The organism is Streptomyces sp. NBC_01166 (genome assembly GCF_045039765.1).
Classification (GTDB): domain Bacteria; phylum Actinomycetota; class Actinomycetes; order Streptomycetales; family Streptomycetaceae; genus Streptomyces.
In genome coordinates, this window is sequence record NZ_CP108613.1 from 7,182,911 (window position 1) to 7,240,581 (window position 57,671).

52 protein-coding genes and 1 tRNA gene (1 of these 53 cut by a window edge) are annotated in these 57,671 nt (G+C 70.7%); 39 read left to right on the top strand and 14 right to left on the bottom strand.

All coding sequences use genetic code 11. The annotated features are described in order from the left end of the window. Nucleotides 1–3 precede the first annotated feature (3 nt). The 9 genes from OG379_RS32495 (at nt 4) to OG379_RS32535 (ending at nt 12,025) form a co-directional block, all read left to right on the top strand. The gene (locus OG379_RS32495; protein WP_405666672.1) at nt 4–3,711 is read left to right on the top strand and encodes a ThuA domain-containing protein; all 3,708 of its coding nucleotides are present in this window, start codon (nt 4–6) and stop codon (nt 3,709–3,711) included. A 94-nt stretch (nt 3,712–3,805) separates the two neighbouring features. Next, nucleotides 3,806–4,924: an inositol-3-phosphate synthase gene (locus tag OG379_RS32500; protein WP_405666674.1), complete on the top strand. Its 1,119-nt coding sequence runs from the start codon at nt 3,806–3,808 to the stop codon at nt 4,922–4,924. Then, a complete protein-coding gene (locus tag OG379_RS32505; RefSeq protein ID WP_405666676.1) occupies nt 4,921–6,003 on the top strand; it encodes an SCO3242 family prenyltransferase in 1,083 nt (360 codons plus the stop codon). The genes OG379_RS32500 and OG379_RS32505 overlap by 4 nt, the downstream gene beginning before the upstream one ends. Further along, nucleotides 6,000–6,863, top strand: coding sequence for a sugar phosphate isomerase/epimerase family protein (locus OG379_RS32510; protein ID WP_405666678.1), 864 nt, complete (start codon nt 6,000–6,002; stop codon nt 6,861–6,863). Before OG379_RS32505 ends, OG379_RS32510 begins: the two co-directional genes overlap by 4 nt. After that, nucleotides 6,857–7,495, top strand: coding sequence for an EboA domain-containing protein (locus OG379_RS32515; RefSeq protein ID WP_405666680.1), 639 nt, complete (start codon nt 6,857–6,859; stop codon nt 7,493–7,495). Before OG379_RS32510 ends, OG379_RS32515 begins: the two co-directional genes overlap by 7 nt. Beyond that, on the top strand, nt 7,492–8,340 hold the full coding sequence (locus OG379_RS32520) for a TatD family hydrolase (protein ID WP_405666681.1): 849 nt from the start codon (nt 7,492–7,494) through the stop codon (nt 8,338–8,340). Before OG379_RS32515 ends, OG379_RS32520 begins: the two co-directional genes overlap by 4 nt. Before the next feature lie 3 nt (nt 8,341–8,343). Further along, the gene (gene eboE / locus OG379_RS32525; protein WP_405666682.1) at nt 8,344–9,519 is read left to right on the top strand and encodes a metabolite traffic protein EboE; all 1,176 of its coding nucleotides are present in this window, start codon (nt 8,344–8,346) and stop codon (nt 9,517–9,519) included. After that, nucleotides 9,516–10,913, top strand: a complete 1,398-nt coding sequence (locus OG379_RS32530; protein ID WP_405666683.1) for an alkaline phosphatase family protein — start codon at nt 9,516–9,518, stop codon at nt 10,911–10,913. Before eboE ends, OG379_RS32530 begins: the two co-directional genes overlap by 4 nt. A gap of 41 nt (nt 10,914–10,954) precedes the next feature. After that, nucleotides 10,955–12,025: a sugar phosphate isomerase/epimerase family protein gene (locus OG379_RS32535; protein WP_405666685.1), complete on the top strand. Its 1,071-nt coding sequence runs from the start codon at nt 10,955–10,957 to the stop codon at nt 12,023–12,025. A gap of 68 nt (nt 12,026–12,093) precedes the next feature. On the opposite strand, the gene OG379_RS32540 is transcribed toward OG379_RS32535, so the two are convergent. The 4 genes from OG379_RS32540 to OG379_RS32555 all read right to left on the bottom strand — a co-directional run bounded on the left by OG379_RS32540 (nt 12,094) and on the right by OG379_RS32555 (nt 18,714). Continuing rightward, nucleotides 12,094–13,485, bottom strand: coding sequence for an OFA family MFS transporter (locus OG379_RS32540; protein WP_405666686.1), 1,392 nt, complete (start codon nt 13,483–13,485; stop codon nt 12,094–12,096). 123 nt (nt 13,486–13,608) lie between these two features. Further along, nucleotides 13,609–15,765, bottom strand: coding sequence for an acetate--CoA ligase family protein (locus OG379_RS32545; protein ID WP_405666688.1), 2,157 nt, complete (start codon nt 15,763–15,765; stop codon nt 13,609–13,611). A gap of 2 nt (nt 15,766–15,767) precedes the next feature. Further along, entirely contained in the window at nt 15,768–17,006 is a 1,239-nt protein-coding gene (frc, locus tag OG379_RS32550; RefSeq protein ID WP_393760635.1) for a formyl-CoA transferase, read from the bottom strand. 16 nt (nt 17,007–17,022) lie between these two features. Then, nucleotides 17,023–18,714 (bottom strand): thiamine pyrophosphate-binding protein, encoded by a 1,692-nt coding sequence (locus OG379_RS32555; protein WP_362928138.1) that lies wholly within the window; start codon nt 18,712–18,714, stop codon nt 17,023–17,025. Between the two features lie 166 nt (nt 18,715–18,880). Between OG379_RS32555 and sucC the strand changes: the two genes are divergently transcribed. The 4 genes from sucC to OG379_RS32575 all read left to right on the top strand — a co-directional run bounded on the left by sucC (nt 18,881) and on the right by OG379_RS32575 (nt 23,334). Continuing rightward, nucleotides 18,881–20,017 (top strand): ADP-forming succinate--CoA ligase subunit beta, encoded by a 1,137-nt coding sequence (gene sucC, locus OG379_RS32560; RefSeq protein WP_405666689.1) that lies wholly within the window; start codon nt 18,881–18,883, stop codon nt 20,015–20,017. A 2-nt stretch (nt 20,018–20,019) separates the two neighbouring features. Next, nucleotides 20,020–20,922 (top strand): succinate--CoA ligase subunit alpha, encoded by a 903-nt coding sequence (gene sucD, locus OG379_RS32565; RefSeq protein WP_405666690.1) that lies wholly within the window; start codon nt 20,020–20,022, stop codon nt 20,920–20,922. A gap of 364 nt (nt 20,923–21,286) precedes the next feature. Next, nucleotides 21,287–22,855 (top strand): aldehyde dehydrogenase family protein, encoded by a 1,569-nt coding sequence (locus tag OG379_RS32570; protein WP_405666691.1) that lies wholly within the window; start codon nt 21,287–21,289, stop codon nt 22,853–22,855. A 104-nt stretch (nt 22,856–22,959) separates the two neighbouring features. Beyond that, nucleotides 22,960–23,334, top strand: a complete 375-nt coding sequence (locus OG379_RS32575; protein WP_405666693.1) for a hypothetical protein — start codon at nt 22,960–22,962, stop codon at nt 23,332–23,334. Nucleotides 23,335–23,508: 174 nt separating this feature from the next. On the opposite strand, the gene OG379_RS32580 is transcribed toward OG379_RS32575, so the two are convergent. Further along, nucleotides 23,509–24,363, bottom strand: coding sequence for an NAD-dependent epimerase/dehydratase family protein (locus tag OG379_RS32580; protein WP_405666695.1), 855 nt, complete (start codon nt 24,361–24,363; stop codon nt 23,509–23,511). A gap of 127 nt (nt 24,364–24,490) precedes the next feature. Here OG379_RS32580 and OG379_RS32585 point away from each other — a divergent pair, with 127 nt between their 5' ends. Continuing rightward, entirely contained in the window at nt 24,491–25,357 is an 867-nt protein-coding gene (locus OG379_RS32585) for a helix-turn-helix transcriptional regulator (protein WP_405666697.1), read from the top strand. On the opposite strand, the gene OG379_RS32590 is transcribed toward OG379_RS32585, so the two are convergent. Further along, nucleotides 25,342–26,688, bottom strand: a complete 1,347-nt coding sequence (locus OG379_RS32590) for a DUF2254 domain-containing protein (protein WP_405666698.1) — start codon at nt 26,686–26,688, stop codon at nt 25,342–25,344. The two genes, OG379_RS32585 and OG379_RS32590, sit on opposite strands and share 16 nt — an antisense overlap. 189 nt (nt 26,689–26,877) lie before the next feature. On the opposite strand from OG379_RS32590, the gene OG379_RS32595 reads away from it, so the two are divergent. From OG379_RS32595 to OG379_RS32660, 14 genes are all read left to right on the top strand, one after another. Then, nucleotides 26,878–26,962 (top strand) — tRNA-Leu (locus OG379_RS32595). A gap of 383 nt (nt 26,963–27,345) precedes the next feature. Further along, nucleotides 27,346–28,494 carry a DUF6421 family protein gene (locus OG379_RS32600; protein WP_405666700.1) on the top strand — a complete coding sequence of 383 codons (1,149 nt, stop codon included), beginning with the start codon at nt 27,346–27,348 and terminating at the stop codon, nt 28,492–28,494. Beyond that, the gene (locus OG379_RS32605) at nt 28,487–29,611 is read left to right on the top strand and encodes a branched-chain amino acid aminotransferase (protein WP_405666702.1); all 1,125 of its coding nucleotides are present in this window, start codon (nt 28,487–28,489) and stop codon (nt 29,609–29,611) included. The genes OG379_RS32600 and OG379_RS32605 overlap by 8 nt, the downstream gene beginning before the upstream one ends. Next, complete coding sequence (locus OG379_RS32610) at nt 29,608–30,192, top strand: bacilysin biosynthesis protein BacA (protein WP_405666703.1); 585 nt, start codon at nt 29,608–29,610, stop codon at nt 30,190–30,192. Before OG379_RS32605 ends, OG379_RS32610 begins: the two co-directional genes overlap by 4 nt. Further along, nucleotides 30,192–31,433, top strand: a complete 1,242-nt coding sequence (locus OG379_RS32615; RefSeq protein ID WP_405666705.1) for an MFS transporter — start codon at nt 30,192–30,194, stop codon at nt 31,431–31,433. Before OG379_RS32610 ends, OG379_RS32615 begins: the two co-directional genes overlap by 1 nt. Further along, entirely contained in the window at nt 31,418–32,569 is a 1,152-nt protein-coding gene (locus OG379_RS32620; protein WP_405666707.1) for a GNAT family N-acetyltransferase, read from the top strand. The genes OG379_RS32615 and OG379_RS32620 overlap by 16 nt, the downstream gene beginning before the upstream one ends. Next, nucleotides 32,563–33,813, top strand: coding sequence for an acetyl-CoA carboxylase biotin carboxylase subunit family protein (locus OG379_RS32625; protein ID WP_405666709.1), 1,251 nt, complete (start codon nt 32,563–32,565; stop codon nt 33,811–33,813). Before OG379_RS32620 ends, OG379_RS32625 begins: the two co-directional genes overlap by 7 nt. Beyond that, nucleotides 33,810–34,895 carry an aminotransferase class IV gene (locus OG379_RS32630; RefSeq protein ID WP_405666711.1) on the top strand — a complete coding sequence of 362 codons (1,086 nt, stop codon included), beginning with the start codon at nt 33,810–33,812 and terminating at the stop codon, nt 34,893–34,895. Before OG379_RS32625 ends, OG379_RS32630 begins: the two co-directional genes overlap by 4 nt. 74 nt (nt 34,896–34,969) lie before the next feature. After that, entirely contained in the window at nt 34,970–35,263 is a 294-nt protein-coding gene (locus OG379_RS32635; RefSeq protein ID WP_405666713.1) for a ferredoxin family protein, read from the top strand. Nucleotides 35,264–35,285: 22 nt separating this feature from the next. Continuing rightward, entirely contained in the window at nt 35,286–36,806 is a 1,521-nt protein-coding gene (locus OG379_RS32640; RefSeq protein WP_362928108.1) for a radical SAM protein, read from the top strand. A gap of 7 nt (nt 36,807–36,813) precedes the next feature. Next, nucleotides 36,814–37,095, top strand: a complete 282-nt coding sequence (locus OG379_RS32645) for a phosphopantetheine-binding protein (RefSeq protein ID WP_362928106.1) — start codon at nt 36,814–36,816, stop codon at nt 37,093–37,095. A gap of 49 nt (nt 37,096–37,144) precedes the next feature. Then, nucleotides 37,145–37,720: an RBBP9/YdeN family alpha/beta hydrolase gene (locus tag OG379_RS32650; RefSeq protein WP_405666714.1), complete on the top strand. Its 576-nt coding sequence runs from the start codon at nt 37,145–37,147 to the stop codon at nt 37,718–37,720. After that, entirely contained in the window at nt 37,717–39,300 is a 1,584-nt protein-coding gene (locus tag OG379_RS32655) for an amino acid adenylation domain-containing protein (RefSeq protein WP_405666715.1), read from the top strand. The genes OG379_RS32650 and OG379_RS32655 overlap by 4 nt, the downstream gene beginning before the upstream one ends. A gap of 14 nt (nt 39,301–39,314) precedes the next feature. Next, nucleotides 39,315–40,673, top strand: coding sequence for a S8 family serine peptidase (locus tag OG379_RS32660; protein ID WP_405666716.1), 1,359 nt, complete (start codon nt 39,315–39,317; stop codon nt 40,671–40,673). A gap of 54 nt (nt 40,674–40,727) precedes the next feature. Here the strand turns inward: OG379_RS32660 and OG379_RS32665 are convergent, their stop codons facing one another. Further along, nucleotides 40,728–41,813, bottom strand: a complete 1,086-nt coding sequence (locus OG379_RS32665) for a branched-chain amino acid aminotransferase (RefSeq protein WP_393760596.1) — start codon at nt 41,811–41,813, stop codon at nt 40,728–40,730. A 114-nt stretch (nt 41,814–41,927) separates the two neighbouring features. Between OG379_RS32665 and acpS the strand changes: the two genes are divergently transcribed. After that, the gene (gene acpS, locus OG379_RS32670) at nt 41,928–42,389 is read left to right on the top strand and encodes a holo-ACP synthase (RefSeq protein WP_405666717.1); all 462 of its coding nucleotides are present in this window, start codon (nt 41,928–41,930) and stop codon (nt 42,387–42,389) included. 152 nt (nt 42,390–42,541) lie between these two features. Here acpS and OG379_RS32675 read toward each other — a convergent pair whose 3' ends face one another. Next, on the bottom strand, nt 42,542–42,673 hold the full coding sequence (locus OG379_RS32675; protein WP_405666718.1) for a hypothetical protein: 132 nt from the start codon (nt 42,671–42,673) through the stop codon (nt 42,542–42,544). 90 nt (nt 42,674–42,763) lie between these two features. Between OG379_RS32675 and OG379_RS32680 the strand changes: the two genes are divergently transcribed. The 5 genes from OG379_RS32680 to rbsD are packed head-to-tail and all read left to right on the top strand — an operon-like array spanning nt 42,764 to nt 48,620. Beyond that, on the top strand, nt 42,764–43,780 hold the full coding sequence (locus OG379_RS32680) for a LacI family DNA-binding transcriptional regulator (protein ID WP_393760592.1): 1,017 nt from the start codon (nt 42,764–42,766) through the stop codon (nt 43,778–43,780). Beyond that, nucleotides 43,777–45,324: a sugar ABC transporter ATP-binding protein gene (locus tag OG379_RS32685; protein WP_405666720.1), complete on the top strand. Its 1,548-nt coding sequence runs from the start codon at nt 43,777–43,779 to the stop codon at nt 45,322–45,324. Before OG379_RS32680 ends, OG379_RS32685 begins: the two co-directional genes overlap by 4 nt. Next, entirely contained in the window at nt 45,314–47,275 is a 1,962-nt protein-coding gene (locus tag OG379_RS32690) for a substrate-binding domain-containing protein (protein ID WP_405666722.1), read from the top strand. Before OG379_RS32685 ends, OG379_RS32690 begins: the two co-directional genes overlap by 11 nt. 20 nt (nt 47,276–47,295) lie before the next feature. Next, nucleotides 47,296–48,234: a ribokinase gene (locus tag OG379_RS32695; protein ID WP_405666723.1), complete on the top strand. Its 939-nt coding sequence runs from the start codon at nt 47,296–47,298 to the stop codon at nt 48,232–48,234. After that, nucleotides 48,231–48,620, top strand: coding sequence for a D-ribose pyranase (rbsD, locus tag OG379_RS32700; RefSeq protein WP_405666725.1), 390 nt, complete (start codon nt 48,231–48,233; stop codon nt 48,618–48,620). The genes OG379_RS32695 and rbsD overlap by 4 nt, the downstream gene beginning before the upstream one ends. A 20-nt stretch (nt 48,621–48,640) precedes the next feature. On the opposite strand, the gene OG379_RS32705 is transcribed toward rbsD, so the two are convergent. Next, the gene (locus tag OG379_RS32705) at nt 48,641–49,480 is read right to left on the bottom strand and encodes an aldo/keto reductase (RefSeq protein WP_405666727.1); all 840 of its coding nucleotides are present in this window, start codon (nt 49,478–49,480) and stop codon (nt 48,641–48,643) included. A gap of 299 nt (nt 49,481–49,779) precedes the next feature. Between OG379_RS32705 and OG379_RS32710 the strand changes: the two genes are divergently transcribed. Then, a complete protein-coding gene (locus tag OG379_RS32710) occupies nt 49,780–50,214 on the top strand; it encodes a VOC family protein (RefSeq protein ID WP_405666728.1) in 435 nt (144 codons plus the stop codon). A gap of 9 nt (nt 50,215–50,223) precedes the next feature. Here the strand turns inward: OG379_RS32710 and OG379_RS32715 are convergent, their stop codons facing one another. The 3 genes from OG379_RS32715 to OG379_RS32725 form a co-directional block, all read right to left on the bottom strand. Next, nucleotides 50,224–51,024: an N-formylglutamate amidohydrolase gene (locus tag OG379_RS32715; protein ID WP_405666730.1), complete on the bottom strand. Its 801-nt coding sequence runs from the start codon at nt 51,022–51,024 to the stop codon at nt 50,224–50,226. After that, the gene (locus OG379_RS32720; protein ID WP_405666731.1) at nt 51,021–51,704 is read right to left on the bottom strand and encodes a TetR/AcrR family transcriptional regulator; all 684 of its coding nucleotides are present in this window, start codon (nt 51,702–51,704) and stop codon (nt 51,021–51,023) included. Before OG379_RS32720 ends, OG379_RS32715 begins: the two co-directional genes overlap by 4 nt. A 109-nt stretch (nt 51,705–51,813) precedes the next feature. Next, nucleotides 51,814–52,692 carry a septum formation family protein gene (locus OG379_RS32725; RefSeq protein ID WP_405666732.1) on the bottom strand — a complete coding sequence of 293 codons (879 nt, stop codon included), beginning with the start codon at nt 52,690–52,692 and terminating at the stop codon, nt 51,814–51,816. A gap of 273 nt (nt 52,693–52,965) precedes the next feature. On the opposite strand from OG379_RS32725, the gene OG379_RS32730 reads away from it, so the two are divergent. Beyond that, nucleotides 52,966–53,364 (top strand): VOC family protein, encoded by a 399-nt coding sequence (locus OG379_RS32730; RefSeq protein ID WP_405666733.1) that lies wholly within the window; start codon nt 52,966–52,968, stop codon nt 53,362–53,364. Further along, nucleotides 53,361–53,855: a DUF1772 domain-containing protein gene (locus tag OG379_RS32735; RefSeq protein ID WP_405666734.1), complete on the top strand. Its 495-nt coding sequence runs from the start codon at nt 53,361–53,363 to the stop codon at nt 53,853–53,855. The genes OG379_RS32730 and OG379_RS32735 overlap by 4 nt, the downstream gene beginning before the upstream one ends. A gap of 23 nt (nt 53,856–53,878) precedes the next feature. On the opposite strand, the gene OG379_RS32740 is transcribed toward OG379_RS32735, so the two are convergent. Beyond that, the gene (locus OG379_RS32740) at nt 53,879–54,358 is read right to left on the bottom strand and encodes a GtrA family protein (protein WP_405666735.1); all 480 of its coding nucleotides are present in this window, start codon (nt 54,356–54,358) and stop codon (nt 53,879–53,881) included. Between the two features lie 272 nt (nt 54,359–54,630). On the opposite strand from OG379_RS32740, the gene OG379_RS32745 reads away from it, so the two are divergent. Then, nucleotides 54,631–56,151 (top strand): hypothetical protein, encoded by a 1,521-nt coding sequence (locus OG379_RS32745; RefSeq protein WP_405666736.1) that lies wholly within the window; start codon nt 54,631–54,633, stop codon nt 56,149–56,151. A gap of 81 nt (nt 56,152–56,232) precedes the next feature. Beyond that, on the top strand, nt 56,233–57,198 hold the full coding sequence (locus OG379_RS32750) for an aldo/keto reductase (protein WP_405668727.1): 966 nt from the start codon (nt 56,233–56,235) through the stop codon (nt 57,196–57,198). A gap of 45 nt (nt 57,199–57,243) precedes the next feature. On the opposite strand, the gene OG379_RS32755 is transcribed toward OG379_RS32750, so the two are convergent. After that, nucleotides 57,244–57,671: the 3' portion of a hemerythrin domain-containing protein gene (locus OG379_RS32755; protein ID WP_405666737.1), read on the bottom strand. It continues 49 nt past the right edge of the window; the window shows 428 of its 477 coding nt (coding positions 50–477); its start codon lies off the right edge, out of view — the gene reads right to left on this strand; its stop codon occupies nt 57,244–57,246.

Sequence of the window (57,671 nt, forward strand, 5' to 3'; positions counted from 1 at the left end):
CACGTGCACAGAAGCAGCAGACGGCTCCGCGCCCGAAAAACACTCGCCCTCTTCACCGGCGGGCTCCTCGCCGCCGCCACCCTCACCCTGGGCTCCTCGCCCGCCGCCACCGCCGACGCCCCGAAGGCAGCGGCCGCCCAGGCAGCCGCGGAGGACTTCCAGCAGGTCACCCTTGCCAAGGGCGCGGCCGAGACCGGCGAACCCATCTCGCTGGCGGTGCTCCCCGACCGCAGCGTGCTGCACACCTCGCGCGGCGGCGAGCTGCGGATCACGGACAGCGCCGGCAACACCCGGGTCTCCGGCACCATCCCCGTCTACTCACATGACGAGGAAGGCCTCCAGGGCGTCGGGATCGACCCGGACTTCGCGGAGAACCGCGCGATCTACCTCTACTACGCGCCCCCGCTGGACACCCCCGCCGGTGACGCCCCGGAGAACGGCACCGCCGCCGACTTCGCGAAGTTCGACGGCGTGAACCGGCTCTCCCGCTTCGTCCTCAACGAGGACGGCACCCTCGACAACGCCAGCGAGAAGAAGGTCCTCGACATCCCGACCACGCGCGGCATGTGCTGCCACGTGGGCGGCGACATCGACTTCGACGCGCAGGGCAACCTCTACCTCTCGACGGGCGACGACTCCAACCCGTTCGCGTCCGACGGCTTCTCCCCGCTGGACGACCGGGCCGACCGCAACCCCGCCTTCGACGCCCGCCGCACATCCGGCAACACCAACGACCTCCGCGGAAAGATCCTCCGCATCAAGGTCGCCGACGACGGCTCGTACACCGTCCCCGAAGGCAACCTCTTCGCCGCGGGCACGGACAAGACGCGCCCCGAGATCTACGCGATGGGCTTCCGCAACCCCTTCCGCTTCAGCGTGGACCAGGCCACCGGCATCCTCTACGTCGGTGACTACGGCCCCGACGCGGGTGCCGCGGACCCGAACCGCGGACCGGCCGGGCAGGTCGAGTTCGCCCGGGTGACGAAGCCCGGCAACTTCGGCTGGCCGTTCTGCACCGGTGACAACGACCCTTACCGGGACTACGACTTCGCGACGCAGACCTCCGGACCGGCCTTCGACTGCGCCGCCCCGAAGAACGAGTCGCGCTACAACACGGGCCTGGTCGACCTGCCGCCCGCGCAGGCAGCCTGGATCCCGTACGACGGCGCGTCCGTACCGGAGTTCGGCACCGGCTCCGAGTCCCCGATGGGCGGACCCGTCTACCACTACGACGCGGACCTGGACTCACCGGTGAAGTTCCCCGAGGAGTACGACGGCGACTTCTTCGCCGGGGAGTTCGGCCGGCAGTGGATCAAGCGCATCGAGCAGGACGCGGACGGCGCGGTCCAGTCCATCAACGACATCCCGTGGACCGGGACACAGGTGATGGACATGGCCTTCGGCCCCGACGGCGCGCTGTACGTCCTGGACTACGGCCTCTCCTGGTTCGGCGGCGACGAGCACTCGGCGCTCTACCGCATCGAGAACGCCACCGGCGGACGCTCGCCCATCGCCGAGGCCTCCTCGGACAAGACCTCCGGCACCGCGCCCCTCAAGGTGAAGTTCTCCTCCGAGGGCACGGCCGACGGGGACGGTGACGCGCTGACGTACGCCTGGGACTTCGGCGACGGCGGCACGTCGACGGCCGCCAACCCCACCTACACGTACAAGAAGAACGGCACCTACACCGCCACGGTGACCGCCGAGGACCCGACGGGCCGCACCGGTTCGGCGAGCGTGCACGTCACCGTCGGCAACACGGCGCCCACCGTCGTGCTGCAGGCCCCGGCCGACGGGCAGCCGTTCGAGTTCGGCGACGAGGTGCCCTTCAAGGTGACCGTCACCGACCCGGAGGACGGCACCATCGACTGCTCCAAGGTCGAGGTCAAGTTCACCCTGGGCCATGACAGCCACGGCCACGACATCACCACCGAGCACGGCTGCGAGGGCACCATCAAGACCGCCATGGAAGGCGGCCACGACCCGAACGCCAACATCTACGGCGGGATCTCGGCCTCCTACACCGACGGCGGGGGTGGCGGACAGGCCGCACTGACCGGCCGTGACGGAGCGAAGCTCCAGCCGCGCCACCGCCAGGCCGAGCACTTCGACAACTCCTCCGGCGTCACCACGCCGAGCAAGACCAGCGCCCACGGCGGCCGGACCGTCGGTGACATCGACAACGACGACTGGATCTCCTTCACCCCGTACATCCTCGACGGCTCGACCAAGCTCACCGCGCGTACCTCGTCGGCCGGCGCGGGAGGCTTCCTCGAGGTGCGGGCCGGATCGCCCACCGGCAAGATCCTCGGCTCCGCGCCCGTCCCGGTGACCGGTAGCTGGGACGCGTTCCAGGACATCGACGTGCCGCTGCGCGGCGCACCCAAGAAGGCCACCCAGCTCTTCCTGGTCTTCAAGGGCGGGGCCGGAGCCCTGTACGACGTGGACGACTTCGAACTCTCGAACAGCCCGGTCGACCGGACCGCGAAGCGCGTCCTCGTCTTCTCGAAGACGGGCGGCTTCCGGCACGACTCGATCCCCGAGGGCATCGCCGCGCTGAAGGAACTGGGCAAGGACACCAACATCACGGTCGACTCCACCGAGGAGGCCGGACAGTTCACCACCAGCAACCTGGCGCGCTACGACGCGGTCGTCTTCCTGTCGACCACCGGTGACGTCCTGAACGCCGATCAGAAGAAGGCGTTCGAGAACTTCGTCTCCACCGGCGGCGGTTACATGGGCGTCCACGCCGCGGCCGACACGGAGTACGACTGGGAGTTCTACGGAGGGCTCGTCGGGGCGTACTTCGACTCGCACCCGCAGATCCAGCCCGCGACCGTCCGTGTGGAGAACCACGACCACCCGGCGACCGCGCACCTGGACGAGGCCTGGGACCGTACCGACGAGTGGTACAACTACCGCACCAACCCCCGGGACAAGGCCCAGGTCCTCGCCACCCTGGACGAGACGACGTACACCGGCGGCAACATGAAGGGTGACCACCCCATCGCCTGGTGCCAGGCGTACCAGGGCGGCCGCTCCTTCTACACCGGCCTCGGCCACACCAAGGAGTCCTACGCCGAACCCGCCTTCCGGCAGCACCTGCTGGGCGGTCTGCGCTACGCGGCCGGGCAGGTGAAGGCCAACTGCAAGCCGGACACCGGCTACCGGTCGATCTTCAACGGCAAGACGCTCGAAGGGTGGAAGCAGGCCGGCCCCGGGAAGTTCGCCGTGGCCGACGGTGAGCTCCGCTCCGAGGGCGGCATGGGCCTCCTGACCTACCAGGCCAAGGAGCTGAAGTCCTACTCGCTGAAGCTCGACTGGAAGATGGCGGGCGACGACAACTCCGGTGTCTTCGTCGGTTTCCCCGAGTCGGACGACCCGTGGTCCGCGGTGAACAACGGCTACGAGGTCCAGATCGACGCCACCGACGCGGCGGACCGCACGACCGGGGCCGTCTACACCTTCAAATCCGCCAACATCAAGGCCCGTGACCAGGTTCTGCGGCCGCCCGGCCAGTGGAACAGCTACGAGATCAAGGTCCAGGGCGAGCGGCTCCAGGTCTTCCTCAACGGGGTGAAGATCAACGACTTCACCAACACCGACCCGGCCCGCAGCCTCAAGAACGGCTACATCGGCCTCCAGAACCACGGAGTCGACGACCAGGTGTCCTTCCGTGACATCCAGCTGAAGGAGCTGCCCTCCACGTAGGGCGGCGACCTCCTGCGCCGGTGGTGGGCGGGGAAGCGTTCCTCTTCCCCGCCCACCGTCCACCATCCCTCTTCAGCCCCCAGGGAGGCAGCCCGTGACCGCACGTGCCGTTCGTACCGGAGTCTGGTTCATCGGAGCACGCGGCTCCGTCGCCACCACCGCCACCGCCGGGTGCGCGGCCATCGCGGCAGGGCTCCACCCGCCGACCGGCATGGTCACCGAGACACCACCCTTCGCCGACAGCGGGCTGCCACCGCTGACCACCCTCGTCTTCGGCGGCCACGACACCCTCGACTGTCCCCTGCCCAAGCGGGCCGAGGCCCTCGCGGCCGGGGGAGTGCTCCCGCACGGGCTCCCCTCCGCCGTCGAGGCCGAACTCACCGCCGCCGACACGGAGATACGCCCCGGAGGGCCGCTCCGGGGCGACACCCGCACCGACGAGGAGCTCATCGCCGCCTTCGCCGCCGACATCGAGGACTTCGCGCACCGCCACGAGCTGGCCCGCACGGTCGTCATCAACGTCGCCTCGACCGAACCGGCCCCCGGCGAGGACGACTCCCGGCTGCCCGCCAGCTCCCTCTACGCGGCGGCCGCGCTCCGCGCCGGCTGCCCGTACGCCAACTTCACCCCCTCCACCGGGCTGCGCAGCCCACACCTCCAGGACGCCGTCGACTCCTGCGGTCTTCCCCACGCCGGACGCGACGGCAAGACAGGCCAGACGCTGCTCCGCTCCGTGCTCGCACCGATGTTCGTCCAGCGCGCACTGCCGGTGCGGGCGTGGTCGGGCACGAACCTGCTGGGCGGCGGGGACGGGGCGGCGCTGGCCGACCCCGCGGCGGCGGCCGCCAAGAACGCGGGCAAGGAACGCGTGCTCGCCGACACGCTCGGGTCAGCCCCCGAGGGCGAGGTCCACATCGACGACGTACCGGCGATGGGCGACTGGAAGACGGCGTGGGACCACATCGCCTTCGACGGCTTCCTGGGCTCGCGGATGATCCTCCAGACGATCTGGCAGGGCTGCGACTCCGCCCTCGCCGCACCGCTGGTCCTGGACCTCGCCCGGCTGCTGGCACGCTCCCACGAGGCAGGTCTGAGCGGACCCCGGCCCGAACTCGGCTTCTACTTCAAGGACCCGGACGGCGGCCCGGCCGCACTGCCCGAGCAGTACGCCGAGCTGCTGGCCTTCGCCGAACGCCTGCGGGCCGCCCGGTGAAGGCGCTGCGGCTGCTCGCGGCGGTGACCGGCGCCCCGCGGCTCCAGGCCGCCCGCCCGGCGGCGCCCCCGAACAGCCTGTCCGGTGCGGGCGGGACTGCGCCCGCACCGGACAGGCCCCCCGTCCGGGCGCGCCTGCGGGCCTGGGCGGAGCTGCTCCGGGTGTCGGCGCTGTTCACCGTGCCCGGTGACGCGCTGGCCGGGGCCGCGGCCGCGGGCCGGCGTCCCGGCCGCGGCACGGCACTCGCGGTCGGCGCCTCGCTGTGCCTCTACGAGGCGGGTATGGCACTCAACGACTGGGCGGACCGGGACGAGGACGCCGTCGACCGCCCGCACCGGCCGATCCCCTCGGGCCGTGTCGCGCCGGGGGCCGCTCTGGCCGCCGCGGGCGTCCTGACGGCGGCGGGTCTGGCGCTGGCCGCACGGGCGGGCCGCCCCGCACTGGCGGTGGCATCCGGCCTGGCGGCCACGGTCTGGGCCTACGACCTGCGCCTCAAGCACACGAAGCTCGGGCCGGCCGCGATGGCGTCGGCCCGCACCCTGGACCTGCTGCTCGGCGCGACCGCCACGGTGGCAACGATGTCGAAGGCGACTGCCGGGGGAGGGCCGGCCCCGGCCACCCGGCCCGCACCCGGCCGCACCCCCGCTGCCGCGCTCCCCGCCGCTCTCCTGCTCGGCGCTCACACCTACGCCGTCACCGCGGTCTCGCGCCACGAGGCACACGGCGGATCCACCGCCGTACCGCTGGCGGCGCTGGCCGGTGTCGCCGGACTCGGGGCCATCGTCCTGCGAGGCCGGACGGCCCCCGGGGAGCCACCAGGCCCTCCCGCCGACGCCGTACGGTTCCTGCTCCCGGCCTTCGCCGGCGCCTACCTCCGCACCTCCGCGGTCCCGCTACTCCACGCCGCACTCAACCCCTCCCCGCCCCTCACCCAGCGCGCCGTCGGCGGCGGTATCCGGGCGATGATCCCGCTGCAGGCAGCGCTCGCGGCCAGGGCCGGGGCGCCCTTCGACGGGCTCGCGGTGATGGGGCTCGTCCCCCTCGCCCGCGCGCTCGCCCGGAAAGTGAGCCCGACATGACCCTCCGCCTCGGCTACGGCACCAACGGGCTGACCGACCTCCGGCTCGACGACGCCCTCGGCCTCCTCGCCGACCTCGGTTACGACGGGGTCGGCCTGACCCTCGACCACATGCATCTCGACCCGCTGGCGCCGGACCTCGCCGCCCGCACCCGCCAGGTGGCCCGCAGGCTCACCGGACTCGGCCTGGGCGTCACCGTCGAGACCGGTGCGCGCTACGTCCTCGACCCCCGGCGCAAACACGGGCCGTCCCTCCTCGACCCCGACCCGGACGCCCGCGCGGCCCGCACCGCCCTGCTCGTCCGCGCCGTCGAGGTCGCCACGGACCTCGGTGCGCACGCCGTGCACTGCTTCAGCGGGATCACCCCGCCTGACACCTCGACGGACACCGCGTGGCAGCGGCTGGCGGAGGCCCTCGACCCCGTGCTGGAGGCGGCCGACCGCGTGGGTATCCCGCTCGCCGTCGAACCTGAACCCGGCCACCTCCTCGCCACACTCGCCGACTTCCACCACCTCCGCACCATCCTCGGCGACCCGGGCCCGCTCGGACTCACCCTCGACGTCGGTCACTGCCAGTGCCTCGAGCCGGCCTCGCCCGTGGACTGCGTGAAGGAAGCCGCCCCCTGGCTGCGCCACGTCCAGATCGAGGACATGCGGCGCGGCGTCCACGAACACCTGCCGTTCGGTGACGGCGAGATCGACTTCCCGCCGGTGCTCGAAGCGCTCGCCTCCACCGGATACTCCGGCCTCACCGTCGTCGAACTGCCCCGGCACTCCCACGCGGGCCCTGAACTCGCCCGCAGCTCCATCGACTTCCTGCGCCGGGCCACCGGGGCGACGAACGGAGCCGGACCATGCTGATCAGCCGCAAGGAACTCGACGACCGGCTCCCGGGAGCGGCCAGGGCCTGGCTGGACGAAGCGCTCGCCGAGGCCGCGCACGCCGCGGCACACCCCGGCGCGGACAGCGGCAACCCGCCCTGGGAGCTGCGGTTCGCATCGGCGGGAAGGCACTGCGGTCTCGAGCACGCCGACTCCGTGCGCGCACTGCTGCTCGTCGAAGCCCGCGCGGGGCTGCCGGCCGTGACCAGGCTCTACGAGCAGGGCACCGCCGCCGAACGCCGCGCGGTTCTCCTCACCCTGCACCGCCTCGACCTCGGCGCCGCCGCGCTCCCGCTCGTCGAGGACGCCCTGAGAACCAACGACACCCGGCTGGTCGCCGCGGCCGTCGGCCCGTACGGCGCGGCCCACCTGGACACACACGGCTGGCGGCACGCCGTCCTCAAGTGCCTCTTCACCGAGGTCCCCGTCGAAGCACTCGACCGGCTCGGCGAACGTGCCCGCGGAGACGCTGAACTCGCCCGGATGCTCGGAGACTTCGCAGCCGAACGAACTGCCGCGGGGCGTGCCGTCCCCGCCGGTCTGCGGACCGTCCTCGACCTCACGGCCCCGGCGCCCGCCACCGCCCCCACGTCCACGGAGGAAACCCGATGAGGATCTTCGACCCCCACATCCACATGACCTCCCGCACCACGGACGACTACCAGGCGATGTACGACGCAGGGGTCCGCGCCCTCGTCGAACCCTCCTTCTGGCTCGGCCAGCCCCGCACCTCGCCGGCCAGCTTCTTCGACTACTTCGACGCGCTCCTGGGCTGGGAGCCCTTCCGCGCCTCCCAGTACGGCATCGCCCACCACTGCACCCTCGCCCTCAACCCCAAGGAGGCCAACGACCCCCGCTGCACCCCCGTCCTGGACGCCCTGCCCCGCTACCTCGTCAAGGACTCCGTCGTCGCCGTCGGCGAGATCGGCTACGACTCGATGACCCCCGCCGAGGACAAGGCACTCGCCACCCAGCTGCAGCTCGCCGCCGACCACGGTCTTCCCGCGCTCGTGCACACCCCGCACCGCGACAAGCTCGCCGGCCTGCACCGCACCATCGACGTCATCCGTGAGTCGGCCCTCGCCCCGGAGCTGGTCCTGCTCGACCACCTCAACGAGACGACCGTGAAGGACGCGCTCGACAGCGGCTGCTGGGCCGGATTCTCCATCTACCCGGACACCAAGATGGACGAGGACCGCATGATCACGGTCCTGCGGAACCACGGCACCGACAGGATCCTCGTCAACTCCGCAGCCGACTGGGGGAAGAGCGACCCGCTGAAGACCCGCAAGGTCGCCGACACCATGCTGAAGGCCGGATTCGACGAGGACGACGTCGACAAGGTCCTCTGGCGCAACCCCGTCGCCTTCTACGGGCAGAGCGGCCGGCTCCAGCTCGACCTCGACGCACCGGGCCCGCTCCACGAGGGCAACTCCATCCTTCGCGGCGGGGAGTGAACCATGCGCTTCCGCCACCCCGACGGCTCGACCGTGCACCTCGCCTACTGCACCAACGTGCACCCCGCCGAGACCCTCGAAGGAGTCCGCGCCCAGCTGCGCGACCACTGCGAACCCGTACGCAAACGGCTCGGCCGGGACCGCCTCGGCATCGGGCTCTGGCTCGCCAAGGACGCCGCCCGTGCCCTGATCAACGACCCCGCCGCCCTGCGCTCCCTGCGGGGCGAACTGGAGAACCGCGGTCTCGAAGTGGTCACCCTCAACGGCTTCCCGTACGAGGGCTTCGGGGCCCAGGAGGTCAAGTACCGCGTCTACACACCGGACTGGACCGATCCCGAACGGCTCTCCCACACCACCGACCTGGCCCGGCTGCTCGCCGCGCTGCTCCCCGACGACGTCACCGAAGGCACCATCTCCACCCTGCCGATCGCCTGGCGCACCCCGTTCGCCGACGACCCCTCGGCAGCGGTCACCGCGCGGAAGGCGTTCACCACGCTCGCACAGCGGCTCGACGCCCTCGACGAGCTGACCGGCAAGGCCATCAGGATCGGCCTCGAACCCGAACCCGGCTGCACCGTGGAGACCACCGCCGACGCCATCGGCCCCCTCACCGCGGTGGGCCACGACCGCATCGGCATCTGCGTCGACACCTGCCACCTCGCCACGTCCTTCGAGGACCCGGACGCCGCTCTCGACGCCCTGCGCGCGGCCGGGATCACCATCGCCAAGGCCCAGCTCTCCGCGGCACTGCACGCCGAGCACCCCCATCTGCCCGAGGTGCGTGCTGCCCTGGGCGCCTTCGCCGAGCCCCGCTTCCTGCACCAGACCCGCACCCTCACCGGTGCGGGCCTCCGCGGGACCGACGACCTCGACGAGGCTGTCTCCGGAGGCGCGCTTCCCGACAGCACCCCCTGGCGCTCCCACTTCCACGTCCCCCTGCACGCGCCCCCCGCACCCCCGCTCACCTCCACACTGCCCGTGCTCCAGTCCGTACTGAACCGGCTGGTCGGCGGACCCGCGCCCCTCACCCGGCACCTCGAGGTCGAGACGTACACCTGGCAGGCGCTCCCCGCCGAGCTGCGGCCGCGCACCCGCACCCAGCTCGCCGACGGCATCGCCGCCGAGCTCACCCTCGCCCGCGACCTCCTCGTCGACCTCGGACTCAAGGAGCTCCCATGACAGCGCCCGGCGCCGGAACGCGCCCCACCCCGCTCCTCGTCCTCGACGTCGTCGGCCTCACCCCCCAGCTGCTCCAGCACATGCCGAATCTCCAGGCCATGGCCGGAGCCGGCGCGCAGGCCCCCCTCTCCACCGTCCTGCCCGCCGTCACCTGCGCCGCCCAGTCCACCTTCCTCACCGGCACCACCCCCTCCGAACACGGCATCGTCGCCAACGGCTGGTACTTCCGCGAGCTCGGCGACGTCCTCCTGTGGCGCCAGCACAACGGCCTCGTCGAGGGGGACAAGCTCTGGGACGCCGCCCGGCGCGCCCACCCCGGCTACACCGTCGCCAACATCTGCTGGTGGTACGCGATGGGCGCCGACACCGACTGGACCGTCACCCCCCGCCCCGTGTACTACGCCGACGGCCGCAAGGAGCCCGACTGCTACACCCGTCCCCCGGCGCTGCACGACGAACTGACCGAGAAACTGGGCACCTTCCCCCTCTTCCATTTCTGGGGCCCCGGCGCCGACCTCGTCTCCTCGCAGTGGATCATCGACGCCACCCGGCACCTCCTCACCACGCGCAGCCCCGACCTGGCCCTCTGCTACCTCCCGCACCTCGACTACGACCTCCAGCGATTCGGCCCCGACGACCCCCGCTCCCACCGGGCCGCGGCCGACCTCGACCGCGCCGTGGCCCCCCTGCTGGACGACGCCAGGGCCGAGGGCCGCACCGTCGTCGCCCTCTCCGAGTACGGCATCACGCGCGTCGACCGGCCCGTCGACATCAACCGGGCCCTGCGCCGCGCCGGACTCCTGGAGGTGCACACCCAGGACGGCATGGAGTACCTCGACCCGATGGCCTCCCGTGCCTTCGCGGTCGCCGACCACCAGCTCGCCCACGTGTACGTACGCCGGCCCGAGGACCTCGACGCCACCCGGGAGGCCCTCGCGGACCTCCCCGGCATCGCGGAACTCCTCGACGACGAGGGCAAGAAGGCGAACCACCTGGACCATCCCCGCTCCGGCGAACTGGTCGCCGTGGCGGAGAAGGACGCCTGGTTCACGTACTACTACTGGCTCGACGACGACCGCGCGCCCGACTTCGCGCAGCTCGTGGAGATCCACCGCAAACCGGGCTACGACCCCGTGGAGCTCTTCATGGACCCCCAGGACCCCTATGTCCGGGTCAAGGCCGCCTCGGCGGTCGCCCGCAAGAAACTCGGGATGCGCTACCGCATGGCCGTCGTCCCCCTGGATCCGTCACCTATCCGCGGCAGCCACGGCCGTCTGCCCACGAGCGACGACGAAGGTCCGCTCATCCTCTGCTCCACCCCCCACGCGTTCAACGGCCGAGTCCAGGCCACCGAAGTGAAGTCCTTGCTCCTCCAGCTTGCCGGACTCCACTGACAATCCGCCCCGCCCGCACGTTCACAGGGAGATTCGTGATCATGAGCCGCACCCCGAAGGACCCCGAGCTCGCGCGCAGACTCAGCCGCCGCAACGTCCTGGGCGTCGCCGCCGGAGCCACGGCCGCGACCCTCCTCAGCGGCGCCGCCGCCCAGGCGGCCGGTCCGCACAGCGGCCAGGGACACGGCCACGGACATGGCAACGGGCACGGCAAGGGCCGCGCCGTCCTGCCTCCGGGCCGCCTCGGCATCCAGCTCTACAGCCTCCGCGACAAGGTCTCCACCCTCGGCTTCGCCCCCGTCTTCGCCGAACTCGAGAAGTACGGTTACGACGAGATCGAGTTCGCCGGATACACCCAGGGCTCGGCCGGAGCCATCACCCTCGGCCAGCTCAAGAAGCTGGCCGAGGACCACGGGCTCAACCCCATCGGCAGCCACGTCAACTACTACGACGACAACAACCCCGACGCCTACTCCTTCGCGCAGAACCTCACCAAGGTCCTCGACGAGGCGGAGGCCCTCGGCCTCAAGCACATCGGCACAGCCTCCGGGCCGTTCCGCTACGGCGACACCGTCGACGGCTGGAAGCGGGCGGCCGAGGACTTCAACACGTACGGCGCCGCCGCCCGCAAACGCGGGATGAAGTTCTACCAGCACAACCACGCGGAGGAGTTCTCCTTCGCCACCGACAAGCCGAAGGTGCGCCTCTACGACGTCCTGCTCGCCGAGACCGACCCCGACCTGGTCTACCTCGAGATGGACATCTACTGGGCGTTCTGCGCGCAGTTCCGCTTCGGCAAGCGCGTGGACGGCACGCCGGCCCCCTTCAATCCCATCGACTACGTACTCAAGCAGCCCGACCGCTACCCCCTCTTCCACGTCAAGGACGGCACCCGCAACGACGCCGCCCGCGACGGCTACGACATGACGGACGTCGGTGACGGCGACATCGACTACAAGAACTTCCTGAGCCGGGTCACCGCGCGGACCCACCGCGGCCGTACCTACCACCACTGGCAGACCGAGCACGACAACCCGGTCGAGTCCTTCGCCTTCGCCCGCAAGTCCAGCGAGCACCTGCACTCGCTCCGCGAGAGCCGCTGCGGCGACTGACGCCCGACGGCACACGCGTGGGGCCCGGTTCCAGGAACCGGGCCCCACGCGTGTGCTGCGGTGTGCGATCAGTCGGTCTCCCGGATCACCGGGGCCGGGCCGGCCTTCACCAGCGGGTTGCCCTTCCGGTCGCGGCCGGGTGCCGCGAGGAACAGCGCGAGGAATCCCGCGAAGAACGAGATGCTGCCCGCCAGGATGAACGCGCCCTTGAGCCCCCAGGCATCGACGACGAGGAAGCCCATCCCCGCTCCGAGTCCGGAGACGAGCTTGGAGCTGTAGACCATGCCGTAGTTGGTGGCGTTGTTGTTCTCACCGAAGTAGTCCGCGGTCATCGCGGCGAACATCGGGAAGATGGCGCCGCCGCCGAAGCCCGAGATCGCCGAGAAGAGCAGGAACAGCGGCAGGTTCTGCAACTCGGCCGCCCCGATGATGCCGAACTGGGCGAGCCCCAGGATGACGCAGACGTAGAGCAGGCACTTCTTGCGGCCGTAGAGGTCGGAGAGCCAGCCGATGACGCCGCGCCCCGTGCCGTTGACGATCGCCTTGAGCGACATGGCTGTGGCCACGATGCCCGCGGCGAAGCCCGCGTCCTGGCCGATGTCGACCTGGAAGGCGATACCGAAGATGTTGACGCCGGAGGTACAGGCGAGGCAGCACCACATCAGCGCAACGCGGCCGGTCCTCCAGGCCTCGCCGGGGGAGTACTGCTTGATGGCCGGAGGGTTCTTCTCCAGCGCACGGCGGGCCCGTGGGTCCTCGGGCGGGTTGAGCGGGTCGGCCTCCGCGGGCCACCAGTTCTTCGGCGGGTCCCGGAAGAAGAAGCCGGCGCAGGCGACGAGCGCCGCGAGGAAGACACCCACCGACACCAGGACCCACCTGAAGTTGGTGATGTCCATGAACCCGGTGAAGATGAAGACGAACGGCACCGAACCGTAGGCGAAACCGCCGTTGACGAAGCCCGTCTTGCCACCCCGGCGCTCCGGGTACCACTTGCCGACCATGTTGACGCAGGTGGCGTACACCATGCCCGCGCCCATGCCGGAGAACATGCTGAAGCCGAGGTACGCGAAGATCACATGCGGGGCGTACGCCAGTGACAGATAGCCGAGGAGGGTGCCCGTCGCGCCGAGCATCATCGCCCAGCGGGCGGGCAGCCTGCCGGTCTCCCTGAGTCTGCCCGCGGGCATCGCGACCGCGGCCTGGAAGAACACCCAGACGGTCATCATCCAGTAGATGTGACCGCTGTCCCAGTTGTGCGCGTGGTGCAGCGTGTCCTCCGCCGACGCGAAGGCGTACTCGGCCGAGCTGATGCCCATCATGCCGATCCACGGCAGGATGACCATCCACTTGCGCTTGCGGCCCATGATGTCGATGTCGCTCTCGCCAAGGCGGTAGGTCCTGCCGTTGGCGTCCGTCACCTCCCTGTAGGGGACGGAAGTCGAGATGTCGGTTGTCGCCATGTAGATCGAACCCCTTGCGTGGAAGAAGTCTGGCCAGCGCCCCCTGCCCGTTCTCACTTCGCGCGGGGGTCCGCGGCCGAGCGGTACGCCGCAGACCCCGTGGTTCGAGCCGTCGTCATCAGGTCATCGGCCACCGCCCAGCAACCCGGCGGCCCTGGCCCACCTGTACTTCGCGCCGAGTACGGCGACCGGCCGCTCCGTGGTGTACGGATACGCGACGACACCCCTCTCGAACAGGTATGCGCATGCCTCCTCGACCTCCGTGTCACCGGCGAGCGACGCCACCACAGGCTTCTCGATCCCGCGCGCGCGGAACTCCTCCACCACCCGGGCCGTGAGCTCCGCGAAGACCATCGGCGGGGTGACGATCGTGTGCCAGTAGCCCAGCACCAGCGCGTGGATCCGTGGATCCTCCATCCCCAGCCGGATCGTCGCCTCGTACGTCGACGGCGGCTCACCGCCCGTGATGTCGATCGGGTTCCCGGCCGCTCCGAACGGGGGGATGAACGCCTTGAACGCCGTGTCCAGGTCCGGCGGGATCTCCATCAGCGAGAGCCCGTTGTCGACGATCGCGTCCGACAGGAGCACCCCCGAACCACCGGCCCCCGTGATGATCACGACGTTGTCGCCCTTGGGGGCCGGCAGCACGGGCAGCGCCCGCGCGTACTCGAGCATGTCGTTCAGCCCCGGGGCCCGGATCACCCCCGCCTGCCGCAGGATGTCGTCGTACACGGCGTCGTCCCCGGCCAGGGCGCCCGTGTGGGAGCCCGCCGCCCTGGCGCCCGCGCTCGTCCGGCCCGCCTTGAGGACCACGACCGGCTTCTTCGGCACGGTCGCCCGCGCCGCCTCCACGAACGCCCGCCCGTCCTTGAGGTCCTCCAGGTGCATCGCGATGCACTCGGTGTTCGGGTCCTCGCCGAACCAGGTCAGCAGGTCGTCCTCGTCGATGTCCGACTTGTTGCCGAGGCCGACGATCGCCGACACCCCCGTCTTCGTCGACCGCGCGAAGCCCAGGATCGCCATGCCGATGCCACCGGACTGCGAGGTCAGGGCCACCGGGCCCTTGACGTCGTACGGGGTGCAGAACGTGGCGCAGAGGTCCTGCCACGTCGAGTAGTAGCCGTAGATGTTCGGCCCGAGAAGCCGCACCCCGTGCTCCTCGCCGATCGCCACGAGCTCGTCCTGGAGGGCCTGTTCGCCCGTCTCGGCGAAGCCGGACGGAATGAGCACGGCGTTGGGGATCCCCTTGCGGCCCACCTCCTGGAGCGCCGACGCGACGAACTTGGCGGGTATCGCGAAGACCGCCACATCCACCTCACCGGGAACGTCGGTGACACTCTTGTACGCCTTGCGGCCGAGAATGTCATCGGCCTTGGGGTTCACCGGATGGATCTCGCCCGCGAACCCGCCGTCGATGAGGTTGCGCATCACCGAATTGCCGATCTTGCCCTGCTCGTTGGACGCGCCGATGACCGCGACCGAACGCGGCTCCATCAGCCGGCGCATCGATACGAGGATCTCCTCCCGGCTGTAGCGCCGCCGCGCCTTCACCTCCTCGGTCGTCAGCAGGATCCGGATGTCGGCGGCGACAGCGCCGTCCGGAGACGCGATGACGGGGTTGAGGTCGACCTCCGCGATCTCCGGGAAGTCCGTGACCAGTTGGGAGACCCGCCGGATCTGCTCCGCCAGCGCCCACCGGTCCACGGCCGGCGCTCCGCGCACCCCCTTGAGGATCTCCGCGGCGCCGATCGAGTCGAGCATCGACCGCGCCTCGTCCGCCGTCACCGGTGCCAGCCGGAAGGTGATGTCCTTGAGCACCTCGACCAGGACACCGCCGAGGCCGAACGCCACCACCTTCCCGAACGTGGGGTCGGTGACCGCACCGACGATGACCTCCTGGCCGGGCGGCACCAGCTGTTGCACCTGTACGCCGTCGATCCGCGCGTCGGCCGCGTAGGCCTTCGCGTTCTTCACGATGGTGCAGAACGCCGCGCGCACCTCCTTGGCGCCCGACACGCCGACCACGACGCCGCCCGCATCCGTCTTGTGCAGGATGTCGGGGGAGACGATCTTGAGGACCACCTGCCCGCCGAGACGGTCGGCCAGCGCCACCGCCTCGTCCACGTCCCGGGCCAGGCCCTCGCCCGGCACCGTTATCCCGTACGCGTCGGCGACGACCTTCCCCTCCGGCGCGGTGAGCGCGCTGCGCCCCTCGCCCCGGACCCGGTCGAGCAGTGCCCTGACGCGCTCATGCTCCTGGTTCTCGACTGTTCCGGCCATGCTCAGATGACTCCGTTCGTCTTGAGAAGCCGCAGTTCCTCGTCACCCAGGCCCAGCTCGCCGACGTAGACCTCCGCGTTGTGCTCACCGAGCAGCGGGGAGGTGACGATGTCGACGGGGGAGTCGGACAGCTTCAGCGGACTGCCGACGGTGGTGAAGGTGCCGCGCTCGGGGTGTTCGACGCGGACCACCATCTCGTTGGCGGCGAGGGACTCGTCCTCGACGATCTCCTTGGTGGAGAGGATCGGACCGCACGGGATGTTGTGCGCGTTCAGCTGTCCCAGGACGTCCCACTTGGGGAGCGTCGCCGACCACTCCTCGATCAGCTGGAACATCTTGCCGAGCTTCGGCAGCCGGGACTCGGGCGTCGCCCACTCGGGGTCGTCGGCCAGCTCCGGCCGGCCTATCAGCTCGGACAGGGGCTTCCAGCCGACCGGCTGCACGATGACGTACACGTAGTCGTTGGGGCCGCCCGGCGCGCACTTCACCGCCCACCCGGGCTGGCCGCCGCCGCTGGCGTTGCCGCTGCGCGGCACCTCGTCGGCGTCGGCGGTGTCCTGCGCGTTCGGGTACTCGGCGAGGGGCCCGTGCTCCAGCCGCTGCTGGTCGCGCAGCTTGACCCGGCACAGGTTGAGCACCGCATGCTGCATCGCCACGTTCACCCGCTGGCCGCGCCCGGTGTTCTCCCGCTGGAAGAGGGCGGCGAGGATGCCGGCGACCGCGTGGATGCCCGTACCCGAGTCGCCGATCTGGGCGCCGGTGGCGAGCGGCGGGCCGTCGGCGAAGCCGGTGGTGGACATCGAGCCGCCCATGGCCTGCGCGACGACCTCGTACGCCTTGAAGTTGGTGTACGGGCCCTCGCCGAAGCCCTTGATCGAGGCGTACACGATCCGGGGGTTGATCTCCTGGATCCGCTCCCAGGTGAACCCCATGCGGTCCACGGCGCCAGGGCCGAAGTTCTCCACCATCACGTCGCTGCGGCGGATGAGTTCGGTGAGGATCTCCTTGCCGCGCTCGCTCTTGGTGTTGAGGGTGATGCTCCGCTTGTTGCAGTTGAGCATCGTGAAGTAGAGGGAGTCGACGTCGGGCAGATCGCGCAACTGCTTGCGGGTGATGTCGCCGCTCGGCGCTTCCAGCTTGACCACGTCCGCCCCGAGCCAGCCGAGCAGCTGGGTGGCGGAGGGACCGGACTGTACGTGCGTCATGTCGAGGACGCGCACGCCCTCAAGAGCCTTGGTCATGCCAACCGCTCCTCTGTCACTTGTACATGGTCTGGTTCATCGTTCCGGGGGCGTACGCGTCCGGGTCGACCCAGACGTTGATGAGCGAGGGCAGACCCGACTCGCGGGCCCTGCGCAGCGCGGGTGCGATGTCGGCGGGGTCGCGTACCTCTTCGCCGTAACCACCCAGCATCTGGGCGAACTTGTCGTAGTGGACGTCGCCGAGGGTGTTGCCGACCCGCTCGCGCTCGTCTCCGTACTTGGCCTTCTGGCCGTAACGGATCTGGTTCATCGAGGAGTTGTTGCCGACGATGCCCACGAAGGGGAGGTTGTAGCGGACCAGCGTCTCGAAGTCCCACCCGGTGAGGGAGAACGCGCCGTCACCGAAGAGCGCCACGACCTCCTTGTCGGGCCTGGCCTGCTTGGCGGCCAGCACGAACGGCACCCCGACCCCGAGCGTGCCGAGCGGGCCCGGGTCCATCCAGTGGCCCGGGGTGCGGGGCTGGACGACCTGTCCGGAGAAGGTGACGATGTCGCCGCCGTCCCCGATGTAGATGGAGTCCTCGGTCAGGAAGTCGTTGATCTCGCTCACCAGCCGGTAGGGGTGGATGGGCGAGGCGTCCGACTTCAGCTGGGGGAGCCGCTTCTCGATCGACGTCTGCTCGGCGGCCCGCAGTTCGTCCAGCCAGGCCTTGCGCAGCGCGGATCCGCCGTTGAGCCGGCCGCTCGCCGCCTCCGTGACCGCCTTCAGGACGAGCGAGGCGTCGCCGACTATGCCGAGGTCCACGTCGCGGTTCTTGCCCACGGTGCGGTAGTCCAGGTCGATCTGGACGACGGTGGCGGCCGGGGAGAGCCGCTTGCCGTAGCCCATCCGGAAGTCGAAGGGGGTCCCCACGATCACGATCAGGTCGGCGTTGGAGAAGGCGTAGCGCCGCGAGAGCTGGAAGTGGTGCGGATCGCCGGGCGGGAGGGTGCCGCGGCCCGCCCCGTTCATGTACGCCGGGATGTTGAGCGTCCGGACGAGCTCGGTGGCGGAGTCCGTCGCGCGGGTCGTCCAGACCTGACTGCCCAGCAGGATCGCGGGCTTCTCGGCGTGGACGAGCAGATCGGCGAGCTTCTCGATGTCGGCCGGGTCACCTGCCCCGCGGGTGGACGCACGGTACCGCCCCGCCTCGGGGACCCGCGCCCGGTCCGCCGGGACCTTCGCGTCCAGCACATCGCGCGGGATCTCCAGGAACGACGGGCCGGGCGCCCCGTGGTAGCACTCCCGGAACGCCATCGACACCATGTCCGCCGCCCGCGCGGTGTCCGGCACGGTGGCCGCGAACTTGGTGATGGGGGTCATCATGTCGACGTGCGGCAGGTCCTGGAGCGAGCCCATCTTGTGCTGGGTGTGCGCTCCCTGACCACCGATCAGCAGCATCGGCGACTCGGCACGGAAGGCGTTGGCGACACCCGTGACGGCATCGGTCGTCCCGGGACCCGCGGTGACGACGGCGCACCCCGGCTTCCCGGTGATCCGGGCGTAGCCGTCGGCCGCGTGGGCGGCCACCTGCTCGTGCCGTACGTCGACGACTTCGATGCCCTCGTCGACGCAGCCGTCGTAGATGTCGATGATGTGGCCGCCACAGAGGGTGTAGATGCGTTCCACCCCCTCCGCCTTGAGTGCCTTGGCGACCAAGTGCCCACCGGAGATGAGGTTCTGGCTGTCCTGGCTGTCCTCGGGCATGGCGATGTCCTGTCCCTTCGTAGGGGAGTGCGGGAGCCGCTCCGCCGCTCCCGCGGTACATTGCATACAGTCGACGAATACTGTATGAAGCTTGTTATCCCGCATCCGGTGGGTGGTGTCCAGGGGGCGTGCGGCACTTTCACAATCGGCACGATCGGGAGTGGCTATGGATCTGTACGAGCACCAGGCAAGGCAACTCTTCGCGGATCACGGCATCGCCGTACCGGACGCCGAGGTCGTGGACCACCCGTCCGCGGTGCACGCCGCGGCCGAACGGCTGGGCGGCAGGGTCGTCGTCAAAGCACAGGTCAAAGTGGGTGGCCGGGGCAAGGCCGGCGGGGTGAAGGCCGCCGCGGACCCGGCGGCAGCCGTCGTCACCGCGCGCGGCATCCTCGGCATGGACATCAAAGGCCACCTCGTCCGGACCGTGATGCTCGCTCAGCCCGTCGACATCGACGCGGAGTTCTACGTCAGCTACGTGCTGGACAGGGCGGCCGGGACCTTCCTCGCCATCGCCTCGGCGGAGGGCGGCATGGACATCGAGGAGGTCGCCGCCACCCGGCCGGAGGCCGTGGCCCGGATCCCCGTGGACCCGGCCGAGGGGGTCACGGCGGCCAAGGCTGCACGGATCGCGGAGGCGGCCTCCCTCCCGACGGAGACCGCACCCGTGCTGCAGGCGCTGTGGCAGGTCCTCACCCAGGAGGACGCCCTCCTCGTCGAGGTCAATCCGCTGGTCCGCACCACGGACGGCCGAATCCTCGCGCTGGACGGCAAGGTCACACTGGACGACAACGCCGCCTTCCGGCAGTCCCGTTGGGGTGCGGACACCGCCGACCCCCACGGGGACCCGCTGGAGGCGGCGGCCGCCGCCAAGGGGCTCAACTACGTCAAGCTCGACGGCGAGGTCGGAATCATCGGCAACGGCGCCGGACTCGTCATGTCCACCCTCGACGTCGTCGCCGGCTGCGGCGCACGCCCGGCCAACTTCCTCGACATCGGAGGAGGAGCCTCGGCCCGCGTCATGGCCGACGGGCTCACGGTCATCCTCTCCGACCCGTCGGTGAAGTCCGTCTTCGTCAACGTGTTCGGCGGCATCACCGCCTGCGACGCGGTCGCCGACGGGATCGTCCAGGCCCTCGACTCGGTCCACCTGACGAAACCCCTGGTCGTCCGCCTCGACGGCAACAGCGCGGCACGCGGGCGGGCGATCCTCGACGACCGTGCGCACCCGATGATCCAGCAGGTCACCACGATGGACGGCGCGGCCGACCGAGCAGCCCGACTCGCCCTGGGAGGGCACTGATCATGGCCATCTTCCTCAGCAAGGAGAGCAAGGTCCTCGTCCAGGGCATGACCGGCGCCGAGGGCATGAAGCACACCAGGAGGATGCTCGCCGCGGGCACCCAGATCGTCGGCGGCGTCAATCCGCGCAAGGCGGGCCGCACCGTGGACCTCGACGACCGTACGGTCCCCGTCTTCGGCTCCGTACGCGACGGCATGGACGCCACCGGCGCCGACGTGACCGTCGTCTTCGTCCCGCCGCCGTTCGCCAGGGCGGCCGTGGTCGAGGCGGCGGACGCCGGCATCGGTCTGGCCGTGGTCATCACCGAGGGCATCCCCGTCCACGACGCCGTGGCCTTCCACGCCCACGCGAAGGCTCGCGGCACACGCGTCCTCGGGCCCAACTGCCCCGGGGTGATCAGCCCGGGGCAGTCCAACGCGGGCATCATCCCCGCCGACATCGCGACGAAGCCCGGCCGCATCGGCCTGGTCTCCAAGTCGGGCACGCTCACCTACCAGCTGATGCACGAGCTGCGCGAGACCGGCTTCTCCACGGCGGTGGGCATCGGCGGCGACCCGGTGATCGGGACGACGCACATCGACTGTCTGACGGCCTTCGAGAACGACCCGGACACCGAGCTGATCGTCCTGATCGGCGAGATCGGCGGCGACGCGGAGGAACGCGCCGCGGCCCACATCGCCCGGCACATCACCAAGCCGGTGGTCGGCTACATCGCCGGCTTCACGGCCCCCGAGGGCAAGACGATGGGCCACGCCGGAGCGATCGTCTCGGGGTCGAGCGGCACGGCCGCGGCGAAGAAGGCGGCGCTGGAGGCGGTAGGGGTGGCGGTAGGCGCCACCCCGACGGAAACGGCCCGCCTGGCAGAGGACAGGCTGCGCGCGAATTCGGGTCCGTCCGGCGTTTGAGGACGTTCCTGTGCTTTTGGGGTGAGGGCGCGAATTCGGGTCCGTCCGGCGTTTGAGGACGTTCCCGCGCTCCTGGGGTGAGCGCGCGAATCCCAGCCCGTCCGGCGTTTGAGGACCGGGGTCCGGGGCGGAGCCCTGGTTACGGGAAGGGGCGGGCAGGGGAACAGGCCCGCCGCAGGCGCCCCGCCCGCCCCGTCACGGCACCCCGCCCCGCCACCGCGCCCCGCCCCGTCACCGCGCCCCGCGCCCCGCCCCGTCACCGCACCCCGCGCCCCGCCCCGTCACCGCACCCCGCGCCCCGCCCCGTCACGGCACCCCGCCACCGCACCCCGCCACCGCACCCCGCACCCAGAGCGGAGACCCGATGACACAGACACCCGCACAGTCGCCCACCCCCACCCCTCTCGTCCTCAAACCAGGAACCGCCTGGCAGGACGCCTGGAGCCGCTGCCTCACGGCCGCCCCCGAGGCCTTCCAGGACGACCGGGCCCGCAACCTCTGGGCCGCCACCTGGCACCGGGACGGCCGCACCCTCCCCGCCACCAGCCCCGTCGACAACACCCCCATCACAGGCCCGCCCCGCCTGGACGCGGATACCGCCCGGCAGGCCGTACGAGCGGCTCTCGACGCCCACCGCGCCTGGCGCCACATCCCGCTCGCCGAACGCCGTGCCCGCGTCTCGGCCACCCTCGACGCCCTGACCGAGCACCGCGAGCTCCTCGCCCTCCTCCTGGTCTGGGAGATCGGCAAGCCCTGGCGCCTCGCCCAGGCCGACGTGGACCGCGCCATCGACGGCGTCCGGTGGTACGTCGACCACAGCGACCGTCTCCTGGCCGGCCGCACCCCGCTCGCGGGCCCCGTCTCCAACATCGCCAGCTGGAACTACCCCATGTCCGTGCTGGTCCACGCGATGCTCGTACAGGCACTGGCCGGCAACGCCGTGATCGCCAAGACCCCCACCGACGGCGGCGTCTCCTGCCTCACCCTGGCCTGCGCGCTCGCCGCCCGGGAGGGCGTCCCGATCACCCTCCTCAGCGGCAGCGGCCGTGAACTCTCCGAGCCGCTCGTCCGGTCGGCCGAGATCGGCTGCGTCTCCTTCGTCGGCGGCCGTGACACCGGCGCCCGCATCGCCACCGCCGTCGCCGACCTCGGCAAGCGGCACATCCTCGAACAGGAGGGCCTCAACACCTGGGGCATCTGGAACTTCACGGACTGGCCGTCGCTCACCGCCGTCATCCCGAAGCTCTTCGACTACGGCAAGCAGCGCTGCACCGCCTACCCCCGCTTCGTCGTCCAGCGCACCCTCTTCGCGGACTTCCTGGCGGCCTACCTCCCCGCCGTACGTTCTCTCCGCACCGGGCACCCCCTCGCCGTGGAGCACCCCTCCGACCCACTGCCCGTCCTGGACTTCGGCCCGCTGATCAACGCCACCAAGGCCAAGGAGCTGCACGACCAGGTCACGGAGGCCATCGACCGCGGGGCCGTCCCCCTCCATCAGGGCTCCGTGGCGGACGCCCGCTTCCTCCCGGGCCAGGACACCAGCGCGTACCTCCACCCGGTCACGCTCCTCAACCCGCCTCCGTCCTCGCCGCTGCATCATGCGGAGCCCTTCGGCCCGGTCGACAGCATCGTCCTGGTCGACACCGAGGCCGAACTCCTCGCCGCCATGAACGCCTCGAACGGCGCCCTGGTCGCCACCCTCTCCACCGACGACCCGACGACGTACGAACGCCTGGCCCCGCAGGTACGCGCCTTCAAGACCGGTCACAACAAGCCGCGTTCCCGGGGCGACCGCGAGGAGCTCTTCGGAGGCTTCGGTGCCTCCTGGCGCGGCGCGTTCGTCGGCGGCGAACTGCTCGTGCGGGCCGTGACCGAGGGGCCGCCGGGGGAGCGGCTGCCGGGCAACTTCCCCGACTACCACCTCATGCCGTAGGTGGACGGGAAGTTAAAGGATCTGTAATGCACCGCCAACTCGCAGGTGGGCACTCATACGGTCTTCGTACTGAAGATCGGACTCGCACACCGTAAGGATTCCTAGTGAAGAGAACTAAGGCGTGGACGGCGCTCGCCCTTCCTGTCCTGGTTGCCTCGGCCGTCCTCACCGCTGCCCCCTCGGCCACCGCAGCTTCCGCCGACACCCTCGTCGCGTCCGGTGGGGTGAGCACGCAGGCCGCGCTCACCTGCAGGGCGTACGGGAGGGGCGGGGTGACGAATGCCCGTACCCCGGTCCACACGGGTGCTTCGGGAAGTTCGACCGTCACCAGCTACATCTCTGCCGGCCGGACGGTCCACCTGTACTACGAATGCGTCAATTCCGTAGGGAACGTCTGGTACGAGATCACCGGTGATCTCGACGACAACGCCCCTGGTACCCCCGTCAACGCCAGGTTCATCTACAGCGGATATCTGTAGACCGGACACGCTTGAGCGGGTCATCAGGGGGAACCTCGGCCGATCCCCGACGGTCCGGGCGCAGCGCGCACGCTCGCCCGGCGGCTTCCGGCACCGTGCGCTCCACCGCTTCGACGAGGAGTGCACGGTGCTTGAGCAGCGCCGTCGGCCGCGGTCACGCCGTGGCCGGGCCCGCTAGAGAACGCCCGCCTCCCGCGCCGTCCACACCGACGGGATCAGCGGGCGGTAGCCCAGTTCGTGACGGATGCGGGTCGTCGACATCACGCCGTGCCAGGGGTCCGGGACCTCCATGTCGAGCGCCTCCTGGGGCACTTGCAGGCCGTGGAACTGGAAGAGGTCGACCATGGTGACCGGGGCGTCGTCGGCGATGTTGTAGACGCCGTGCGCCCCGGGTGCGTACAGCAGCCGCCGCAGGCCTTGCGCCACGTCCACGTGGTGACCCATGTGCAGGCGCTGCATGGCGGGCCACTTCGGAGCCCACTTCATCACGTCGGTGAGATGGGGGTCCCCGTCGCCGTACACGAACGGCAGACGTCCGATGCGGAGATCGTTCAGACCCTCCATGGATCCGAGGGCCTGCTCGGCCTCCCACTTGGACTCCGGGTAGGTGCCCCACAGGTGGGTGCCGGGCACCGTCCCGTCGCTCTCCACCAGTGCCCTGCCCCGGCCCGCGCCGTACGCGAGTCCGGTGCTGACCTGCACGAACCGCCGCACGCCGGAGGCCACCGAGGCCCGGCCGAGCTCGACGGCCGCGTCGCGGTTCACCGCCCGCGCCTCCTCGTCCGGCACCCCGCGGAACGCGGCGGCGACGTTCACCACCGCGTCCACGCCGGCCGTCGCCCTGGCGAGCACCCCCGCGTCGCGCAGATCACCGACCAGCACCTGCGCGCCCAGCTCGGCGAACCGTTCGCCACGCGCCGCGTCACGCACCAGGACCCGCACCTCGTCGCCTGGTGCCGCGCTCCGCAGCAGCCGCGGCACGAACCGTCGCCCGACCTGGCCCGTCGCTCCTGTCACCAATGTCAGCATGGCCGCCTCCTCGTCCTCGTAGCCATGTCCCCACCGTGGGGGAGCCGCGGCGACGGTGGGAGAGACGCGTCTGTCCAGGGAGCGGCACTCCCTGGATACGGGTCCGGATCCGAGGGATCCTGCAACGGTGGACCGAACCGAACTGGCGGACTTCCTCCGCCGCGCCCGTGCCCGCCTGACCCCTGGCGACGTGGGCCTGAGCGCGGGACCGCGGCGTCGCACCCCGGGCCTGCGCCGCGAGGAGGTGGCGCAGCTCGCCGGGATGTCCACGGACTACTACACGCGGCTGGAACAGCGCCGCGGCTCCCACCCGTCGCGGCAGCTGCTCACCGCCCTCGCGCGCGCCCTGCGGCTCACGGACACGGAGCGCGACCACCTGTTCCACCTTGCGGGCGAGGAGCCGCCCCGGCCGGGCGGCTCCTCCGACCACGTCCGTCCGGGACTGCTGCTCATCCTGGACCGGCTGCACGACCTCCCGGCGATGGTGGTGAGCGACTGGGGCGAGGTGCTCGCGCAGAACACCATGGCGGTGGCCCTGGCCGGTGGCGACCACACCGGGACGAATCTGATCCGCCGCTGGTTCACGGTGCCGGGCGCACGTGAACTGTCCCCGCCCGAATACCACGAGCAGCACGCCCGCGCGCACGCGGCGAGCCTGCGGGCGGTCGTCGGGGCCCGCCCCTCCGACCCCGGTCCGGCCGCACTCGTGGCCGAACTCAGGGCCGTGTCGGAGGAGTTCGAAGCGCTGTGGAAGTCGCACGACGTCCTGGCGCGCCGCCCGTCACCGAAGCGGTTCCTGCACCCGGTGGTCGGCCTCCTCGACCTCGACTGCGAAGTACTGCTCAGCGACGGCCACAGTCAGCAGCTCGTCGTGCACTCTGCGCGGCCGGGCACGCCGACGTACGAGCGCCTCGAACTACTGCGGGTCATCGGTCTCCAGGACCTGAGCCCCGGCCCGCAGGAGCAGCCGCCGCCCCGTCACCCGATCCCCTGACGGTCCGGGCGCAGTGCGAACGCCCGTCCGGCCGCCTCGGGAACCGTGCGCTCCACTGCTTCCACGAGGAGTACACGGTGCCTGAGCAGCGGTTCCTTCCGTTCCTCGGGGGCGAGCAGCAGCAGATCGTCGAGCCCGGCCAGCAGCCGCCGCGTGACCTGAGGGCTCGCGGCGGCGCACCCCCGGATCTCCTCGAACGCGAGATCCACGAGGTCCGTCCACCCCGGCACCTGCTGGACGAGCCGTACGTCGCCCCGCCGGTCCCGGTGGTGCAGCGGGGTGAGCGGCAGACGGACGGCGACGGCGAGGTACTGCACGATGCGGTCCAGGCACTGCACCGCGGTGGTCGGATCGTTCACCGAGGACGACAGGGCACGCAGCGCGATGTCGGACAGCTGCCGCAGACCGAACGCGGGGTCCTGGAAGAGGGTGCGCTCGACACCGACCGAGACCGCGTGCCTCAGGGCGCGCCGGGACGGCGCCGCCCCGCCGTGGACGGCCAGCACCGGCATGCCCGGCACCAGGAAGTCCCCGGTGCGGGGTACCAGCCGCAGCACGACCCCGTGCCGGCGTGCGGCCCGCACCAGCCGTGCCACCGACACGCCCCGGAGCACCCCCGCCCGGTCCCGGTGCGCCACGTGCGCGGTGACGGGCCCCAGCGACGGCTCGTCCGCCGACCCCTCCGGCTGCCGTGCGAGCGCACGGAGCGACTCGCCTGCGATGTGGTCCAGAACCGGCCCGACCTGCATCAGCCGCAGGGTGGAGGAGACGTAGGCGACGAACAGCAGCAGACTCAGTCCGACCAGCCCGAGGGTCAGCAGGCTCTGGAGCAGGGGCGCCGACGTCACCCGGTGGGGATCGGGCTCCGCCCCGCCCTCGTACGAGGTCAGCACCAGGAGCGAGAACGCGAAAGTCGCCAGGAACACCGTCAGCGTGAGCTTGCTGATCCTGCTCCGCACGAAGATCCGGACGACACGCGGGGTGAGCTGCCCGCTCGCCATCTGCACCGCCACCAGCGAGATGCTGAACACGACACCGATGAACGTCATCATCGCGGCGCTGACCGTGGTGACGATCGTCCGGGCGTCCCCTGCGAAGGTGAGAAGGTCCCCGAGTTCCTCGTAAGCTCCCTCCTCCTTGAGATACGCGACGATCCGCGTATCCAGCTCGGAGAGGACCAGCCACAGCGCGAAGGCGCCCACGAGCCCGGCGGCCGGCGCGCACCAGAAGGTGTCCCGCAGCCGCTCCCGCAGCGAGGCCAGGGCGCGGGGCGCCCGCGGGACGGAAGCGCTCGTGCCACTCGTGCCACTCGGGCCGCTCTTGCCACTCATGCCCGCGAAGGTAGCCCGGCAGCACGCCACGTACACGGCACGCCACGGAGTGTGCGCAACGCGACGTCGCGGGCGCTCGGGCGTGTGCGTACCGCACTGACCACCTAAAACGCAGGTGAGAGGCACCCCAAACCCCTGGTATTGTTTTCTTTGTCGCCACGGGGAGGACCCCGGGACGACAGACACCTTGTCCGGGTGGCGGAATGGCAGACGCGCTAGCTTGAGGTGCTAGTGCCCTTTATCGGGCGTGGGGGTTCAAGTCCCCCCTCGGACACACATCCGTACCGCGCGGTTCATGCGTGGACGGCATCAGCGCCCGCTCCCGGCCTCAGGCCGGGGCGGGCGTTCGTCGTTTCGCGCTCCTGCCCGAGGTCGCCGCGAGGCCGTCCCGAGGTCGAGCCCCGGCTCCGAGCATCGACGTCCGGCCCGGCGTCTGCCGATGCGTGCAGGCTTCCCCTGTCCGACGCATGCCGGGACTGCGCGTTCGGAGATCGAACACCCATTGTGCGGCCGAGAGTTGGCTGTTAGCCTCCCGGGCGATCGGTCGTTTGTTGCGGGAATGATAAATGGGGTCCCGCGACTTCGGGGGCAGGGTCATCACCGGGGGGTGGAGTGGATCCGCGTAGTGTTGTCGGAATTCTGAACTTCGAACGACATGTGGTCCCTGCCGTCGACCGCTTCAGGGACGCCCAGCAGGACGCGGGCGCGGAACAAGCGCTGGCTGATGTGATCGGAGCAGTCGAAGGACTCTCCGGGATCATGCCTGACCGTCAGATCGCGGCGACACTACGAGACTTGACGACATGGCAGGGATCCGGGTGCACAGGCGTGCCGGATTTTGATGCCACCCGGGACGCCGTGCCCGCTCCGCAGGACGGTGAGGCGGCCGCGTTCGTCGGGCCCGTGATCCTTCCCAACAGCGACCGCCGCGAGGTCAAGCTCGAAGCGTTCTCCGTCGTCCGGCAGGACCCCGACTGCACTCCGTACCTCCAGGCCGCGTATCCGCACCCGAAGGCGATGTTCCAGTCCACCCGCCTGCTGTCCGCCTCCCGAGGTCTGCGGGAGGGGAACTGCGTGGTGTTCTTTCCCGAGAACATTCCGGCGGCCACGCCCTGCACGCAGCAGAACTTCGCCTGGTTCTTCTTCAGCCGGCACGTGGACATCTACGCCGACACCCTGTCGATCACTAGCCGGCTGTGCGGTCCCGGATCACCGTTCGCCGGTGAGTCGCGGCTGGTCTCCGCGGAGGTCGACCCCGAGGACGTGTACCAGGCCCGGTGCATCTGGGGCTACCTGCACGACTACTTCCACCACACCGGCCCCCGGCCTCTCGACCAGCACCTGGCGTTGAAGACGACTTGGCGCCCCGGGCTCCTCGAGGAGCTCAAGGTCGACATGAAGTCGGCGATCGCCTGCTTCGAGGAAGAAGTGCCTTTCGGGCCGGTCGTCTTCGAGTACATCCTGCTCGAACGTCTCTTCCGCTACCCGGCGCAGCCGGATCCGCTGCGCAACTTCGACGCGGGCACCGGCTTCGCGCTGGGTACCTGGCTGGCTGAGCACGGTCTGTTCACCGACGACGGCCGCGGCCGGCGCATGCTGGGCCCGAAAGCGGAGATCGTGGCGAGCGTCCGCGAACTCATCGGCCTGATCGAGGAGATCGAGACGATCCCGGAGGACGACGCCTACCGGAAGGCGGCCGTCGACTTCCTCTACGAGAAGCTGCTGCGCCGTCCCGAGACCAAGCCCTACCGGTACGGTGGCCCCCTGGCACCACTCAGTCTCTGGGGTGCCGAGGTCCATGTCTGACGAAGCAAGGTCCAGCACCGACGAGTTGGACCGAATACGCCAGGAGCCGGGCTTCTGCCGCTACCCCACGAGCCATATGGCCGTGGTGGAGTGGGACGCGGACACCGGCTGGTCCGGTCCCACCGTCGAGCCGTACGGCGCGTCCCCGATGGACCCGAGGACCCTCGGCCTCCACTACGGACTGGCCGTCTTCGAAGGACTGAAGGCTTTCCGCGGCCAGGACGGGTCGGTGTCCCTGTTCCGCCCGGACGACCACGGCCACAGGCTCGGACGCTCGGCCGAGCGGCTGGCCATGGCCGAGATGCCCGCCGACCTCTTCACCCAGGCCTGCGCCCGCCTGGTCGCCACCGTCGAGCACTGGGTGCCGGGTGGCTACGGACAGAGCCTGTACATCCGGCCGCTGCTGCTCGCCACCGAGGCCGAGCTGGGTCTGCGGCCGTCGCGGAACTACCGCTGCGTCTTCCTGGCCTACCCCGCCGACCCCTGCTTCGGCGCCGGCTTCCGTCCGCTCGCGGTCACCACCGCGACGGAGGAGGTGCGCGCCGTGCGAGGCGGCACAGGTGAGTCGAAGTGCGCCGGCAACTACGCCGCCAGCCTCTACACACGAACGCGCGCCCAGGCCGCGGGCTACGACGAGGTCCTGTGGCTCGACGGGCTGGAGCGCCGGTGGGTCGAGGAACTCAGCACCATGAACGTCTTTCTCGTCTGGCGCGACGAGCACGGCACGCGCCTGACCACACCTCCGTGCGAGGGGACGATCGTCCGGGGTCTCACACGTGACTCGCTGCTCACCCTGGCGGGGGACATCGGCCTGCCCGTCACGGAGGAGCACACCGAGATCGACGCCGTACGCGAAGGAATCCGCTCCGGCCGCCTCACCGAGATGTTCGCCTGCGGGACGGCCGGCGTGGTCATCGCCGTGGGCCGCCTCGGCACCGGAGGCGAGGACATGACCATCGGCGACGGTGACGAGGGCCCGGTGACCGGACGTCTCCGGGGCTCCCTGCTCGACGTACAGCAGGGACGCACACCCGACAAGCACGGGTGGCTGTTCCGTGTCACCGGGGCAGCAGCCACCACCACCCACACAGACGAGAGCGGAGGGCGGCACACATGAACCACCGCTCGGGAGCGACAGCCGACCTCGACCGCACACTGTCGGGAGTCACCCGGATCCACACACTCGGCCCGACCGGCACGAACCTGGAGAAGGCGGCCCACCACTGGTTCGCCGACCGGCGGGTCACCGGCACGGTCGTCCTCCACGCGGAGGTGGAGGACGGGCTCGACGCCATGAACTTCGACGGAACCGAGGCCATCCTCGCGTGCGCCGTCTACCCGCGCCTGCACGACCTCGTCTTCGGTAACCTGCACCGCCTGGAGATGGTGGACAGCTTCATCCTCGACACCCACGACATGGTCCTGGCCAGCCGGCCGGACCAGGGGACGGCCACCACGATCGTCACCCACCCGGCCCCCAGCTGCCTGGTCACCGGACGAGGTGACGTCTCCCTCACGAGCAGCAACTCCCGTGCGGCCGCCCTCTGCGCCGCGGGGGAGTTCGACGCCTGCGTCACCACCGACGCGGCAGCCCTCGCCGAGGGGCTGCGGGTCGTCGAGAACTTCGGGCCGGTGCCCATGGTCTTCACACTGCACTCGGGCAAGGCCGTCGAGGGCCCCCCGCCCGGGGCGGTGTGATGCGGAGCACCGCCTCGCCGTCCGGCCGCCGCATGCCCGGGGCCTTCCGGGCCCTCATGGTGAGCGAAGCCGTGTCCTCGGCGGGCTCGCAGTTCACCCTCGTCGCGCTGCCCGTGCTCGCGGCGGCGGGCCTGGGCGCGTCCCCGTCGCAGATCGCTCTGCTGAGCGGGGCGCAGTTCGTCCCTGTCCTCATCGTCACGCCCTACGCCGGGAAACTGGCCGACATGCGGGACCGGGCCCCTCTGCTGTACATGTCCCACTTCGCGCGCGCCGTCGTCCTGCTCCTCGTGGTGACGATGTCCGCGGCGGAGTTGCTGAACTACGGGACGCTCTTCGCGGCCGCCGTACTGCTGGGTGCCTTCACCGCTTTGTTCGACACCTCCCTGCTCGCCTACGTCCCGGACACCGTCGACTCCCCGGAGCTGACACGGGCCAACGGACAGCTGGCATCGGTCAACGCGGTCTCCCAGACCGCGGGGCCGGCCGTGGGCGGTCTCGTCGTCTCCGGTCTCGGTCCGCTGCTCGCCGTCGCGCTGGACGCGGTCTCCTACCTGGTGGGCGGAGCGGCCCTGCGGATGCGTCCGAAGCCGTCCCGGCACCGGGCCCTCAAGGAGGACGCGACCATTCGCGCCGGGTTCACCGCCGTCGCCGCGTCCGACCCGCTGCGCCGCCTGGTGGCATCCGGCTCCCTCTTCAACCTGGCCGAACAGGTCGCTCTGAGCGTGCTGTTCATCGCCGTGGTTCAGGAGGCGGACCACTCCGTGGCGTTCCTCGGCTTCGGCTTCAGCGCCGCCGGCATCGGCAGTGTGATCGGCGCCAGAGCGACATCCAGGTACGGCGGCGGTGACTCCGGACGGTCCTGGGTGTGGGCCCTGCTCCTGTCACAGGCCGCGTTGCTCGCCGCTCTCTGGTCACTCGGCCTGGGCGTCTGGGGCGCCGCGGCGTTCATGGCGGGCATGTTCGTGTACGGCGCCGCCATCGCCTACTACAACGTGCATGCCCTGACGCGCCGTCAGGTCGTGTCGCCCGCAGGGATGCTGGGACGCGTCAACGCCGTCTACCGCACGTTCGCCTTCGGCGCCATCCCCGTCGGATCGGGCCTTGCCGCGCTTCTGCTGCTCTTCACCGACGCTCCGACGGCGGCGACTCTGGTCGCCGTGCTGAGCGTGGCGGCCACCTGGATCCTCATCAAGGGGAACTACTCGATCGAGAGGCGGGACGAGGCATGGACCACCGGCTGACCTCCTTCGTGGTGAGCGAGCGGTCGCGGCTCGACGCCTCCTGCACCGACGAGTCATGGCTCGACGAGGGCGGTTTCTACACCTCTCGACGCTGGACGGTCTCCCAGGAGGGCGACCGCGGATTCAGTACGGCCTATCTGGCCGGACACGACGAGGAGACCGGCCGGACCGCCGCGCTCGTCCCCTTCCACATGGCCCCCGGCGGCGACAGCAATCCGCTCTACAACGAGACCACCCTGCTGGGGCGGACCCCGGACATCCAGCTGCTCGCCGGCTCACGCACCGGGTACGACAACCGGGTGCTGCTGCGCCCCGGCCTGTCGGGCGCCGACCGGTCCCGGCTCATGACCACCCTCTGCACCAGACTCCTGGAACGCGCCGAGGAGCACGGGGCCCGCCACGTCTCCTGGTGGTACCTGCCGGACGAGGAGGCCCGTGAGCTCGGGGGCCTGCCCGGGTTCGCCACGGTCACCACACCCTGTCTGCCGACCGCGGTGGTCCGTCCGCGCGGCGCGACCTTCGACGCGCACGTCGCCGCCCTGCCGGCCTCGCGGCGCTCACTGGTCCGGCGCGACCTGAAGCGGCTGACCGCCGGCGGCTACCGGACCCGGACCCTCCCCGCCGAGTCGGTCCCCCTGGAGAGGTACGCACCTCTCGTCGTCCAGGTGCAGGTCCGGCACGGCGAGGAGCTGAGCGAGGAGGGCGCGGTCCGCTACCTCCGCAGATGTCTGAGCATCGGTTCCGGCGACGACGTGGTGATCACCGAGGTGCTGGACAAACAGGAACGCCCGGCCGCCTTCGCGCTGGGGATCACCCACGGCCGGACGCTGCACATGCGGGTCTTCGGCTGCGACTACCGGGCCGGCCACGGCACCAGCGGCGAGTACTTCGAAGCGACCGTGTACGAGCCGCTGAGGATCGCCATGGAACGGGGCCTCGACGCGGTCCACCTGGGGGTCACCTCCTACCGGGCCAAGTCGCTGCGTGGCGCCGAACTCCGGGCACGCAGAACGCTGTTGATGTCCCGCTCGGAGCAGGACCTGCCCACGCCCGCACCCGACTGGAGCTTCCTCGGGGACGATGAGCGATTCCTCGCAGGCGGAGCAGGCGGACCATCGGAGGTCATCCCGTGCTGATCGTCGTACAGCCCCTTTCCGCCGGCGCGCGTCTCGTCTCCAGGGTCGTGCGGTCCGGGGTCCCCTGTCTGATCCCCACCCAGTTCCCCGAGCTGCTGCCACCCGAGGTCACCGCGGCCGCCACCGTCGTCGACTGGCACCCCGACCAGGGGGTGCCCGGTCTGCTCCGCTGCGTCGAGGAGTCCGGGGTCCGGCCGACCGGCGTCGTCGCGGGCTTCGAGTACGTGGTGCCGGAGAGCGCGGAACTGGCCAGGTCGCTGGGGCTTCCGGCGCTCGGCGCGGACGCGGCGGAGGCGGTCCGTCAGAAGGACGTCATGCGCCGGCGGTGTGCCGAGCGGGGCATCGCGTTCCCCCGCTCCGTCGCCGTCCCCCCCGAGGCCGCGGGGCCGTGCCCGCTGCCGTTCCCGGTCGTGGTCAAGCCGGTCGACTGCGGGGGCAGCCTGCTGGTGAGTCTCTGCCGCGACCAGGAGGAGTACGAGAAGGCCTGCGCGTCCGTGCACCACCCCGGGGAGGTGAAGTTCCACCCCAGCCCCCGGCGGACAGCGCTCGTGGAGGAGTACGTGGAGGGGCCGGAGTTCTCCCTCGACGGCTGGGTGGACGCGGGCGGGCCGCACATAGCCAGTGTCACGACCAAGTTCGTCTCGGACCCGCCCTACTTCTTCGAGACGGGCCACATCGCCACCGCTCCGGCACATTCCCCGTACGGCGAGATCCTCGAGGAATTCGCACGGAGCGTCGTGGCGGCGTTCGACCTGTCGGTCGGTCCGTTCCACATCGAGACCCGGATCGACCGTGAACACGGACCCGTGCTGATCGAGGTCGGTGCCCGGCTGGCCGGCGACAACATCCCCGAACTCGTCCTGGCCGGGCCCGGGGCGGACCTCTGCGCGGCGGCGGCGGACGCCGCCCGGGGCCGGCGGCACCCGGAACCGCCGACGTCGCCGCTCAGCGCGGGCCTCGCCTTCGTCACCACCGGCCGGCCCGGCACGTACGCCGGCACGCTCACCGGCTTCGAACCGTTCCCCGAGGCCTCCGAGTTCCGGGGTCTCGTCCCGGAGGCGGATCCGGGGGCGGTACTCGACCCGGACGACATCTTCAGCAACCGGGTCGCCCGGATCCACTTCGAGGGGACCCTCGACCGGGTCGAGCACCTGGTCGCCTCGGTCATCAAGGACGTCGTGGTCGACATCGAGGTCGACAACGAGAACGGTGATCTCAAGAAAGAGGAAGCTGCCCGCGTATGAGCAACGAACTGACCGTCACGCCGACCGCCGCCCCCCGCCCCAAGCCGGAGGCGGGCTCGTCCACCGGGACGATCCTCACCGACCACGCGTTCTTCATGCGCTCCGGGAAGCGCCGCAGCTGGCAGGGTCTGACCGTCGCCGACCGGGACACCATCCCGGCGCTGCGGCCCACCGCCGCCGCCCTGCAGGGCGGACAGGTCGTGGTGGACGGGCTCAGGGCGTACCGGATGACGGACGGGACGGTCTCCGTGTTCCGCCCCGACAGCCACATCAAGCGGCTCAACAACGGCGCCCGCCGACTGGCCCTGCATCAGGTCGACTTCGACCGGGTGTGGAGCTCCGTACGTGCCCTGGTGCAACTGGACCAGGAGTGGCTCCCCGAGGAGCCGGGCGGAGCCATGGACCTGCGCGCGGTGCTGGCCGCCGACGGCACAGGGCTGACCGCGGGCCCCGTGGACGACTGCCTCTTCTACGTACTGGCGTCCGTGGCGGACCAGGACGAGGCGGGAGGGAAGGCCGTACGGGCGATGACACTCGACGGCTACGTCCGCGCCTGGCCCGGAGGCTTCGGCGACATCAACGCAGCCGGCACCCTCGCGATGGGCGTGGTGCCGGGCGAGATCGCGGCCAACTACGGCTACGACCACGTGCTGTGGCTCGACGGTCCGCAGGGCCGTCTCGTCCAGCAGATCGGGAACCTCAACGCCTTCTTCGTGATCGACGGGGTCCTGACCACGCCACTGCTCGACCGTTCCGTCCTTCCCGGAATCACACGCGACTCCGTCGTCAAGCTGGCGCGCGACTCCGGGACGAGGGTCGTCGAACGGCCGGTGGAACTGGCGGAGATCCTCAAGGGCATCGCGGACGGCACCGTCACCGAGTGCTTCGCCACCGGGACGGAGGCCGGGGTGGCGCCGGTGACCTCACTCGGTCACCAGGGGGAGGAGTACCGCCTCGCCGACGAGGCGGGGCCCGTCACCACGCGCTTCCGCGGTCTGCTCCAGGGCCTCCACCGGGGTGAGGCGGTCGACCGCTTCGGGTGGATGCGCCGGGTGACCGAGGTCGCGCCCGTCCACGCCTGAGGGCGCCCGCATTTCCCGTGGTGAGAGCCGCGCCGAGAACGTCCTGGAAGAAGAATCCTGGAGGTACCGCTGACATGGCCTATGTCGTCACCGACGAGTGCATCGGCTGCAAGTACACGGACTGTGTGGACGCCTGTCCCGTGGACTGCTTCCACGAGGGCCCCGACATGCTCTACATCAACCCCGAGGAATGCATCGACTGCAACGCGTGCGTCGCCGAATGCCCGCCCGAGGCCATCTGGGCGGACGTCGACCTGCCGGAGGACAAGCTCCAGTGGATCGAGATCAACGGAGAGATGAGCGGCAAGTACCCGGTCCTCTTCGAGAGCCGTGGTCCCAAGGGACAGCCAGAAAGCCAGCCTTCCTGACCAGAGAGCGGGAACCGACGACATGACGACCCAAGTCGAAAACCCCTTCATGCTCGGACTGGACTCGAACTTCTACCTGAAGGACGAGTTCGAGAGCCCGGAGAAGCGCACCAACGTCACCTGGTTCTACCCCAAGATCTGCGGCTTCCAGGACGCCCTCGACGACGAGGCGAAGAAGGCGGAGTACTTCTCCTTCCTGGACCGTCAGTCCCACCCGGAGCAGACCGACATCCTGCTCTACTTCCACATCCCCTTCTGCGAGGCGTTCTGCAACTTCTGCGCGTGCTTCAAGGAGTCCGCGGCGAAGTACCAGGGCGAGCGGCAGAAGCGTTTCGTCAAGGCGATGGTTCGGGAGATCGAGCGCAACGCCCGGTCGAAGTACTTCCAGGGCACGAAGATCAAGTACGTCCAGTTCGGCGGCGGCACGCCCTCCGCGCTGGAGCAGGAGTCGATGGCCGACATCCTGGAGGCCGTGCACCGTGAGTTCGACCTCAGTGAGGTCGACGGAATCTCCCTGGAGGGCAGCCCGCTCGGCCTCTCCAAGGACGGGTACATCGAGATGCTCAAGTCCCTGGGCATCACCCGTATCTCGTTCGGCGTGCAGACCCTGGACGAGGAGATCCGGCGGAAGCTGACCATCAAGGCCACCGTCGAGCAGGTGCACCAGACGGCCGAGAACATCCGCCGGGCCGGCATCCGCACCTTCGCGCTGGACCTGATGTACAACCTGCCGGGGCAGGACGACGAGGTCCTCGCCCGGGACCTGGAAGGCATCTGCGCCGAGCTGCGGCCCAGCTTCGTCCAGACCTACCGCTTCAACCAGTGGGAGGGGACGCGGCTCGACCAGCAGATCCGCGCGGGCAAGGTGGCCGACGTCAAGCCCTCGGGCAGCATCGAGCGGGTCCAGTACCGGCAGATCAAGGACGGGCTCGCGGCCTACGGCTACGACAAGCAGCTCCTGATCAACTTCTTCACCCACCTGGACGACCCGGGCGAGATCGGCCTGAACCACGCCTGCGGAGGCAACGGCTACCGCGCCAGCTACACGCTGGGCATCGGCCCCGCCGCCGAGAACTACATGGGCGAGCGGAGCTACCGGAACCACACCGACGTCGAGCGGTGGATGCGTGACGTCGAGGCCGGGATCCTCCCCATCGAACAGGGCCGGATCTGCAGTGACGACGAGGTCGAGAACCGCGTCATGGTCTTCTTCCCGGTCTTCGGCAGCGTCCGCAAGGAGGACGTCGCCAACTTCGAGAAGTACCGCCGGGAAGTCGACTGGCTGGTCGAGGGCGGCTACGCAGTGGAGACCGACGAGGAGCTCACCCTGACCGAGTCCGGCCGGGAGAACGCGGGCAACATCGCTTTCCTCTTCTACTCCGACGAGGAGAAGGCCAGGGCCCGCCGCACCATGTACCTCTCGCTGAAGAACAAGCGGAACCCGTTCCACCAGGACCAGCAGAACATCCCGCGGACCCCGCTCTTCCTGCAGACCCGCCCCAAGACGCAGGACGAGAAGCCTGCCGCCCCCGAGAGGAGCTGAACCGAGGGTGAACGACCGCAAGACCCAGGCGGACATCGAGAACGACCTCCGTGAGGTCATCGCCCAGATCTTCCCGCACCAGAAGGTAGACCTGACCTCCAGCACCCCCCTCTTCAACGGCGGGCTCTCGCTGAACTCGACCCAGATGATCGAACTCACCCTGGCCTTCGAGACGTTCTACGACATCGAACTCGAACCGGAGCTGCTGACGGTGGAGAACTTCGCGTCCCTGGGCTCCCTGTCCGAGCTGATCCAAGAGCTCCTGGACGACGAGGTGTCCACTGTCTGACATCGCCACGACGGGACCGGCGGAAGCCGGTTCCCGTTCTCCAGCGGACGTGCGGATCGTCCTGATCCACGGAAACGCCGGGGCGAGCGTCGAGGGCATCTGGTTCCCGTACCTCAGACGGGAGCTGGAGGCCCTCGGCCACCGGGTCGTGGCCGAGACCTTCCCCGACCCCATCAAGGGCCGCATGCGGTACTGGCTTCCGTACCTCACGGACGTCATCCGCCCGGACAGGAACACGGTGATCGTCGGGCACTCGTCCGGTGCGCTGACCGCCTTCCGGTACGCGGAGACGGCGCCGCTGCTCGGCACCTTCGCCGTGGCCGGCCACCACAACGACTGCGGCTTCGAACTGGAGCGCCGCAGCGGGTTCTTCGACCGGCCGTGGGACTGGGACGCGATCCGGCACAACCAGCGATTCATCGCACAGTTCCACTCGAAGGACGACCCCTGGGTCCCCTTCGAGGTGGCCGAGGAGCTGCACCGTCTGACCGGCAGTGACTTCACGGTGATGGACGCCATGGGCCACTTCGGCTCGTACGACCAGCAGATGGACACCTTCCCGGAGCTGCTGGACGCCATCCGGTGCCGGCTGGAGGATCCTTTGACCTGGCAGGAGGAAGGATGAACGGCTTCGAGGACGGCATCGTCCCGCGGCTGGCCGACGGCATCCTGGAACGCCGGTGCGGGAGCGACGCCACGGCGGTGGTGGACCTGAGCACGGGGGAGCAGGTCTCCTACCGGACCCTGGCACGGCGGACCCAGGCGCTGACGGACCTCCTGGCCCGGCACGGGGTCGGCAGGGGCACGACCGTCGCCATGGTCATGGACAAGTCCACCGCCTCCGTGGCGGTCATGTGGGCCGCCCTCCGGCTGGGCGCCCGCTACGCGCCGGTGGACGAGTCACTGCCCTCGGCGAGGGTCGCGCTGCTGCTCGGCATGTGCGCGCCCACCGTCACCCTGGTCCACCACCGGCACCGCGGCCTGCTCGACGGTGCGCCCGCCGGTACGGTCCTCACCGTCGGGGCGGAACATCCGGAGGAACCCGGCGGCAGGCAGTGGGACCCCGCGGCCGAGACCGACGTCCGCCCCACGGACTGCTCGGACCGGAGCCCCGAGGACCACGCCTATGTCGTCTTCACCTCGGGATCGACCGGCCTGCCCAAGGGGGTCGTGATCAGCCACCGCTCCTTGTGCGCCCTCCTCGAAGGAGTGCAGCGGGTGGTCGGCTTCGACGACGGCATGCGTTTCCTCAATGTGGCGCCGCTCTTCTTCGACGCCTCGGTCGTCGACCTCTGGTCGACCTTCCTGGTCGGGGGCAGCGTCCACCTGCTGCCCCGGCTGCGCGTGCCCTCACAGATCACCCGGGCCTGCGAGGAGTGGCGGATCACCGACACCCTGCTCGTCTCCTCCGTGGTCCGCATGCTGGTCGGCCGCTTCAGCGATGCCGGCCGCCGGGATCTGAGTTCGTTGCGACGGCTCTGGTTCGGCGGCGAGTCGTGCCCCGTTCCGGTGCTGCGCGCGTTCGCCGCCCTGGTGCCCGGACTCACCTATGTCCACGGGTACGGTCCGACCGAGACGACGCACAGCGCGACGCTCTTCCTCACCGACGACATCGCCGGTTACGACGAGGAGTTCCTGCCGATCGGGAGCCCGCTGCCGTCCGTCGACCTCCTGGTCGTCGACGACGGTCTCCGGCCGGTGCCCGACGGTGGGACCGGCGAACTCCTCATAGGCGGACCGCAGGTGATGGCGGGTTACTGCGGCGACCCGGAACGCACCGAACGCGCCCTCGTCAGCCCTCCGGGCTCCGGCGGCGCCCGCTACTACCGGTCCGGCGACTACGTCCGCCTCCGGGAAGACGGTGCACTCATGTTCCTTGGCCGGCGCGACGACGCTCTGAAGATCAACGGCAACCTCGTCCACCTGTCCGAGGTGGAGGCGGCGGCACTCGCCGTGGAGTGGGTGACGGACTGCTGCGCGGTTCCGGCCGAACACCCCGTGGCAGGGAAGGCGATCGTCCTGTTCGTCCTGGGCCGACCGGACGGCGCGGGCCCGGACGAGGAAGAGCTGCGCCGGGAACTGGCTCTGCGGCTGCCGCCCTACATGATCCCGGCCCGGATCGACTTCCTGGCCGACGAGGACGTCGACCTGACCGCTTCCGGCAAGCTCGACCGCAACCGTCTGCGGGAACTCACGAACAAGTGAAGGGAAGTCACCACATGGTGGAGGACGAGCTCGCCTCCTTCGGGCGGCGCGGCACGGTGACCGTCGTCCCCCGCTCCGCCAGGGGCCTCAGCCTGGGCGGCGACCCCGCGCGGCTCCTGCTCCACCCCGTGGAGGACTTCCTCCCGGAACCGGCCGTGGTCGACCGGCTGGCCGACGCCTTCACCCGCGAAGGGCTGACCGTCGAGGCGCGCTCCGAGGCCGGTCTCACCGTCAGCGGTGAGAACGGACTGGTCGAAGAGGTCTTCGGCAGCCCGGTGGTGCCCGTGCGCAACAAGTACATCAGGGAGTCGGTCCGCTACGAGCTGTGCGCGCCGGGCACGCTCCGGTCCCGCCTGCACCCCGAGCTGATCACCGAGGTCCGGGCGCCCCGCGCGGGCTTCGAGCTGGCGCCGAGCGCCGTTCCGCCGCTGCCGCACACCGCCGGGTACCTGAGACTGCCCGAGGACGCCGCACGGCTGGCAGGCGCGGACCGGCTGCACGCGGCCGGCATCCGAGGCGACGGCGTCCGGGTGGTGATGGTGGACACCGGCCTGTACGACCACCCGCACCACCGGGCGCACGGCTACACCACGGCCGTGGTCCCGGCGCTGAGTCCGCTCGACCCCCGGAGCGACGAGCGAGGCCACGGTACGGCGATGTCGGCGCTGCTCCTGGCAGTGGCTCCGGGGGTGTCGCTCACCATGGTCAAGATGGCGGGCGAGGCGTTCTCCTTTCCGGTCGCGGCCTTCCAGCGGGCGGCGCAGCTGGAGCCGGACATCATCTCGTGCAGCTGGGGGACCCTGCGGGAGGAGCCACACCTCCATCTGGAGGTGGCAGCCGCGGTCCGGCGCGGGATCACCGTCCTGTTCGCCGCCGGAAACGGCTCCACCGACCGGCGCAATGCCATGTTCCAGTCGGTGGCGACGCCCGGGGCCCTCACGGTCGGCGGGGTCCACGTGGGACCCGGCGGAGAGCTGCGCGCCTCCGATCTCGCCTCCAGCTACCGGTCGGCGGTCTTCCCCGGCCGGACCGTGCCGGACGTGTGCGGCCCCTGCGGGATGCTGCCCAACGGCGACTACATCGTGTTCCCCACCCAGCCGGGGTGCCTGTTCGACCGGCGTAACAGCAGCTACGACGGAACGGCTCCCGATGACGGCTGGCTGGTCTCCAGCGGCACATCGGGGGCGACGGCATACGCGGCCGGTGTGGCGGCGCTCGCCGTGCAGCAGGGCATCGGCCAGGGCCGGGCCCTCAGGACGGAAGACCTGGTGAGCGCCTGCCTGCCGGTGACCCAAGGGCGTTCGATCACCGGGGACGACTGCGGCGGGGTCTGCCCGAACCACGCGGTGGGCCACGGCCTCCTCACCGTCTGAACCGCCCGGCCGCCGACAGCGGCCGGGCGGTCGCACCGTGAGTGCCGCGGGATGTCAGACGAGGCGCCGCATCCACCCGTGCGGGTCGTTCGCCCGGCCGAACTGGATGTCCACCAGCCGTCGGCGCAGACGCATGGTCACCGAGTCCTCGGCCCCCGTGTCCGGCGCGGTCACCTCGCCGTCCCTCCAGACCAGCCGCCCCACGGGGGTCACGGCGGCGCCGGTGCCGCAGGCGAACACCTCCCGGATCGCTCCGGTCCGCGCGCCCTCCTGCCATTCGGAGATCTCCACCGGACGTTCCTCCACGTCCAGCCCGATCTCCTTGGCGAGGTCGAGGATCGAGGCCCGGGTGACACCTTCCAGGATGGTTCCGAGTTCCGGGGTGATCAGACGCCCGTCGCGCGTGACGAGGTACAGGTTCATGCCGCCCAGCTCCTCGACGTAGCGGCCCTCCGTAGCGTCGAGGAAGCAGACCTGGTCGCAGCCGTGCTCGGAGGCCTCCAGCATCGGCGCCAGGCTTGCCGCGTAGTTGCCACCGCACTTGGCGGCCCCGGTCCCGCCGCGCCCGGCGCGGGTGTAGTCCGTCGACAGCCAGATCGACACCGGCTTCACCCCGCCGGAGAAGTACGGGCCGACCGGCGACGCGATGACCATGTACGTCACCTCGGCGGCGGGCCGCACCCCCAGGAAGGGCTCCGAAGCGAACATGAACGGCCGCAGATACAGGCTCTGTTCGCCTTCGGCCGGCACCCACGCCCGGTCCGCGCGGACCAGCTCACGAACCGACTCGAGGAAGAGGGACTGCGGGAGTTCGGGAAGCGCCAGACGCCGGGCGGACCGGGCGAACCGCTCACCGTTGGCCTCCGGACGGAAGGTCCAGACGGACCCGTCGGAGTGCCGGTAGGCCTTCATCCCCTCGAAGATCTCCTGCGCGTAATGCAGGACCGCCGCGGCCGGATGCATGGGAATCGGAGCGAACGGGATCACAGCGGCGTCGTCCCAGCCACGCTCCTTCGTCCACACCGCCCGGGCCATGTGGTCGGTGAAGTACCGGCCGAACCCGGGGTCCGCCAGGATCTCGGCGCGCCGGGCGGGGCTCGCCGGATCGGGGTTGGGCTGAATAGTGAACCGCAGACTCATCGCAGAGACTCTCCCGGTCGTCATTCAGGAACGTGGTGTGTGGCCCATCATGGAGTGACGGTTCGGAACCCTAGCGGTCGATCAGTTTGCGGAGCAAGAGAATTGGATCTTGGAATGGCGGGCGGTCGGACCACCGGGAACGAGGACATCAGGAGGCTCGGAGAGGCCGCCGCCGCTGCCGCCGCCGATCTCGTCGGCAGGCCGGTGCTGTGCGTGGGAACCGACCTGGTCGACGTGGACGAGATACGGGCCACCCTGGCCCGCCAGCCCCGCTTCGCCGGCCATGTCTTCACACCTGCCGAGCGCGCCTACTGCGAGATACCCGACGACTCCGCCGAGCGCTACGCCGTGCGGTTCGCCGCCAAGGAGGCGGTCCTCAAGGCCCTGGGTGTGGGCCTCACCGGTTCGGTCCTGACCGAGATCGAGGTGCTGCACACCCCGTCCGGCAGCCCGGCCCTCCAACTCGCGGGCCGCGCGGCGACGTTGGCCGAGGCGGCCGGTGTGCGGTCCTGGCTGGTCACTCTCACCCACAGCCGGAGCCTGGCGCACGCCTTCGTCGCCGGCCTCCCGGGCTAGGCGTATCCGCGAAGTCCCGCCTGGCCCCCGACGCCCGTCCCTTCCCCGAGCTCTCGGCTCCGGGCCGGGCAGGGGAGACCCCGACTTCGCCGCGTTGCCTCATCGGGCGGGTACGTCCAGTACGAGACCGACGCTCCGCCTTGCGACTGCACTCACCGGACGCCGTGGGCCACGCCCTCCGGGCGTACGGCGGGACTCTGCGGACACCCCCTGGGCCCCTCGTCCGGATCGGGCCGGATCACGATCCGGTCTCGGGCGACCCTCAGGGTCTTGCTTTCGGCCATGTAATCGATTCCAATCATCCGTGTAATCGATTCCACGGCTCGTTCCGCTGGTTTCGAGGCTCACGGAAACCACAAGGAGGTGGTCCGGAAATGGCGAGCATCAAGGATGTCGCGGCCCAGGCGGGAGTCTCTGTCGCCACGGTGTCACGCGTCCTCAACAGCCATCCCTCCGTCAGCCCGGACGCACGCAGGCGCGTCCTCGCCGCCGTCGACGCCCTCGGCTACCGGCCCAACGCCGTGGCCCGCTCGCTGCGCACCGACCAGACACGCACACTCGGCCTCGTCATCAGCGACGTACTCAATCCGTACTTCACCGCGCTGGCCCGCTCCGTCGAGGAGGAGGCGCGCGGACTCGGCTACAGCGTGATCATCGGCAACGCCGACGAGCGGCTCGAACAGCAGGACCACCACGTCCGTACGCTCCTGGACCGCAGGATCGACGGGCTCCTGGTCTCGCCCGCCGACGGCGAGTCCCCGCTGCTGCTGGACGTCGCGCGCACCGGCACCCCGATGGTCTTCGTGGACCGCTGGATCCCCGGGGTGGACATCCCCGTCGTGCGCGCGGACGGGCACCGGGCCATCCAGGACCTGGTCGCCCATCTGCACGCCCTCGGCCACCGCAGGCTCGCCATCATCGCGGGCCCGGCCGCCACCACCACGGGCAACGAACGCGTCGATGCCTTCCGGGAAGCGATGCGGGCCCACGGCCTCGCCCTGCCCGACGCCTACATCGGGCAGGGTGACTTCCAGGCCGCCAGCGGCCGGCGCGCCACCGAGAACTTCCTGTCGCTGCCCGAACCGCCCGAGATCGTGTTCGCCGCCGACAACCTCATGGCGCTCGGCGCCCTGGACGCGATCCGCGCACGCGGCCTCCGTGTCCCCGAGGACATCGGGATCGCGGCCTTCGACGACATCCCGTGGTTCCTCCACACCGCCCCGCCGATCACCGCGATCGCCCAGCCGACCGGCGATCTCGGCCGAGCCGCCGTGCGCGCGCTGATCGACATCGTCGAGGGCCGGCCCCCGCAGTCCGTGACCCTGCCCGCCCGCCTCGTCGTACGCAGCTCCTGCGGCGAGCGCCCCTCCACCCCCGGGAGCAACGAGTGAGCGAATCAGTCGAGTTGCTGCGCATCGAAGGCGTACGCAAGACCTTCCCCGGTGTCGTCGCCCTGGACCGGGTCGACTTCGACCTGCGCAGCGGCGAAGTGCACGTCCTCCTCGGTGAGAACGGCGCGGGCAAGAGCACCCTCATCAAGATGCTCTCCGGCGCCTACCGCCCGGACAGCGGCCGGATCTTCGCCGGCGGCCAGGAGGTGCGCATCCACGGAGCGCAGGACGCCGAGAAGCTCGGGATCGCCACGATCTACCAGGAGTTCAACCTGGTCCCCGATCTCACCGTCGCCGAGAACATCTTCCTGGGCCGCCAGCCGCGCCGCTTCGGCATGATCGACCGCGGGCGCATGGAGGCCGACGCCGAGGTGCTCCTGCGCCGTGTCGGCCTGCACGTCTCGCCCAGGGCCAGGGTCCGTGAACTGGGCATCGCCCGGCTGCAGATGGTCGAGATCGCCAAGGCGCTCAGCCTGGACGCACGTGTCCTGATCATGGACGAGCCGACCGCGGTCCTCACCTCCGAGGAGGTCGACAAGCTCTTCGCGATCGTGCGGCAGCTGCGTGCGGACGGCGTCGGCGTCGTCTTCATCACCCACCACCTCGACGAGATCGCCGCCCTCGGCGACCGCGTCACCGTCCTGCGCGACGGCCGCAGCATCGACCAGGTGCCCGCCTCGACACCGGAGGCGGAACTCGTCCAGCTCATGGTGGGACGGAGCATCGAACAGCAGTACCCGCGCGAACGCCCGGAAACCGGGCCGTCGTTGCTCTCCGTGCGCGGACTCACCCGGGGCGGGGTCTTCCACGACATCAGCTTCGACGTGAAGGCCGGTGAGGTCGTCGGCCTCGCCGGACTCGTCGGAGCCGGCCGCACCGAGGTCGCCCGCGCGGTCTTCGGCGCCGACCCCTACGACGCCGGAACCGTCGAGGTACGCGGCGAGCGGCTGGGCAAGCACGACGTGACCGCCGCCATGGGCGCCGGGATCGGCCTCGTCCCCGAGGACCGCAAGGGCCAGGGCCTCGTGCTCGACGCCTCCGTCCAGGAGAACCTCGGCCTGGTCACCCTCCGTTCGGCGACCCGCTCCGGCATCGTCGACGTCAAGGGCCAGCGCACCGCCGCCGCCCGCATCGCCGAGCAGCTCGGGGTACGCATGGCGGGTCTCGGCCAGCACGTCCGCACTCTGTCCGGCGGCAATCAGCAGAAGGTCGTCATCGGGAAGTGGCTCCTGGCCGACACCCGGGTCCTGATCCTCGACGAGCCGACCCGTGGCATCGACGTCGGCGCGAAGGTCGAGATCTACCAGCTCATCAACGAGCTGACGGCCTCCGGCCACGCCGTCCTGATGATCTCCAGTGACCTGCCCGAGGTCCTCGGCATGAGCGACCGGGTCCTGGTCATGGCCCAGGGCCGCATCGCCGGAGAACTCCCCGCCCACGAAGCCACCCAGGACGCCGTGATGGCCCTCGCCGTCAGCGCCGCGCCTGTGACCGACCCCACCGAGCACACAGAGAACGCAGAGGAGAGCCCCCGTGGCCACTGACACGCATCCGAGCAAGACGGGCGCGGGCGGCGCCGGACACACCCTTCGCCGCCTCCTGCTCGACAACGGCGCGCTCAGCGCGCTGGTCGTCCTCCTGGTGGCGATGTCGCTGCTCTCCGGCGACTTCCTCACCACCCAGAACCTGCTGAACGTCGGTGTCCAGGCCGCGGTGACCGCGATCCTCGCGTTCGGTGTCACCTTCGTCATCGTCTCGGCAGGCATCGACCTCTCCGTCGGCTCGGTCGCCGCGCTCTCCGCGACCGTCCTCGCCTGGTCGGCGACGTCGGCGGGCGTACCCGTCTGGCTGGCGGTCGTCATCGCCGTGGCCACCGGCATCGCCTGCGGCTTCGTCAGCGGTGCGCTCGTCGCCTACGGCAAGCTGCCGTCGTTCATCGCGACGCTGGCCATGCTCTCCGTGGCGAGGGGGCTGTCCCTGGTCATCTCCCAGGGCCGGCCGATCCCCTTCCCCGACTCCGTCTCCGTGCTCGGTGACACGCTCGGGGGCTGGCTGCCCGTCCCCGTCCTCGTGATGATCGCGATGGGCCTGATAGCGGCACTCATCCTGGCCCGCACCTACATCGGCCGCTCCATGTACGCCATCGGCGGCAACGAGGAAGCGGCCCGGCTGTCCGGACTGCGCGTCAAGAAGCAGAAGCTGGCCATCTACGCCCTCTCCGGCCTCTTCGCCGCCGTGGCCGGCATCGTCCTCGCCTCCCGTCTGGTCTCCGCACAGCCGCAGGCGGCACAGGGTTACGAACTCGACGCGATCGCCGCGGTCGTCATCGGCGGCGCCAGCCTCGCGGGCGGCGTCGGCAAGGCGTCCGGCACCCTGATCGGCGCACTGATCCTCGCCGTGCTGCGCAACGGCCTCAACCTCCTGTCCGTGTCCGCCTTCTGGCAGCAGGTCGTCATCGGCGTCGTCATCGCCCTCGCGGTACTGCTGGACACCCTGCGCCGCAAGGCCGGGTCCGGCGCCTCCGCAGGCGGCGCGTCCGCCGCACCCGGATCACCCGGAAAGGGCCGCAAGGGCGCGATGCAGCTGGGCATCGCGGTGGTCTGCCTGGCCGCCGTCATCGCCGCCGTGACCTTCTTCAAGTCCGGTTCCTCCGGCACCACCACCAAGGTGGGCATGTCGCTCTCCACCCTGAACAACCCCTTCTTCGTCCAGATGAAGGAAGGCGCGCAGCAGGAGGCCGAGAAGGCGGGGATCGACCTCACGGTCACCGACGCCCAGAACGACGCCTCGCAGCAGGCCAACCAGCTGGAGAACTTCACCAGCTCCGGGGTGGACTCCGTCATCGTCAACCCGGTGGACTCCGACGCCGTCGGCCCCGGCGTCCGCAACGCCAACAAGGCGGACATCCCGGTCGTCGCAGCGGACCGGGGCGTCAACAAGGCCGAGACGGCGACACTCGTCGCCTCCGACAACGTCGCGGGCGGCAAGCTCGCCGCGAAGACACTCGCCGACCGGCTCGGCGGCAAGGGCAGCATCATCGTCCTCCAGGGAACCGCCGGCACCTCCGCCAGCCGTGAGCGCGGCGCGGGCTTCGCCGCAGGCATGAAGGCGTACCCGGGCATCAAGATCGTGGCGACCCAGCCGGCCGACTTCGACCGCACCAAGGGCCTGGACGTCATGACCAACCTGCTCCAGTCCCACCCTGACATCAACGGCGTCTTCGCCGAGAACGACGAGATGGCGCTCGGCGCCGTCAAGGCACTGGGCAGCAAGGCCGGGAAGTCCGTCCCGGTCGTCGGCTTCGACGGAACCCCCGACGGCCTGACGGCTGTCGAGGCGGGCACCCTGTACGCCTCCGTGGCCCAGCAGCCCGGGGAACTGGGGAAGATCGCCGTACAGAACGCCGTCAAGGCTGCCGACGGCAAGAAGATCGACAGCATGGTGAAGGTGCCGGTGAAGGTCGTCACCCGGCAGAACGTCGCCGACTTCTCCTGATCACGAAAGGCACTGCCCTGATGCACGCGACCGATGCCTCCGCAGCCTCCGCACCCGCCGGGCACGACCTCCTGGTCGTCGGGTCGGCCAACGCCGACCTGGTCGTCGGCGTCGACCGCCGCCCCGGGCCCGGGGAGACGGTGCTCGGCTCCGACCTCGTCGTCCACCCCGGCGGCAAGGGCGCCAACCAGGCGGTCGCCGCCGCCCGACTCGGCGCCCGTACGGCGCTGCTGGCCCGGGTCGGCGACGACGCCCACGGGCGGCTGCTGCGCGCCTCGCAGCAGGAGGCGGGTGTCGACACCGACGGAGTCCTCGTCGGAGGGGCGCCCACCGGCGTTGCCCTCATCACCGTCGACCCCTCGGGCGACAACAGCATCGTCGTCTCCCCGGGCGCCAACGCCAGGCTGACCCCCGAGGACATCAGGGCCGCGGGACCGCTCCTCGCGTCGGCCCGCGTGGTCTCCGTACAGCTGGAGATCCCGTTGGACACCGTCGCGGAGACGGCCCGTGCCCTCGGCCCGGGCGCGCGGCTGGTCCTCAACCCATCCCCGCCCGCGCCGCTTCCCGACGAGGTGCTGGCCGCCTGTGACCCGCTGGTGGTCAACGAGCACGAGGCGCGCTACATCCTGGGGGAGGGCGCGGGCAGCACCCCGGAGGCCTGGGCGCGCGGACTGACCGCCCTCGGCCCACGATCGGTGGTGATCACGCTGGGTGCCGAAGGCGCGCTGGTCTCCGACACCCGTGGGGGCGACCCCGTACGCGTACCGAGCCCCCGGGTCGACGCCGTGGACACGACGGGCGCGGGCGACGCGTTCACCGCGGCCCTGGCCTGGCGGCTCGGCATCGGCGAGGAACTCACCGAGGCCGCCGCGTTCGCCGTACGGGTCGGCGCGGCAGCCGTCACCAAGGAGGGCGCGCAGGCGTCCTTCCCGACAGCGGAAGAGGTCGCGGCGCTGTGAAGAAGTCAGGCATCCTGAACCGCCATCTGGCGGGAGCGCTGGCCGAACTCGGGCATGGCGACGGCGTGCTGATCTGCGACGTGGGCATGCCCATCCCCCCGGGGCCCCGCGTGGTCGACCTCGCCTTCCGGGCGGGCGTCCCGTCCTTCGCCGAGGTCCTGGACGGCCTGCTGGACGAACTGGCCGTGGAGGGCGCGACGGCGGCCGAGGAGATACGGGAGGCGAACCCCGAAGCCGCCCGCCTCCTGGCCGCCCGCCTCCCGGACCTCACACACGTGTCCCACGAACAGCTGAAGGCACTCACCGCGTCCGCCCGACTGGTGGTGCGGACAGGGGAGGCCCGGCCGTACGCCAACGTGCTGCTGAGGTGCGGCGTCTTCTTCTGACACCGGTCCCGGCCGGGCCCCTACTGCGGTGCGGCCAACCGGTCGAGGATCTCGAGGTGGGCGGGGGTCAGACGGACCCTCCCCGCCGCGGCGTTCTCCTCCAGGTGGTCGATCCGGGCCGTGCCCGGGATCGGGAGGACGACCGGCGAGTGCGCGAGCAGCCAGGCCAGGGCGACCTGTGTGGGGGTGGCGTCCAGCTCGGCCGCCACGGCGAGGATCTCGGCGTTCGCCCCTGAGTCGCCCCAGACCACCGGGCGCCACGGCAGGAACGCGATCCCCGCCTCCTCGCAGGCGGTGAGGACGGGCTCGTGCTCCCGGTCGAGCAGGTTGTAGCGGTTCTGCACGCTGGCGATCTCGACGGTCTCCCGCGCCTCCGCGAGTTCTTCGGCGGTGACCTCGGAGAGGCCGATCCGGCCGATCTTTCCCTCGTCCCGGAGGTCCCGGAGGGTGCCGAGCTGGTCGGCGAGCGGGGTCTCCGGGTCGATGCGGTGCAGCTGAAGGAGCTCGATCCGCTCGACACGCAGGCGGCGCAGCCCCTGTTCCACCTGGTCGCGCAGGACGGCCGGCCTCCCGTCGAGCTTCCAGTCGGCCGACGGATCCGGCCGCGTGAGACCGACCTTCGTGGTGATCAGGAGGTCCTCGGGGTAGGGGTGCAGGGCTTCCGCGAGAAGTTCCTCGTTGGCCCCGCCGCCGTACATGTGCGCGGTGTCGACCAGGGTGATACCCAGCTCGACGGCGCGGCGGGCGACCGCGAGAGCGGCCGGACGGGCCGTCCCCGGCTCGGTCGGCAGGCGCATGGCTCCGAATCCGAGCCGCCGTACCTCTAGATCCCCACCGATGCGAAACGCTGTCGCTGTCATGTGTCGCTTAGTCCCTTCGGATCAACATGGCACGCTAGCAGCTCAGTTGGCCGGGACGGCCGGTACTGTGAGCGGGCTCGTCGTGCGTCCCCCCAACTCCGTTGCGGCCGGATTCCCGAACCCTTACAGTCGGGCCTGTGACTGCCGGGTCGGCCTTGGGCCATGTACGAGAGAGAAGCCCGGCTCCTGCATGAGCGCGTGGCGGGCGCGAGCCCCGCCACCCTGTCGTGTTCTCCCGCCCGGCGCCCTGCGTGGCGCCCCCTTCCCAGCGGAATCCACGACACGGAGAAGCAGCAGACATGCCCCACACACAGCAGCAGGACCCGCACGGAAGCGAACAGGGCGTCGACGTCGTCCAATTGGACCACCACGCCGTGTTCGCCAGAGACCGCAACCTGTCGGCCGAGTTCCTCGCCACCGTCCTGGGCCTTGAGGTCGGCCGCCCGTTCGGGCCGTTCCTCCCCGTCGACCTGGGCAACGGCGTGACGCTCGACTACTACGAACTGCGGGGCGAGCCGGTGCAGTCGCAGCACTACGCCTTCCTCGTCCCCGACGCGCAGTTCGACACCATGGTCTCCCGGCTCGAGGCGCTCGACGTCACCTACTACGCCGACCCCCATCACAAGGAACCCGGCCGTGTCAACCAGCTCTTCGGCGGCCGCGGGGCCTACTTCAAGGACCCGGACGGCCACAACATGGAGATCATGACCCGGCCCTACGCCCGGCCCAGGTAGCCGCCGCCGTCATGCGTCCGTGAGCCCGTCGACCAGCGCGGCCAGCGCCGTGGCGAGCGCGTCGAGCCCGGGGCCGGCGGGGCCGCCCGGCTCGCTCATGTACAGGTCGCGCCGGATCTCGATCATCAGCGCGCCGACCCGCCGGTCCCTCCCGTAGTGCTTCAGCGGCACGTACGTACCGGGGAACGGGCTGTTCAGCCCCGTGCCGCCGAATCCCGCGAACGCCGCCTCCGCCCGGGCCAGAAGCCCGGGCGGAGTGTGGAAACCGTCGGTGCCCAGACAGACCGGAGGCCGCGGGCCGGTGCCGTGCAGCTCGTAGGGGAGCGCGATGGCCGGGTAGGAGTGGACGTCGATGACGACGGCACGCCCCGTGGCGGCCAGCCGTTCGTCGACGGCGGTGGTCATCGCCCGGGCGTACGGGTGGAAATAGCGGTCGAGCAGCGGCGCCGGATCCGCACCGGACGGGCGGAGCCGCTCCCGGTGCGTGGTGCGGGTGTAGACCGCGCCCATGCCGGCCGCCAGCATCTCCTCCCGGTCGTCGGGGAACCGCTCCGGGTCGACGACCAGCCGCGACAGACCGTTGACGAAGCGCCAGGGGGCCGCCGCGCAGGCCGCGGAGGCCCTGGCTGCCAGGTCGGCCGTATGGGAGTCCGTGATGTGGTCGAGTTCGGCGTCGAGGGCCTCGTCGTCGAGCACGATGCCATCGCGCACGCGCTCGGGGACGATCCGGGAGGAGTGCGGGACATGCAGCAGCACCGGAGACCCGGTGGCGCCGGGCAGGAGCTGGAAGGGGGACGGCTCGGGGGTCACGAGTCGGCCCCCGTACCTGCGGCCTCGGGTTGTGGGGCGGTCGCGTAGCCCGCGAGGGACGGTTCCAGCAGATCGAAGGCGGCGGCGGCCTCTTCCCCGATGATCGCGGCGATCTCGGCGTTGGCCCTGCCCGCCAGTGTCAGTTCCTGGATGCGCCGGAACAGGACGCGGTGCACCCCGCCGAGCAGGGCGGCCGCCGTGCACGGGGTGATGTCGTCGGCGGAGGTGCCGGTCGCCTCGGCGAGCACCTCCGCCAGGGCGTCCTCACGCCGGTCGTGCAGGCCGCGCAGGCACGTCGAGAGCGTCGGGCTGTCGGCGATCATCCGGGAGAACCGGGGCCCGGCGAAGCCCGCCACCGGGTCCTGCGCCGCGGCGGAGGCCAGGAAGCCGCGACGGAGCGCGGCGAGCGCCGATTCACCGGCGGCGCGGCCGGCGACCGTACGCGCCAGGCTCGCAGCGAACTCGTCCTGGTGGTCCAGCGCCAGATCCTCCTTGCGCGCGAAGTAGTTGGTCACCGTCTTCTTCGCGACCCTGGCAGCGGTGGCGATCTCGGCGATCGTCGTCCGCTCGAAGCCCTGCTCGACGAAGAGCCTGGTCGCGTGGTCGGAGATCGACTGCCGCGTCTCGCGCTTCTTCGACTCACGGAGTCCGACGGTCTCGGTGCTCGCCTGGATGCTCATGAGTGAAGTTTATACTCGTCGTATCTTTCTGTGCCGACCGGTGTGAGACCCGGCTGACGCCGCCCCGCCGGCAGGGGGCCGGGCGGGGCGGCGCGTGCGGACGGAGAGGTCAGTTCGCCCAGACCTCGGCGTCGTCGGCCGGGACGGTGGTGGCGAGCTTCAACTCCTTGCGGGCGGCGACCGTCCCGCTCGGGTCGATGCCGGTGAAGGCGAGGTCGTAGGCGATGTAGAAGTCGTCGATGCTCCCGGCCGAGGCCGCCTCCTCCCATGCGTCCGCGGTCTCCGTCAGTCGCGCGCGGAGCTTGGTGGTCTCCGGCTGCTGCAGGCTCTTCAGGCCTGTCACGTGGGCGTTCAGTGCCGCGGAAACGGCCTCGGCCTGCTCCTTGTAACCGGCAAGGTCGTCCTCGATCTGGTCCGCCTCGGGCTGGTTGTTCCAGAGCGCCTCGTAGACGGCGTTGGAGCCCCTCAGGTATGCCAGTTGGTCGGCGTTCAGGGACTTGTTCTCGAGCGATCCGGTGAAGGTGCCCGACTCCTTGGCGTAGGTGCAGCTCACCGCCCGGTCGCCGGTCTTCCAGGTCTCGCTGGTGGGGTAGTAGTAGAAGAGGCCGACGCCCGCCGGGACCGCCCAGGTGTCGGAGATGAACTTCTGCGACTCCACCGGGCACTGCTTGTCGGCGATCTTCGTCGCCCCGTCGTCACCGGGGTATGCCGACTCTCCCTTGATCGTGAACTCGCCGACGACCTGACCCTTGTGGGCCTCCCCGCACGGGACGATCTCGACGCTGAATTCCTGGCTCGCGGTCGCCCCGCTGTTCGGGTTGTAGCAGTCGCCCTGAGCGAGGGAGAAGACCGACCGCTGACGAATCGCCTTCTTGGCGCCGGCCTTGGCGCTGTCGATGGCATCGCCGCAGCCCACCGCGCCGATCGCGAGAAGGGCGACGGCGGCGGATATGCCGCGCGCGGAACGGGACGTGACACCGAAAAACATGACGTGGGCATCCTCAAGCGGAAGAGCTGTGAACAGGTGTGCGCATCGTATGGCATATGTGTGACGGCTCTGTGTGCAGGTGAAACCTACGCTCGTAGCATTTTTATGTTGACGGACCATGTTAGCCGTGGCTAAAGTTACGTTCATGGTAAAAATGCTCTCGCGTCAAACGCGGGGAGCGGGCCCGAAGGGCGGCAACGCCCCTCGCTGGTCCCATGCCTGACGTTCTGTCATTTCATCGCCCACCCGGACCACTTCGGCACAGGAGCCCGCATGCATATCGCCACGTCCACCGTCTCGCTCACCGTCGACGACGTCGCCGCGTCCAAGGCCTTCTTCACCACCCACCTCGGGTACAGCGAGACCGTCGCCACCGAGGACTTCGCTTCCCTCGCCCGCGAGGACGCCGCGGTCGATATCGTTCTCCTGCGCCGCGGCATCGACGTCCTGCCCGCCGCCCAGCGCGACCAGCACGCCTCCGGACTGATCCTCGCCTTCACCCTCACCGGTCTGGAGGACGAGGAGAAGCGGCTGCGCGCGGAAGGCGTCGAGATCACGATGCCGCTGCGCGAAGAACCGTGGGGCGAGCGCCTGTTCCAGATCACCGATCCCAACGGGGTCGTCGTCCAGTTCGTCGAGTGGGCCGCAGCGCCGGATTCGGAGCACGCATGAGAACACTGCAGACCGTGGCACTTCTCGCCTCGGCCGTGGGAGCTGCCCTGACGGCAGGGCTGTTCTGCGCCTTCTCCTACGCCGTCATGCCGGGCCTGTCCCGTGGCGACGACCGGGCGTTCGTCCGGAGCATGCAGCACATCAACCGGGCCATCATCAACGGCTGGTTCCTCACTCCCTTCCTGCTGCCTCTGCCCCTGCTGGTGCTGGCGTCGGTCCTCGCCGCGAAGGGGCACAGCGGGGGAGCCCTGTCGTGGATCATCGCCGCGCTGGTGCTCTACGGGGCGGCGTTCCTCGTCACCGGAACGCAGAACGTCCCGCTCAACGACACACTCGACAAGGTGCCGTTCGACTCGGCCCCCGACCGGCTCAGGGAAGCGCGCGCCGCGTTCGAGGGCCGCTGGGTCACATGGAACACCGTCCGCGCCGTCCTGCACACCGCGTCCCTCGGCGCCCTGCTGTGGGCGCTCTACCTCCATGCCGCGGCCTAGGGGATCCACGGGAGCCCGGGATATCAGGCCGCGATCACGACCGCCGGCCTGGTCAGGGCGGGGGAGTCCGACGGCGCGGGAGCCGGGATGAAGACGACCGTCCGCAGCAGCGCGAACCGCCCGACCCCGGCCGCCGCGGACGCCGACAGATAGACGGTCTGCTCGGCGAGCGCGGAAGGAGCGGACTGCACGGCGTGCAGCACGAGCAGCGCGCCGGTGGTGAACGCGTAACTCACCAACACCGTCAGCCCGGACTGCAGGTGGACCCGCCACCCCCTGCGGTCGCTCCGGAAGGAGATCCGGCTGTGCAGCTCCGTCGCTATCACCGTGGAGACGACGGTGATCACGGCGTTGGCGAGGACCAGCGGAATCCGCTCGCCCAGCAGCATCAGCGCACCGCCGGCGGCCAGTCCGACACCGCCCCCGCAGACGACGAAGCGCACGAACGCCGTGACCAGCGGATGAGCGGTGCGCTTCGTCGGCAGGTGCGCCAGGGCTGTCACGGGGTTCCTCCGGGAGGGGTGCGGGGACGGTGCTCCGATTCCACCTCACAACCTAGGGACGGCACGTCCCCCCAGCGATGCAGCCAGGCCCCGACTTATATGGGGGCTATCCCCCAGGGGGTCTGGGGGATACCGGTTCCCCCGCCGGTCATGGCGCGACGCGCCGACCGTCGTTCATGGCGCACCGCCCACGCGTGACTCCCGGCGTACCTCTCTCGTTGACCAAGGCCGCGCACCTCCGCCCTGCGGCCCCGGTGAGGAGAGGAGCGGTCATGCACGAATGCCCGCCGCTGAGCCCGTCGCAGAAGGCGCCGGCCGCCCGGCCGATCCTGCGGGCGCCCGGCCCACTGCCGTGGCTGACGGCGGTCGCCTTGGTCTTCGCCGCAGTCCAACTCGCCTTCGTCGTACCGGGTTCAGGACTGGCGTGGGACGAGACGGTCTACGTCAGCCAGGTCGGCGGCAACGCCCCTCCCGCCTACTTCAGTGCGCCCCGCGCCCGGGGGATCTCCTATCTGGTCGCTCCGGTCGCCACGCTCACCCCCTCCACCACCGCGCTCCGGATCTATCTCGCCCTGCTGTCCGCCGCCGCCCTGGTCCTCGCCCTGTGGGTCTGGCGGAAGGTGCTGCCCACGCCCGTGCTCGTAGGCACGGGCGCACTGTTCGGGGGCCTGTGGCCGACTCTGTTCTACGGCCCCGCGGCCATGCCCAACCTGTGGTGCGCCCTGGGAGCACTGGCCGCGACCGGATGGGTCGTGAGGGCTCTGCGCGATGGTGCCGGGCCGCCGGAGACGGCAGGCGCGGGGGTGGCCGTGGCGCTGGTCGCACTGATGCGGCCGGCCGACGGCTTCTGGCTCGCGCTGCCGCTGGCCCTCGCCGTCACCGTGGTACCCGGCCGACGCCTGCCACGCATGTGCGCCGCACTCGTCGGCGGACTCGTGGCAGGCTGCGCGCCCTGGGCCGCCGAGGCCTACGCCCGCTACGGCGGCCTCCGCGCCCGACTGCACCGGGCCGGTGAGATCCAGGGCGGGCTCGGGTGGAACTTCGCGGTCGACGACCACCTGCGTTCGCTCGCCGGCCGGACCCTGTGCCGCCCCTGCGACATCGGCTGGGAGAACCCGGCCACGGCCGTGTGGTGGGTGGCACTGCCCCTGCTCGTGGCCGGCGGGATCGCGGCGGCCCGGCGTGCGGGCCGAGGCGCCACGGCACTCCTGGCGACGGCGACCGGTGTCTCGTCGGCTGTTCCGTATCTGTTCCTGGTCGAATACGCCGCGCCCCGATTCCTGCTCCCCGCCTACGCGTTGCTGGCCGTGCCCGTGGCGGAACACGTGACACACCTCTACGCCCGGACACGGCGCTCACGCCGCCCCGCGGGAGCCGCCGCGCTGACGCTGGCCCTTGCCGCCCATCTCACCGTCCAGCTCTCCGTGCTCAGTCATGTCGTCCGCACCAGCCACGCCACGACCGCGGAATTCGCCGCCGTGGCCGGGGCGTTGAACCGGCTGGGCATGCGCCCGCCCTGCGTGGTCAGCGGGGATCACGCCGTGCCGATCGCCTACTACGCCGGCTGCGCCTCGCGCCAGACGTACGGGCACGACGCGAGCATCACCCCCGAAACCCTCCACGACCTCGCGCGGCGCGTACCCACAGCCGTCCTGGTGCCCGAGGGCGGCGAACCTCCCCCGGGCGCCGGTGGCACGCGGGTCGTCCCCCTGCCGGCCGGCCGTGGCCCCGGCCCCCACCGGACCTATCTGCTGCCGGGCCCCGCCACCGGCTGGACGGCGGCCACCGGATAATCCAGCTGACCGGACTGCCCGACTCGCCTATCGTCGACGTGTTTCCCACCGGGAAGCCCTGTCACGACGTGGAGGATGACTGTGCGTTATCGCAAGCTGGGGCGTAGCGGACTGCCGGTGTCGGAGATCGGCTACGGCGCCTGGGGCATCGGCGAGTCCAGCTGGGTCGGGGCCACCGAGGACGAGTCCGTACGCGCCCTGAACCGGGCCGTGGATCTCGGAGTGAACTTCATCGATACGGCGCGGGGCTACGGCGAGAGCGAGCGCATCGTCGGCCGGGTCGTCCGCGAACGCACAGGCGACGAGGTGCTGGTCGCGACCAAGGTACCGCCGAAGAACAGGGTGTGGCCGGCGCCCGACGGGGTGGACCCTGCCGAGGCGTTCCCCGGCGAACACATCCGTACGAGCCTGGAGACCAGCCTCCGCGCCTCCGGCCTGGACCACTTCGACGTCCTGCAGTTCCACGTCTGGAACGACGAGTGGATGGGCCGCGGCGACTGGCTGGAGACCGTCGACGACCTGAAGCGGGAGGGCAAGATCCGGCTCTTCGGCGTCTCCGTCAACGACCACCAGCCCGACACCGCCCTCGCGCTCGTCCGCAGCGGCGCCGTCGACAGCGTCCAGGTCATCTACAACGTGTTCGACCAGGCGCCCGCAGACGCGCTCCTGCCGGCCTGCGAGGAACACGGCGTCGGCGTCATCGTGCGGGTGGCGCTGGACGAGGGCGGGCTCACCGGGCGGATCACCGCCGGCACGACCTTCCCCGAGGGCGACTGGCGCAACCGCTACTTCCGGGGCGACCGCCCCGCCCAGGTGGAGCGGCGGGTGGCCGCGATCGTCAGCGACCTCTCCATCGCCCCCGACGAGATCGCCGAGAACGCGCTCCGGTTCGTGCTGAGTTCACCGGCGGTCTCCACCGTGATCCCGGGCATGCGCTCCGTACGCAACGTCGAGCGGAACACCGCGCTGAGCGACGGCCGCACCCTGACGGAGGATCAGCTCGCGATCCTCGCCGAGCACCGGTGGCAGCGCGACTTCTACGCCTGACGTGACCGGGCGAGGACCGCCGCCTCCGCGACCGGCCGGCGCCGGTCACGCGCGGCCCAGGTCTCCGGGGGCGTCCGGATGCGCTGCCCGCCACGCGGCCATCGAGCGGTCCCACTCGTCCCCGGAGAGCGCGGTGAGGGAGGCAGGAAAGAGGCCGTCCTCCTCCTTGGTGATGTGGCGGTGCAGCTCGTCGACGGCCTCCCGCAGCTGTACGACGTCCTCGGCGCGGCCCAGATCGACCCGGCCGAGGAACGCGGCGAGCTCGCGGTGCTCCCGCACCAGGGCGTCGATGTATCCGGCGTACTCGGGGTCGCCGCCCATGACCGCGAAGAGCCCGTCCTCCTCGCCCTGCCAGTGGGCGAGGAGCTCCCGCCCCATCCGGGCCACCAGCTCCCCGGCGAGTGCCGGGTCGCCCTGGTCGAGGGCGCGCACCGCGTCCCCCGCGGTGTCGGTGACGGACTCGTGCTCCGCGA

Coding starts and splice junctions, on each gene's coding strand:
- OG379_RS32660 (WP_405666716.1), top strand. CDS start 39,315: ATGGTGGAGGACGAGCTCGCCTCCTTCGGGCGGCGCGGCACGGTGACC.
- OG379_RS32725 (WP_405666732.1), bottom strand. CDS start 52,692: ATGTTTTTCGGTGTCACGTCCCGTTCCGCGCGCGGCATATCCGCCGCC.
- OG379_RS32620 (WP_405666707.1), top strand. CDS start 31,418: ATGGACCACCGGCTGACCTCCTTCGTGGTGAGCGAGCGGTCGCGGCTC.
- OG379_RS32540 (WP_405666686.1), bottom strand. CDS start 13,485: ATGGCGACAACCGACATCTCGACTTCCGTCCCCTACAGGGAGGTGACG.
- OG379_RS32510 (WP_405666678.1), top strand. CDS start 6,000: ATGACCCTCCGCCTCGGCTACGGCACCAACGGGCTGACCGACCTCCGG.
- OG379_RS32515 (WP_405666680.1), top strand. CDS start 6,857: ATGCTGATCAGCCGCAAGGAACTCGACGACCGGCTCCCGGGAGCGGCC.
- OG379_RS32615 (WP_405666705.1), top strand. CDS start 30,192: ATGCGGAGCACCGCCTCGCCGTCCGGCCGCCGCATGCCCGGGGCCTTC.
- OG379_RS32665 (WP_393760596.1), bottom strand. CDS start 41,813: ATGAGTCTGCGGTTCACTATTCAGCCCAACCCCGATCCGGCGAGCCCC.
- sucC (WP_405666689.1), top strand. CDS start 18,881: ATGGATCTGTACGAGCACCAGGCAAGGCAACTCTTCGCGGATCACGGC.
- OG379_RS32630 (WP_405666711.1), top strand. CDS start 33,810: ATGAGCAACGAACTGACCGTCACGCCGACCGCCGCCCCCCGCCCCAAG.
- OG379_RS32675 (WP_405666718.1), bottom strand. CDS start 42,673: ATGGCCGAAAGCAAGACCCTGAGGGTCGCCCGAGACCGGATCGTGATC.
- OG379_RS32570 (WP_405666691.1), top strand. CDS start 21,287: ATGACACAGACACCCGCACAGTCGCCCACCCCCACCCCTCTCGTCCTC.
- OG379_RS32695 (WP_405666723.1), top strand. CDS start 47,296: ATGCACGCGACCGATGCCTCCGCAGCCTCCGCACCCGCCGGGCACGAC.
- frc (WP_393760635.1), bottom strand. CDS start 17,006: ATGACCAAGGCTCTTGAGGGCGTGCGCGTCCTCGACATGACGCACGTA.
- OG379_RS32710 (WP_405666728.1), top strand. CDS start 49,780: ATGCCCCACACACAGCAGCAGGACCCGCACGGAAGCGAACAGGGCGTC.
- OG379_RS32610 (WP_405666703.1), top strand. CDS start 29,608: ATGAACCACCGCTCGGGAGCGACAGCCGACCTCGACCGCACACTGTCG.
- eboE (WP_405666682.1), top strand. CDS start 8,344: ATGCGCTTCCGCCACCCCGACGGCTCGACCGTGCACCTCGCCTACTGC.
- OG379_RS32745 (WP_405666736.1), top strand. CDS start 54,631: ATGCACGAATGCCCGCCGCTGAGCCCGTCGCAGAAGGCGCCGGCCGCC.
- OG379_RS32530 (WP_405666683.1), top strand. CDS start 9,516: ATGACAGCGCCCGGCGCCGGAACGCGCCCCACCCCGCTCCTCGTCCTC.
- OG379_RS32655 (WP_405666715.1), top strand. CDS start 37,717: ATGAACGGCTTCGAGGACGGCATCGTCCCGCGGCTGGCCGACGGCATC.
- OG379_RS32580 (WP_405666695.1), bottom strand. CDS start 24,363: ATGCTGACATTGGTGACAGGAGCGACGGGCCAGGTCGGGCGACGGTTC.
- OG379_RS32555 (WP_362928138.1), bottom strand. CDS start 18,714: ATGCCCGAGGACAGCCAGGACAGCCAGAACCTCATCTCCGGTGGGCAC.
- OG379_RS32735 (WP_405666734.1), top strand. CDS start 53,361: ATGAGAACACTGCAGACCGTGGCACTTCTCGCCTCGGCCGTGGGAGCT.
- OG379_RS32640 (WP_362928108.1), top strand. CDS start 35,286: ATGACGACCCAAGTCGAAAACCCCTTCATGCTCGGACTGGACTCGAAC.
- OG379_RS32520 (WP_405666681.1), top strand. CDS start 7,492: ATGAGGATCTTCGACCCCCACATCCACATGACCTCCCGCACCACGGAC.
- OG379_RS32535 (WP_405666685.1), top strand. CDS start 10,955: ATGAGCCGCACCCCGAAGGACCCCGAGCTCGCGCGCAGACTCAGCCGC.
- OG379_RS32730 (WP_405666733.1), top strand. CDS start 52,966: ATGCATATCGCCACGTCCACCGTCTCGCTCACCGTCGACGACGTCGCC.
- OG379_RS32635 (WP_405666713.1), top strand. CDS start 34,970: ATGGCCTATGTCGTCACCGACGAGTGCATCGGCTGCAAGTACACGGAC.
- OG379_RS32590 (WP_405666698.1), bottom strand. CDS start 26,688: ATGAGTGGCAAGAGCGGCCCGAGTGGCACGAGTGGCACGAGCGCTTCC.
- OG379_RS32545 (WP_405666688.1), bottom strand. CDS start 15,765: ATGGCCGGAACAGTCGAGAACCAGGAGCATGAGCGCGTCAGGGCACTG.
- OG379_RS32680 (WP_393760592.1), top strand. CDS start 42,764: ATGGCGAGCATCAAGGATGTCGCGGCCCAGGCGGGAGTCTCTGTCGCC.
- OG379_RS32720 (WP_405666731.1), bottom strand. CDS start 51,704: ATGAGCATCCAGGCGAGCACCGAGACCGTCGGACTCCGTGAGTCGAAG.
- sucD (WP_405666690.1), top strand. CDS start 20,020: ATGGCCATCTTCCTCAGCAAGGAGAGCAAGGTCCTCGTCCAGGGCATG.
- acpS (WP_405666717.1), top strand. CDS start 41,928: ATGGCGGGCGGTCGGACCACCGGGAACGAGGACATCAGGAGGCTCGGA.
- OG379_RS32605 (WP_405666702.1), top strand. CDS start 28,487: ATGTCTGACGAAGCAAGGTCCAGCACCGACGAGTTGGACCGAATACGC.
- OG379_RS32705 (WP_405666727.1), bottom strand. CDS start 49,480: ATGACAGCGACAGCGTTTCGCATCGGTGGGGATCTAGAGGTACGGCGG.